Source organism: Acidovorax sp. (genome assembly GCF_034519795.1).
GTDB lineage: Bacteria > Pseudomonadota > Gammaproteobacteria > Burkholderiales > Burkholderiaceae_C > Acidovorax.
In genome coordinates this window covers 111,478-167,835 of the sequence record NZ_JAXHOB010000030.1, presented here as the reverse complement: position 1 = coordinate 167,835, position 56,358 = coordinate 111,478, and the positions used below count along the sequence as shown (strand labels likewise).

Below are 56,358 nucleotides of genomic sequence, written 5' to 3'. Positions count from 1 at the left end.
GCGCCGCGCGCCGCAAGGCCTTCTGGCGCCGGCCGCTCGTGCGCACCCTGCTGGCGCTGGCGCTCGTGCTGCTGCTCGGGGTGCTGGCCGTACAGGTCGCCGTGCACGAGCGCAACCGCATCGCCGCGATGGACAGCAGGGCGCGCCCTTGGCTGCAGCAGCTGTGCGCACATCTGGGCTGTACGCTGGCGCCCCAGCGCCAGATTGCCGATGTGGTGATCGACGGCTCCTCCTTCAACAAGGCGCGTGGCGAGGGCTACCTGCTGTCGCTCACCGTCAAGAGCCGCGCCACGATACCGCTGGAAATGCCCGCAGTGGAGCTGACCCTCACCGATGCCCAGGACCAGCCCGTCCTGCGGCGGGTGCTGCTGCCGGCCGATCTCGCGGCGCCCGTCGAACTGCCTGCGCGCGGCGAGTGGAGCACCTCTCTGTCGGTGGTAGTGACCACGGGTGCCTCACGGGTGTCGGGCTACCGGCTGCTGACTTTCTACCCCTGATTCCACCGGGATCGCGGGCCTCTCTTTCCAACCCTTCACTTTCTTCCCACCTATGGCTGCCCTTATCTGTGGTTCCCTGGCATTCGACACCATCATGACCTTCGAGGGTCGCTTTGCCGAACAGATCCTGCCCGAGCAACTGCACATCCTCAATGTGTCGTTCCTCGTGCCCTCACTGCGCCGCGACTTCGGCGGCTGTGCCGGCAACATCGCCTACAGCCTCCAGCTGCTGGGTGGCGAGCCCGTGCCCATGGCCATGGTGGGTAGCGATGGTGCGGACTACCTGCAGCGCCTGGACGACCTGGGCATCAGCCGTCGCTTCGTGGGCCAGGTCCAGGATGTGCACACCGCGCAGGCCATGATCATGACCGACCGCGACAACAACCAGATCACTGCCTTCCACCCCGGCGCCATGATGCAGGCCCATGCCAACCGCATCGAGTCCGGCGCGGGCATCCACCTGGCCATCATCGCGCCCGATGGCCGCGACGCCATGATCGAGCACGCTGCGCAACTGGTGGCGGCCGGTGTTCCCTTCGTTTTCGATCCGGGCCAGGGCCTGCCCATGTTCAACGGTGCCGAACTCTCGCGCTTCATCGAGCAGGCCACCTGGGTCACGGTCAACGACTACGAGGGCAAGATGCTCAGCGAGCGCACGGGCTGGAGCCTGGCCGAGATCTCGCAGCGCGTCGATGGCCTGGTGGTGACTCTGGGTGGCGAGGGTTGCGAGGTCTGGGTCAAGGGCGATAAGACGCTGGTGCCTGCCGTGGTGCCGGCCGCCGTCGTGGACCCCACGGGCTGCGGCGATGCCTGGCGCGGTGCGCTGCTCTTCGGCCTGGAGCGTGGCTGGCCGCTGGTGAAGTGTGCGGAGCTGGGCAACCGCGTCGGTGCCCTCAAGATCGCGCAGCGCGGCCCGCAAAGCTACACGCTCGACTTCCAGCCTGTGTGAGCCGATCGGGGTGCCGCGCGGTGCCACGCGCGGCGCCGGCGTGGCACCCGGCACTGTGCGTCCGGGCATAAAAAAACCCGGTGCCGAAGCACCGGGTTGAGCGCGCAGCGCGTAAGGCAAAGACTTACGGCTTGGTGCCCGTAGGGAAGGGCCATGCTGCCTGGGGGTTCAGCGTGGTCTGCGCTGCGGGAGCTGCTGCTGCAGCTGGCGCAGGGGCTGGGGCCTTGGCCGCTTTCTTGGCAGGAGCTGCCTTCTTGGCGGGTGCAGGGGCGGCCTTCTTGGCGGCTACGGCCTTCTTGGCAGGAGCGGCAGCCTTCTTGCTGGGCGCAGCTGCCTTCTTGGCAGGAGCGGCAGCCTTCTTGGCGGGTGCAGCTGCCTTCTTGGCAGGAGCGGCCTTCTTGGTGGGTGCTGCTGCCTTCTTGGCGGGAGCGGCCTTCTTGGCTGGTGCTGCTGCCTTCTTGGCAGGAGCGGCCTTCTTGGCGGGTGCTGCTGCCTTCTTGGCGGGAGCGGCCTTCTTGGCTGGTGCTGCTGCCTTCTTGGCGGGAGCGGCCTTCTTGGCGGGTGCTGCTGCCTTCTTGGCGGGAGCGGCCTTCTTGGCTGGTGCTGCTGCCTTCTTGGCAGGAGCGGCCTTCTTGGCGGGTGCTGCTGCCTTCTTGGCAGGAGCGGCCTTCTTGGCCGCTGGCTTTGCAGCTACAGCCTTCTTCGCGGGAGCTGCCTTCTTTGCAGCGGGTTTTTTCGCAGTTGCCATCATGTTCTCCTTGAGTCAATTTGCAAAGAGCACTTCGTGTCTACAGTGGACATGAAGCGATCCATGGAGATGGGGCGTGCCCCATCTCCATGAACACGGGAACGCCCTGCACGGCAACGCGCTTGGGCGTTGTCCGTGCAGGGCGTGGTGTGGGGATCCATGGCGTGCGTGCACCTGCGAGGCTAGTCCCAGGACAATGCGCCACCCGACTGGTACTCGATGACGCGCGTCTCGAAGAAGTTGCGCTCCTTCTTCAGGTCGATCATCTCGCTCATCCAGGGGAAGGGATTTTCTTCGTTGGGGAACAGCGTCTCCAGGCCGATCTGGGTGGCGCGGCGGTTCGCGATGTAGCGCAGGTAGCCCTTGAACATCGACGCGTTCATGCCCAGCACGCCACGCGGCATGGTGTCTTCGGCATAGCGGTACTCGAGCTCCACGGCCTGCATGAACAGGGCCTTGATCTCGGCCTTGAACTCCGCGGTCCACAGGTGCGGGTTCTCCAGCTTGAGCTGGTTGATCAGGTCGATGCCGAAGTTGCAGTGCATCGACTCGTCGCGCAGGATGTACTGGTACTGCTCGGCTGCACCGGTCATCTTGTTCTGGCGGCCCAGCGCCAGGATCTGCGTGAAGCCGACATAGAAGAACAGGCCTTCCATCAGGCAGGCGAAGACGATCAGCGACTTGAGCAGGGTCTGGTCGGTCTCGAAGGTGCCGGTGTGGAAGTTGGGGTCCATGATCGCCTCGATGAAGGGGATCAGGAACTGGTCCTTGTCGCGGATCGAGGGCACTTCCAGGTAGGCGTTGAAGATCTCGCCTTCATCCAGGCCGAGCGACTCCACGATGTACTGGTAGGCGTGCGTGTGGATCGCTTCCTCGAACGCCTGGCGCAGCAGGAACTGGCGGCACTCGGGCGCGGTGATGTGGCGGTAGGTGCCCAGCACGATGTTGTTGGCGGCCAGCGAGTCGGCGGTCACGAAGAAGCCGAGGTTGCGCTTGATGATGCGGCGCTCGTCTTCGGTCAGGCCGTTGGGGTCCTTCCACAACGCGATGTCGCGCGTCATGTTCACCTCTTGCGGCATCCAGTGGTTGGCGCAGGTGGCGAGGTACTTTTCCCAGGCCCACTTGTACTTGAACGGCACCAGCTGGTTGACGTCGGTCTGGCCGTTGATGATGCGCTTGTCGGCGGCGTTCACGCGGCGGTGCGCGGGTGCTGCGGCAGGGGTGGCTTGCGGTGCAGCGGATGCTGTCATCGACGCATGCACTTCCTGAAGCGAGGGGGTCTGGAAAGACACAGGCGGCTGTTCCGCCGGGTGGCTTTTGTGCAGTCCACCGTCCAGTTGATTTTGCGATGAGGGCTTGACTTCTTCGTCCCAGGACAACATAGATTTTCCAGTGTTCGGATTATGAAAGCAGTGCTGCAAAAAGGAAAGCACCGCAGCGTTGTGCAGCAACGTTTTGTTGCTTCACAGCACCGAAGCGGCGTGCATGGGTCCGCATGCGCGCCGCTTCATGAGGCCTTACTGGCAGGCCTCGCAGGTTGGATCATCGATGGCGCAGAACTTGACGTCGGTGGCAGGCAGTGCGGCGGCCTGCGCGGCAGCGGCTGCAGCGGCCGCTTCCATCGCGCTCGGCTTGGCCGGCGCGGCCTGTGCAGAGCCTGCATCGCTGCCCGAGGACACGGAGTTGAGCTGGCGCGTGTTCACGGTGCTCATCTCCACGTGCGTGGCGCTTTGCGTGCGCAGGTAGTAGGTGGTCTTGAGGCCGCGCAACCATGCCAGCTTGTAGGTGTCGTCGAGCTTTTTGCCCGATGCACCGGCCATGTAGATGTTCAGGCTCTGCGCCTGGTCGATCCACTTCTGGCGGCGCGATGCGGCTTCCACCAGCCATTGCGAGTCGACTTCGAAGGCCGTGGAGTACAGCGCCTTGATGTCGGCCGGCACGCGGTCGATGGGGTGCAGCGAACCCTTGAAGTGCTTGAGGTCCATGATCATCACGTCGTCCCACAGGCCCAGGCGCTTGAGGTCGCGCACCAGGCCGCCGTTGATCACGGTGAACTCGCCCGACAGGTTGGACTTGACCGACAGGTTGCCGAACGAGGGCTCGATCGACGCGTCCACGCCGATGATGTTGGAAATCGTGGCCGTGGGGGCGATGGCGACGCAATTGGAGTTGCGCATGCCGTCCTCGCTGATCTTCTTGCGCAGGGCATCCCAGTCGAGCGTGGCCGAGCGGTCCACTTCGACGTAGCCGCCGCGTGCCGTGGCCAGCATGTCCAGCGTGTCCAGGGGCAGGATGCCCTGGTCCCACAGCGAGCCCTTGTAGCTCTCGTACTGGCCGCGTTCGCGGGCCAGCTCGGTCGAGGCCCAGTAGGCGTAGTAGCAGATGGCTTCCATCGACCGGTCGGCGAACTCCACGGCCGCCTGCGAGGCGTAGGGAATGCGCAGCTCGTACAGGCTGTCCTGGAAGGCCATCAGGCCCAGGCCCACGGGGCGGTGGCGCAGGTTGGAGTCGCGCGCCTTGGTGACCGCGTAGTAGTTGATGTCGATCACGTTGTCCAGCATGCGCATGGCCACGGTGATGGTCTTGCGCAGCTTGGCGTGGTCGATCTGGCCGTCCTTCAAGTGCTGCAGCAGGTTCACGGAGCCCAGGTTGCAGACGGCGGTCTCGGTGTCGCTGGTGTTCAGCGTGATCTCGGTGCACAGGTTGGACGAGTGCACCACGCCGGCGTGCTGCTGGGGCGAGCGCACGTTGCAGGCATCCTTGAAGGTGATCCAGGGATGGCCGGTCTCGAACAGCATGGTCAGCATCTTGCGCCACATGTCGGTGGCCTGCACCGTCTTGGAGGGCTTGATCTCGCCGCGCGCGGCCTTCTGTTCGTAGGCCACGTAGGCCTTCTCGAAGGCGGTGCCGAACAGGTCGTGCAGGTCGGGCACGTCGGAGGGCGAGAACAGGGTCCAGGTGCCCTTTTCCATCACGCGGCGCATGAACAGGTCGGGGATCCAGTTGGCCGTGTTCATGTCGTGCGTGCGGCGGCGGTCATCGCCGGTGTTCTTGCGCAGCTCCAGGAACTCCTCGATGTCCAGGTGCCAGGTTTCCAGGTAGGTGCAGACCGCGCCCTTGCGCTTGCCGCCCTGGTTCACGGCCACGGCGGTGTCGTTGACCACCTTGAGGAAGGGCACCACGCCCTGCGATTCGCCGTTCGTGCCCTTGATGTGCGAGCCCAGGGCGCGCACGCGCGTCCAGTCGTTGCCCAGGCCGCCGGCAAACTTGGACAGCAGGGCGTTTTCCTTGATGGAGTCGTAGATGCCTTCCAGGTGGTCGGGCACTGTGGTCAGGTAGCACGAGGACAGCTGCGAGCGCAGCGTGCCGCTGTTGAACAGCGTGGGCGTGCTGGACATGAAGTCGAAGCTCGAAAGGATCTCGTAGAACTCGATGGCGCGGGCTTCGCGGTCGGCTTCGTTGAGCGACAGGCCCATGGCCACGCGCATGAAGAAGCACTGGGGCAGCTCGATGCGGGTCTTGCGCACATGCAGGAAGTAGCGGTCGTACAGGGTCTGCAGGCCCAGGTAGTCGAACTGCAGGTCGCGGTCGGCGTTCAGGGCGGCGCCCAGGCGGGCCAGATCGAAGGTCAGCAGGCGCGGGTCCAGCAGTTCGTTGTCCACACCCTTCTGGATGAACTGCGGGAAGTAGTCCACGTAGCTCTGGCCCATGTCGGCCTGGGCGACTTCACGGCCCAGCACTTCGCGCACGATGGTGTGCAGCAACAGGCGTGCGGTGGCGTAGGTGTAGTCGGGGTCCTTCTCGATCAGCGTGCGGGCCGCCAGGATGGAGGCCTTGTAGACCTCGTCCATGGGGACGCCGTCGTACAGGTTGCGCATGGTCTCGGCCACGATGGGCTGGGCCGACACGTCGGCGCCCAGGTTCACGCAGGCCGACTCGATCAGGCCCTGCAGGCGCACCAGGTCCAGCACCACGCGCTTGTCGCCGTCCAGCACGTGCAGTGCGGGGGCGGGGGCAGCCTGTGCCTCCTGCTCGACGTGGCGGGCGCGCTCCTGGGTGCGGCTTTCGCGGTACAGCACGTAGGCGCGGGCCACTTCGTGGTGGCCGCCGCGCATCAGCACCAGTTCCACCTGGTCCTGCACGTCTTCAATATGGAAGGTGCCGCCGCCGGGGCGCGAGCGCGCCAGGGCGCGGGCAACGTTCTGGGTCAGCGTGTCCACCACTTCGCGCACGCTGGCCGAGGCCGCCCCCTGGGTGCCGTGCACTGCCAGAAACGCCTTCATCATCGCCACGGCAATCTTCTGCGGCTCGAACGGGACCACGGCGCCATTGCGGCGGATGATCTGGTAGTGGGAGTACGTGTTCGCTCCCTCTGGCACAGCGGAGGATGCCTCGTGCGCATCCTGGGATGCGGGGCGGGTGGTGGATGAAGGCGTGTTCAAAGCAGCGTGCATGGATGTCCTCTTTTTGGGTGCTGTCTGGAATGTGCAGGCGGGTGGCAGTGCCGCCGCGGGGGAGAAGTGGTGCGCCAGTTTTTGGCCTGTCGCACACTATATATGGTGTGTCAGTTGCGTTCAATACGCTACCGGTAGTGTACCGCTCCCGGGGATGCGAAAACCCGAAACAGCATGTTTCCCCACGCTGGAGCGGCCTATGGGCGCCTGTCCTGCACGCGCGATGTGCCCGATGGATGCACGCAAAAACCACGCAGTGGCGCGCGATGCGGGTCGATTTTGCGCGGCGGGCCGCGTGCAGATTGGCGTGCCTGCCTTGTGCATCTGCACAAAAAATTATTTTTGAAAAAATGCGGCCTGATGTGCCGTCGCGACATCGCCTGGACCGCTGGCCGGTGCGGGGCTCAGGCGCCGTTGCCGTCTGCCGGCCGGGTCTCGGCGGGAAAGCGCTCCGCCGGCCATCCCAGCGCCTGTTGTACGCCAGGCCAGTCGAAGCCCGCACCCGGGTCGTGCTTGCGCCCCGGGGCGATGTGCTCGTGGCCGGCCAGGTGGGCGATGGGATAGCGCAGCGCGATGTCACGGCACAGCCAGGCCAGCGTGGCGTACTGGGCGGCCTCGAAGCGCTCGCCCTCCAGGCCTTCGAGCTCGATGCCGATGGAATCGTCGTTGCATTGCGCGCGGCCCCGGTAGGCCGAGGGCCCCGCATGCCAGGCGCGCTGGTCGCAGTCCACGAACTGCCAGAGCACCCCGGTGCGATCAATGACAAAGTGCGCGGACACCGTGAGGCCGCGGATGCCCTGGTAGTACGGGTGTGCGTCCCAGTCGAGCGTGTTGGTGAACAGCTGGCGCACGCCCGGGCCCCCGTACTGGCCCGGGGGCAGGCTGATGGAGTGCACCACGATCAGGTCGATCTGCGCTGCCGGCGGGCGCGGGCCGAAGTTGGGCGAGGGCTGGCGCACGGCCGACCGGTGCCAGCCCTGGTCCCAGGGGGACCCGGCGGCGCCCGGCACCTCAGCCGATGTCGTCATGGGCATCCTGGTCATTGGGCACGGCGATGTTCAGGCGCGCAATGCGGTAGCGGATCTGGCGCAGGCTGATGCCCAGACGTGCCGCCGTGGCCGTGCGGTTGAACCCCGCCTCGCGCAGTGCGCGCACCAGGATGTCGCGCTCCTGCTGGTCCAGCCAGGCCTGCAGGTCGCTGGGCAGGGGCGTGCTGGCGCCGGGCGCTGCGCCCAGGGCAGGCCGAGGCGACGATGCCTCATCCGCCTGCAGCGTGTCCGGCACGGCGTTGGGGGTGAGCGCTGCGGCGTCTGAAGTCTGTGCGGGGGCTGGGCTTGCGCTGCCGACGGCAGGAAAGCCACCCGCAGGCGGTGCCACGCCGTCCACGTGCAACTCGTCCCCCTCGCTCAGGGCCACGGCCCGGTGCAGCAGGTTTTCTAGCTCGCGCACGTTGCCGGTGAGAGGGTGGGCGGCAATCGCCTGGATCGCGTGCTCGGTCAGTGCTGGCACGGGCATGCCCGACTCCTGCGCGATGCGCGCCAGCAGCGCCCGGCACAGGGCGGGCAGGTCCTCGCGCCGCTCGCGCAGCGGCGGGATCACGACCTCGATCACATTCAGGCGGTAATAAAGGTCCTGGCGGAAGCGGCCGGTCTGCACGTCGGCCGCCAGGTCACGGTGCGTGGCGCTGACGATGCGCACGTCCACGGTTTCTTCCTGCGTGGAGCCCAGGGCGCGCACGTTGCGTTCCTGGATGGCGCGCAGCAGCTTCGACTGCATGGCCAGCGGCAGGTCGCCGATCTCGTCGAGGAACAGGGTGCCCCCGCGTGCCGCCTGGAAGTAGCCGTCCCGGTCCTGGCTGGCGCCGGTGTAGGAGCCCTTGCGCGCGCCGAAGAACTCGGCCTCGAGCAGGTTCTCGGGGATGGCGCCGCAGTTCACGGCCACCCAGGGGCCGTCTGCGCGCTGGCTGCTGGCGTGCAGCGCCTGGGCGACGAGCTCCTTGCCGGTGCCCGACTCGCCGTGGATCAGCACCGGCGCCATGCCGCGCGCGACCTTGGCCACGCGCTGCTTGACGTTGCGCATGGCGGCCGATTCGCCCACCAGCCGGTCCAGCGCCGACGACGAGGCCTGGGCATCGACCGCACCGCTCTGGCGCCCGCCCGGGGTGCGCGCCGCGCGGGGTGCGGGCACGCCGCCCGTGCCCTGGATGGCAGAGGCCACCACGGAGCGGAACTGTTTCAGATCCACCGGCTTGGTCAGGTAGTCGAAGGCCCCCGAGCGCAAGGCTTCCACGGCGTTTTCGGCCGAGCCATAGGCCGTCATGACCACGCAGCGCTCCTTGCGCTGCTGGTCGCGCAGGTCTTGCAGCAGCTCCATGCCAAAGCCGTCGGGCAGGCGCATGTCGGTGATCACGGCGTCGAAGCGGTGCGCCTTGAGCTGTTCGCGCGCCTCCTGCACGCTGGCGGCTGTCTCCACGCGGTAGCCTTCGCGCAGCAGCGTCAGTTCGTAGAGCGTGCGCAGGTCGGGCTCGTCGTCCACGACAAGGATGGAGGCAGCAGGGGCGTTCATGGGAGGAGAGAAGGCTTTCAGACCACGATGGTGTCGAACAGGGAGGCGGGCTCGGACGGGCGCGTCGTGCGCCGAAAGCCGACTGTAAAGGCATTGCCACCGGTCTCGCCGCGTTGGGTCAGGCGCACGACCCGCTGGTAGCCGATGGAGGCGCCATGGCGCTGGCACAGCTCGCGGCAGATGTACAGGCCCAGCCCGCTGGAGCGGCTCTCGGACGAAAAGAACGGCTCGAACAGGTGGCGCTCCACCGATTTGTCCATGGGTGCGCCATCGCTCCAGACCTGCAGGCTGATCTGGCCGGTGATGCTGGTGCGCGTGGTGATGCACAGCGAGTCCAGCTCGGGGCCCATGTAGCGCAGGGCGTTGTCCAGCAGGTTCACCAGCACGCGGCGCAGGTGCTCGGGGTCGAACTCCACCTGCGCGTCGCCCGCCGCCAGGGCCACCAGCCCGCGCCGCTGGGTCGGGTCCTGGCCTTGCCAATCGTTCCAGACCTGCGCCACGGCCGTGTCCAGTTGCAGGGTCGAGGCGGGCGAATGGCTGATCTGGTGCTGCACGCGGGCGATGTCCAGCACCTCCTCGGCAATGCGCGCCAGGCGGTCCGCGTTCTGCTGCACCATGTGCGCCAGGCGTTTCTGGCCAGGGTCCGTCAGGTCTTCTTCCAGCAGGGCATTGGCCTGGACGATGGCCGCCAGGGGGTTGCGGATCTCGTGCGCAACGGCAGCCGACATGCGGCCCATGGCGGCCAGCTTCTCGGTGCGCAGGCGCGCCTGCATCTCGCGCAGGTCGTGCAGGAACATCACGCACAGCCGCTCGCTGCCGGCCTCGCGGGCCGGTGTGCGCGAAGAGGTCAGCCAGGTGCGCACATGCAGTCCGGTCGGGCTCTCGCCGGGGTGCAGCAGGTCCGCATCGGCGGTCTGGGGCTGCTCCTGGCGAAAGGTGCGGCGTGCCAGCTTCACCAGCGGATCCCAGGCGGCCGCATGCGTCAGCGAAAAGGGCAGGGGCGGCAGTGGCGGCTGGCCGAGCAATTGCAGGGCCGCCGGGTTGGCCGTGCGCACGGTGTCGTTCTCGTCCACCACGAGCACGCCGTCGGTGAGGTTCTGGATCACCAGGGCACTCACCTGCGTCTGCACGCGCGCCATCATCTGGCTTTGCAGGGCCACTTCCTGCTCGCGTGCCAGGCGCGTGGCAAGCTGGTGCACCAGGTAGGAGACGATGAAGTAGCCCGTGCCCGTCAGGGCGCTCTGCAGGTAGCGCTGCGGGTCGTCGACACCGCTGCGCGAGCCCAGCCACGCCAGGCCCAGCAGCAGCAGGGTCACGCCCGCCGTGGTGCCCAGTGCCAGCGTGAGCGTGCCCAGCACGGCCGCCATCAGGATCGGCAGGCCGAACAGCGGGGTGTAGTTCAGGGCGCCCGAATGCAGCAGCTGCAGCGCGCACACCACCGCCAGGTCGACACCGATGGACGGCAGCCAGTGCATGCCCGTGCCCGGTGGCGGTGGCCGGTGGCGCGCCAGGATGCGCATCAGCAGGGTGGCGACGAGGTAGGCCACGGCGACCGCCAGCGTGGCGGGATCCAGCGTCTGGTTGACAGCCTGCCCCAGGGTCTGCAGCAGGACCAGGGCGATGGCGACCATCACCCGGGCAGTCAGGAAACCCTTCCACAGGCGCAGGAAGGGCGCATCCACCGTCACCAGGAGGTTGTTGCCCGGCAGGCTGTCGGCCATGGTCGTCGGCTCAGGGCTGGCCAAGGCGCAGGTGCTCCAGGCTGCAGTAGGCGCTGTCCCCCTGGATCTGGGCTTCGGCACGCGGCACATGCACGCCGCAGTGCGCGCAGGCCACCATGTCCTGGGGCAGTGCGGGGGGGCGGGCCTTGCCGGGCTGGGGGGGCTTGGGTGCGGCGCGGTTGCTGCGCCAGATGCCGATGGCCACCACCAGCACCACCAGCAGAACGAGGTACTTCATGCGCTGCGGCCCAGGATGACTTCGAGCACGAAGCGCGAACCCACGTAGGCCAGCAGCAGCAGGCCGGCCCCGGCATAGAGCACGCCCACGGCGGTGCGGCCGCGCCAGCCAAAGCGTGCACGGCCCAGCAGCAGCGTGGCAAACGTGATCCAGGCCATCAGCGAGAAGATCGCCTTGTGGTCCCAGCGCCAGGCGCGGCCATAGAGCGCATCGCCGAACAGCCAGCCGGCCAGCAGCGTGGCGGTGAGCAGCACGAAGCCGGCCGCCACGAAGCGGAAGGTCAGGCGCTCCAGCGTGAGCAGCGGAATGCCGCTGTGCGGATCTTCGGCCTGGCGGATGTGGCGCTCGGCCCGTGTCATCAGCCAGGCATGCACCACGGCAGCGCCGAACAGGCCGTAGCAGGCAATGCCCAGCGCCAGGTGCAGCGGCAGCCAGGCCGACGCCGACACATGCAGCGGCTGGCCCGGGAACACCAGGGCCAGCACGATGGCCACGGCGCCCAGCGCCGCCAACACCCAGCGCGCCTGCATCTGCGGAAACAGCTGCTTTTCGACCGCGTACACCGTGAGCACCAGCCAGGCCGTCATCGACAGGGCCGGCGCGAAGCCGAAGCGCGGCGCCTCGCCCCACAGCCCCAGCACCAGCGTGGCGCCATGCAGCAACCATGCGACCAGCAGGGCGTTGCGCATGCCCGCAGCCCCCAGGCGCGACGCTGCGGCAGCCGGCATGGCATAGGCCGCCGCTGCGGCAAGCGCGAGCAGCCAGCCAAGGGGAGAAGCACTGGGTAAAATCATGGCTTACAGTTTAGTTGTCTTTCGCCTTGCCGCCCGCGCCCTGGCGGCCTGCATGCACTCGTACTGCAGGCAAACCCGGAACAATCCCTATGGCCTCCGCCCTTACCGACAAACTCACGCGCCTCGTCAAGGAGATGCGCGGCCAGGCCCGCATCACCGAATCCAACGTGCAGGACATGCTGCGCGAGGTGCGCATGGCCTTGCTCGAAGCCGACGTGGCCCTGCCCGTCGTGCGTGATTTCATTGCCCGCGTCAAGGAAAAGGCCCTGGGCCAGGAAGTGCTGGGCTCGCTCAAGCCGGGCCAGACCCTGGTCTCCATCGTCAACCGCGAACTCGCCGCCACCATGGGCGAGGGCATTTCCGACATCAACCTGGCGGCCCAGCCGCCGGCCGTGATCCTGATGGCCGGCCTGCAGGGCGCCGGCAAGACCACGACCACGGCCAAGCTGGCCAAGCACCTGATCGAAAAACGCAAGAAGAAGGTGCTCACCGTCTCGGGCGACGTCTACCGCCCCGCCGCCATCGAGCAGCTCAAGACGGTGACGAAGCAGGCCGGCGCCGAGTGGTTCCCGAGCACGCCCGACCAGAAGCCGCTCGACATCGGCCTGGCTGCGCTCGACTACGCCAAGAAGCACTACTTCGACGTGCTGCTGGTCGACACGGCCGGCCGCCTGGCCATCGACGAAGTGCTGATGAAGGAAATCAAGGACCTGCACGCCGCGCTGAACCCGGTTGAAACCCTGTTCGTGGTCGATGCCATGCAGGGCCAGGACGCGATCAACACGGCCAAAGCCTTCAAGGAGGCGCTGCCGCTCACCGGCATCGTGCTGACCAAGCTCGACGGCGACTCGCGCGGCGGTGCCGCGCTGTCGGTGCGCCAGATCACCGGTGCGCCGATCAAGTTCGCCGGTGTCTCCGAAAAGCTCGACGGCCTGGAGGTCTTCGACGCCGAGCGCCATGCAGGCCGCATCCTGGGCATGGGCGATATCGTGGCCCTGGTGGAGCAGGTCACGGCGGGCGTGGACATCGAGGCCGCGCAAAAGCTCGCCGCCAAGGTCAAGAGCGGGGATGGATTCGACCTCAACGACTTCCTCTCGCAACTGCAGCAGATGAAGCAGATGGGCGGCCTGTCCAGCCTCATGGACAAGCTGCCGGCCCAGTTCACCGCCAAGGCCGGCGCCGTGGACATGGACAAGGCCGAGAAGGACATCAAGCGCAAGGAGGGCATCATCCAGAGCATGACCCCGCTGGAGCGCCGCAAGCCCGAGCTCATCAAGGCCACGCGCAAGAAGCGCATCGCGGGCGGCGCGGGCGTGCATGTCCAGGAGGTGAACCGCCTGCTCAAGGAATTCGAGCAGATGCAGGACATGATGAAGAAGATGAAGGGCGGCGGCCTGATGAAGATGATGAAGAAGATGGGCGGCATGAAGGGCCTGGGCGGCGGTGGCATGCCCAAGATGCCGTTCTGAGCGCCCCTGCGTATCGGCGGATCTGAAAACACCCTGGAGCGGCATGGCCGCTCCAGGGTGTTTTTTCTTGGGGCTGGCGGGCTGTGGGCCTGGTGTGCCGCAGTCAACCTGGCGCGACGGCCGTTCCCCCGTGCAGGGCCGCCTCGGCCATGGCCAGGGTCTTCTTCTGCCGGGCCAGCAGGACCAGGGGCTGCTGGTCCTGAGAGCGCAGCACCTGCCAGAAGATATTGTTCCACCAGCCTTCGCCATCGCGCAGGTCCACCGGCTGGTCGAAGGCGAACAGGGTCACCATGCCGCTTTTTTCAAAGAACGTGGTCAGGTGGTAGGCGAGGTGGCCGTCCAGGTCGCAGGGCCGCAGCAACTGCACGAAGCCGGGCAGTTCCCTGGCGCCCCGCAGGCCGATGCGCTCCAGCATCTGTGCCGGCTCCATGAGGCTGCCGCGCAGCGAGCGTTCCAGGTACTCATGGTCGATGGCGTGGCGCACCAGGGAGGGCGGGCGCTGGGCCATGGCGACGCCGGCGCCTCCCCCTGTGAGCAGCAGGGCCAGCGCCCCCCGCTGGAAGCCGCGCCGCGTCCACAGGGGCGGCGCCTTGCGCAGGAGCGACGCAGGGGGCGCGCCAGGCTCGAACGCCCGGTCCAGCGCGGCACGGGTGCGCAGATCGAAATCGCTGTCGGGAGGCAGGCCGCGTTCAGGCATTTCGGACCTTTCTCAGGGGCGTGACCTTGGCCCCCGCCGTGCCCGGCGGCGGCTGCATGGCCGCCTTGAGCGCATCGCGGGCCCGGGCCAGCCGGGACAGCACCGTCCCGGGCGCCACGTCGAGCGCCTGGGCCATCTGGGGGGTGGGCATGTCGTCAAAATAGTAGAGCACCAGAACCTCTCGGTGGATAGGCGCCAGGCGCCCGAGCGCCTTGACGACATCCAGCCGGTCGTCGTTGCCGGGGTCGTCTGCGGCATGGTCGTGGGACCATTCGCCGTCGATATCCAGTGGTTCCGTGTCCGGAGCCCGCTGGCGCAGGGCACAGCGCCGCATGATACGGAACAGCCAGGCGCGCGCCAGGGCTTCTTCGCGCAGCTGCGTGCGGTGCTCCCAGGCCAGTGCGAAGCATTCCTGCACCACGTCTTCGGCAACGGCGCGCGAACCGGTCAGTGCCCAGGCGCTGCGCATCAGGAAGCGGTAGTGCGCGTGCACCCACTGGTTGTAGCGGTCCTCGGCAGAGCGGGGCGTCAGGAACATGGCAGGCGCTGCTTCAGGGGCCGCGGGTACCGCCCAGCGCCGGGAACTCTTCGCCCGCTCCCCCCGCCTGCTGCAGCAGGGCCAGGCGCCGCTCCATGCTCTGGATCTCCACCGTCTGGCCGGCGATGATCTCCTCGGCCAACTGGCGGGTGGCCGGGTCCGACCCATGCTGCAGCACCAGGCGTGCCATGTCCACCGCGCCGGCATGGTGCGGAATCATCATGCCCAGGAAGTCGGCGTCCACATTGCCGGTGTGGCCGATCGCGTGCATGCTGTCCATCATGCGCGCCATGCCCTGGTCCATCTCGCGCTGGAAGGTGCTGCACAGGGAGGACAGCAGGGGCAGGTGGACATGGGGGGCGGTGGTGGCCGCGCCGGCGGCAAATGCCGCCAGTCCGACAACCGCCGTCCACAGGGCGAACGCATGCAGGCGTTTCATGCCGTCTGCCCCAGGGTGCCTGGCCGCACATAGACGAGGTTGATGCTCTTCTTGTTGCGCAGCGGGCCCGAGGGCAGCGCCAGGTGGCCCAGCGGAATCTGGGCGATGAACACCGGTTTGAACGGGTCGCCCACGTCGAAGGCGCTGCACACGGTCTGGCCGGCGTGGGGGGAGCCGGGCAGTTCGTCCTGCTCATGGGCGACGTAGAGCAAGGTGTTCTCGGGATTGGCCCACAGGCCGTGGGCTTCCCGTCCCCGCGTGAAGAATGAGCCCACTATCTTGCGCTGCCCACGGCCCGCGCTGCGGTCGATGATGGCGATCTGGCTCGATGCCACGCCGCCGGGCCCTGCGTCGTCGATGCGCGCCATGCTGGCATAGACCACGCTGCCCCGGGCATTGGCCACGAACTCCACGTGGTTGGGGCGGGCGCCGGCACCCAGCGGCACACTGTCCATGAGGTCGAAGCTGCCGCGCGTGGAGCGGCATGAAACGGCGTCGGCCAGCTTGTGCGAGAACCAGACCTCGGCCCCGTCGGGCGTGGTCTTCATGAACGGGGTGAAGCCCGGCCTGTCCTGCGCGCTCACATCCAGCGTGGTCAGGCGCTCGGGCCGGGAGTGTCCGTCAGCGCCGGGCTGGACCTGGAAGATGTCCAGGCGCGCCACCTTCTGGCTGGCCACGAAGGCCAGGGTGCCTTCGCGGTTGAACCACACCTGCGAGGGGCCGTCCAGCGTCGGCAGGTAGTGCCGCACGGCCGAGGTGTCCGCTCCCTGCAGCTGCCGCACGGCCCGCGCCACGTCGATGATGGCGATGCGGTTCTCCCCGCGCAGCGTGACCCACAGCTCGCGGCCATTGCGGGTAAAGGTCGGCTCGTGCGGCTCGCGGCCCAGCAACAGGCCGCTGGACAGGCGCTCTGCACTGGTCGTGGGGCCGGCGGCCGGGTTGGGGGTGTTGCCGATCACGCGCTTCTCGACGGCATCGATCAGGTAGATGTTGCTCGAACCCCGCCCGCTGGTGGCCAGCAGCCTGCCATCGGGGGAGGGCACGGCGCCGTGCGCATCGATGCAGCCGTGGTACAGCGGCTTGTGGATCATGGCGGCATGCGGTGCAGCGACGCCGGCGCTGACGTAGCGGAAGGGGGGCCTGGGATCCTCGTCGAAGGACGTCAGGTTGATGGTGGTTTCGACCGTGTTGCTGCGCGGATCGATCACCACCAGCGTGTTGGAGTCCTCATTGGTGATGAAAACGCGGTCGCGCGGGTCGATGCCGCCGCTGGCGGCCGTGCCGCCCTGTGCCATCGCCGCAGGCAATGCGCTGCTGGCTGCGCCGGCCAATGCGGCCTTCAGCAGGTCTCGTCGCTCGTTGTTCATGGAATCCTTGGCCCTGTGTGGGAGCCCGATGACCACCTCGGTCGCGGGTCTCCCTGTACAAGAGGCGGGGCAAGGGCGCGCCATTCCATCGGCGCCGGAAGAAATTTCTACGGCCCTTTGGTGGGCGGCGGTGGCAACGGCCAGGGCAGCCAGTGCCAGGGGTGGTCCCGGTTGGCCACCCATTGCGCCACGTCGTCTTCGGTGAACGCCACTCCGAGGCTGTCGGCGCGCGAATGGGCCACCCATTGGCGGCGGCCGCGCGCGCAAGCAGTGCCGAAATCCTGCCAGCCCTGAAAGCAGTCGGCCGCGCGCTGCGCGTTGTGGTGCAGGATCTGCCACTGCGTGGCCTCGTCCAGCCAGCCCAGCAGGGCCGCAGTGCGGGTGGCGAAGGCCACGCGCGCACAGGCCAGGGCCATGGCGTCGCGTGGCGCATCGTCGGGGCGCAAGGCATCCAGGCCCATGCGGAACCAGCGCTCGCGCAGGTGCCCGGGCAGGGCGGCGCGGACCTGCTCGTCCGACATGTCGCTGCGCAGGCCCAGCAGGTGCAGCAGGGCCGGACGCAGGGATTGCTGCAACGGCTCGGCCAGGCGCGGCATGCGCGCATCGGCGAAGCCGCCCTGGATGCGCGCGAAGGCCATGGGGTCGGCCAGGGCCAGCGTCCAGCTCCAGTGCGCGTCCAGCACGTACTGCCGGCGCAGGCGCGGGCGCCCGTACCAGCGCAGGAACGGCCCCAGCACCCACAGCAGCAGCCGCCAGGCGAGCCAGGCCATGAGGCACAACCCCAGCGCGAACACCAGCCAGGCGATCATGGCGCGCGCTGCGTGGCCGGCGCGCCCGCTGCGTCCAGTGCCGCCGCCACGGAGGCCGCCAGCGGCAGGCCCTGCAGCAGTGCCGGGTCGCGCGCCGCCACCAGCCACTGCACCAGCGGCGATGGGGTGGGCAGCTCGCGCACCAGTGCGGGCCGGGCCTGCACCAGGCGCAGCTGGTCCGCCTCCAGCGCCACGTCGCGCACGGCGCACCAGCCCTGCGAGGTGCGCACGATGCCCATCTGCAGCGCATCGGGCGGCGCGTCCTCGCAGGTGGCCAGCTGGTTGAGCAGCGCCAGCACCTCGCCCTGGTAGCGCTCGATGGGCGGGCGGTTCTGCTTGCCCTTGATCTGGTCGATGGCCAGGCGGCCGTCTTCGCGCACATGGGCGCTGATGGTGATGTGCGGCACGTGGCTGGCCGTGCGGTAGGAAAACAGGCGCATGCGCCCCTCTTCGCAGGCCTTGGCGTAATGCTCACCGTAGCCGCCGGCCAGGCTGCGCCGGCTGGCGAACTGGCCCAGGCAGTGGCGCATCATCTGGCTTTCATAGGCCATCTCCGCGCGCAGGTGCGCGCTGTCCGGCCGGAACTCGATGAAATGGCCCTGCTCGCCCTGCCATGCCAGCGCCACGGCCTCGCTCTGGTGCTCGCGCCAGCCGGCGGCGGCCTTGGCCTCGTAGGCCGCATGTTCTTCGGCCCACAGGGCCAGCGCCTGCGGGGCGGTCACGCGCTGCAGCTTGCCTTGCAGCGCCGTGCCGTCGCGCGACATCAGGAACTCGACGAGCCGGGCCTCCAGCGCCAGCACCGCCTCGGCCTCGGGGTCGATCCACCACAGCGGGGTTTCCGGCCCGGGTGCATGGCGCGCCGGGGCGTCGCCCAGCCGGGCCAGCGCCCAGTCCGGCACGGGCGCCGGCCTGAGCAGGGCCTGCGCCTGCCCGCGCTGCGTGACGGCCTGCAGCACCGGCGCCGGGGCCTGCAGGTTGCCCACCACATGCCGGTAGAAGTGGTTGGCCAGCCAGGCGCGCACCTCCTCGGGGTCGCCGCGCTCCTGGCTGCGCCGCTCGATGGCGCTGCGGATGGCCGGCGCGTTGACCACGTCGCGCGCGCCATAGGTGCCGCGTGCGGCGGCGCCAGGCGCCATTACCAGAGCTTCCACCAGGGCTTGCCGACGGTCATGGCCTTCTTGCAGCTGGCGATGTCGTCGCGTGCGTAGCCGGCCTGCTCGGCATCGCTCTCGTCGCCCGGGCGCACCATCTTGAGCGACTCCTGGTAGAGCGCCATGGCCTGTTCGTAGTGCTTGGTGTTCTCGTACACGTTGCCGGCAAGGCGCCGCACGCCGGGCAGCGCATTGGCCTGCACGCGCGGCATCACGCGCGTGAGCCGCGCCAGTGCGTCGGCCGGCTGCGACCAGGCCAGATTGCGCAGCATGACCAGCAGGGTCCCGAGGTAGTCGTCTTCGTTCTCGGCCTGTTCGTCGCGGTCCAGGCCGTTCCACCATTCATCCAGGCGCTGCAGCCAGATGTCGATCTCGTTGTCGCGGTCCAGCTCGTAGAGTGCGCGGCACACGCTCTTGAAGTAGCCCGTGGGATCGTGGCGCCCGTAGCCATGGTCCAGCGCGTAGTGCCACAGCTGGTCGGCCGCCGCGATGAGTTCGGCCTTGCGTTCCGATGCCGAGTAGCAGGACACGAGGCCGTTGTGGTGCTCCGCGAAGGGGCTGGTGGCCAGGCCCTTGTGGTGCAGTTCGATGGCCTTGTCGTACTCCTTGAGGTTCCAGCGGTAGTAGATGGCCAGGTTGTTGCACAGCATGGAGTAGACGTGCACATCGCCGTCGCGGAACCAGCCTTCGCCGGTGGCGAAGAAGGCATCGAAATGCACCACGGCCGCCTCGTAGTAGCGCGCCTTGAGGGCATCGATCTCCTGCTCGGGCCAGTCCCCGTCGTCGCTGGCGCCGCAGGCCTGCTGCAGGTGGAAGTCCAGCCATACGCCGAGGTTGTAGCACCAGCCGGCGGCGGGCGAGGCCGCAAACGGCTGTTGTAGCGCCTTGGCGACGCCATGCACCTTGACCCGGCTGACCCACAGCGCCTGCAGCAGGTCGGGCGCGGCCATGGCGGGCTCGCGCGCTGCCGTCTCCAGCAGCGGCAGGGCACGCGCGTGGTCGCCGTCGGCAAACAGGCGCAGCCCGTCCAGGCAGGCCAGCGCCGGATGCTCTGGCACGGCGCGGCGCACCTGCGCGAGGTGGTGATCGATGAAGGCCTCGGGGTCCTCGGTGTCTTCCACCCACCCGGCGTCGTTCATGGCGGCGCTGGCCAGTGCCAGGTGCCAGCCGGGGTGGGGCGTGGCGCCCCGGGCCAGATGCGCCTTCATCTGCGCGAGGGCGACCGTGCAGGCATGCTGTGTCGAGCCGGGGCGCTGGCTGCTGGCGCTCTCGAAGGCCAGTTGTGCCGCGTCGTCCAGCCGGCCGGCTTCGATCAGCAGGTCGAGCACGAAGATGCTGAAGCCGTCTTCCTGGTCGCCGGTCAGACCGAAGCGGCCCTGCCTGGCCTTGGCCAGGGCCTCGTCGAGGCGGCCCTGGCGCTGCAGGGCCCGGGCCTGCAGGCGGGCGCGGCGCACGGAGACGTCGCGCTGCAGCGGCCGGGACAGCTCGGCCGGCATGCGCGCCGGGATCTGCTGCACGATGGTGTCGATGCTCGTCGGATCCAGCACCACGAACTGCTCGCCCAGCTTCAGCCAGTCCTCGTGGTCCACGTCCTGCCCGGGCGCGGCATTGCGCAGCTGGTCCATAGCCTGCTGCACCAGCGCCCGTGCCTGAGAGGCATCGCCCTCGGCGGCCGCCACTTCGGCCAGGCGCGTGGCCAGCACGGCTTCGTCCCAGGCGCGGTAGGCCGTGCGCTCGGGCTGCACCACCTGCAGCGCATAGCGGGCCTGGGCACAGCGGCGCCACACCCCGTAATCCTGGCTGCGCTCGGCCTGGCCCGCCAGGTGCTCCCAGGCCCGGTCGGACTGCTGGTCCAGCGGCGGCTGGGCCAGCAGGCGCGCCATGCCGTCGAGCGCCTGGTGCAGCAGCGCAGCCTGTTCGGGCAGGGCGCGCAGCGCCTGGGTGCGGGCAAAGCCGGCGTGCACCTGGGCTTGGTGGCGCTCGGCGGCGGGCAGGTCGTCGACCAGGGCGGCGGCATGGCTGTCGATGGCCTGCAAGGCCTGTGCCGGCTGGCCGGCCTGCATCCACAGTTGGTGCACGCGGTGCAGCACGTCCAGCGAACCGGGCTGCAGAGGCTGCAGTCCCAGCATGTCGGCCAGGGCCTGCATGCGCCGGGCATGGGCGGCTTCCTGGCTCTCGCCCTGGCCGTCTGCCCCGCTTTCCTCTTCGTCACTGGCCTCGAACAGGGCCTCGGCTTCGTCCAGGTAGGCATCCAGCAAGGGGCCGGACAGCGGGGGGGTGTGCAGGGTCGGGGCGGTGGCAGTCAGCATGGTGTGGGGCGAAAAGAAGGGGGCGGGAGGGCCGGGTGGTGTGCCCGGCATGGCAGCCTGAGGGCGCTTACGGCGCTTACGGCGCTTACGGCGCCTGCAGCCAGTCCTTGAGCGGTTGGCCGGCCCAGGCCTTGGCTTCGTCGCCGACGAAGGCCAGGGGCTTGGACGCGGGCAGCTTGCGGCGCTTTTCCTGCGCGGCGATGGATTTCTGGGCTGCGCCCATCCAGTCGGTGATCGACAGGTTCTCGGCACCCGCCTGGCCGAACAGGGCCTCGGCGAACGGGGTGTTGTTGCCGGTGTACTGGCACTTGAACGAGGTGTTGCGCACATCGGTCGCGGTCAGCACCACGCGGTTCGGGGCCTTCAGCGGCTCGATGAACGCACCGCTGTAGCAGGCGGACAGCACCACCAGGGTGGGCACCTTGGCCAGTGGGGCCAGGGCGTCGCTGAGGATCCTGGGTGTGATGGGCTGCTGGTTCTTGCCGCCCACGTTGACGCTGAGCAGGCCCGGGTTGGCGTGGGTGGAGATGAACAGCAGCAAGCGGTCACGCGGGCGCGCGACCTCGGCCGTCTTGGCCATCACCAGCGCAAAGTTCTCGGCCGTGGCCTGCGGCCAGTCGGCGCTCTGGTCCTTGGCCGGGTTCGCCAGCCGCAGCATCAGGGCATTGGGGTCGAGCTCGCTGACCAGCTTCTCGGCCAGCTGCACATCGTTGCGGAAGGCCTTGGATTGCGAGTGCATGGCAAAGCCGGCAAAGATGATGCGGCCTGGCGGCTCGACAGGGGGGGGCGGCTCGGGGGCGGCCTGGGGCGCGGGCGCGGGGGTCTCGGCCACCTGGACAGGGGGTGCGGCACAGCCGGCGGCTGCGAGGGCCAGGGCCAGTGCGCTGGCGTGCAAGAAGCGCCGCGTGGCGGCGTGGGAGGCAAGAGGCGATGGCATCGATGGTGTTTCCACGGTAGGCAGGAATCGGGAGCCACCGGGCGCGGCGCGCAGGTGGTTCCGAAGCGTGCGTATCGTAAGGGAGTGCCATGGCGAGTCCAGCGCCTGTTTGGGTGAGTGGCCATGCCGGTGATTGCGTTGTCATCCATGGCCATCGGCAATCGCATGCTATTGAATGGGTAGCAAACGACAAAAAGCCGGTGCATGCACCGGCTTCCTGTTTGTGTGGCATATGTCACACTTTGATCATGCTGCGGCCCGCAGCGCCGGCCGTGCCAGGCGGCTGGCATGCAGCCAGGCGCGGCGCAGCACGGGGGGCGACCACGACTCCTCGGGGATCAGCAGCAGGCGCTGGGCGCGCATCGCCTTGCCCAGGGCGATCTGGCTGGTCAGCACCGCCAGCGGAATGGCCAGCGCCAGCGGCAGGCCCACGGGCATCAGCCACAGCAGGGCGCTGCCATCGACGAAGGCCACGCCCAGGGCCAGGAGGGCGATCACGGCGGTCATGGGGGCGAGCTGGCGCGTGGCCTGGCCCCAGGGCACGGCATTGGCTTCGCGGGGGGGCGACTTCCACTGCAGCTCCAGGCCGGTGATGGCCAGCAGCACGAACAGCGAGTGGGCCAGCATGCGCACGGGCGCCTGCAAAATGGCCAGCACGCTCTCGACCACGGCGCTTTTGACGAGGCTCCAGCCGCCACCGTACTGCCCCTGCTCCTTGCGCATGAAGACCGCAGTCACGCCCAGAATGCGCGGCAGGAACAGCATGGACACCGTCCAGCCCCACAGGCCGAGCAGTTCGGCCGGCAGGATGTGCCAGTTGGCCACCACGGGCGCACCCGACAGCCACAGAGCCGTGCCCAGCGTCAGGAAGGCCAGCCACAGCGGGGCCGACAGGTAGGCCATGGCGCCGGTCACGAACATCGAGCGGTGCACGGCATGGATGCCGGGCTCGGCCATCAGGCGGGCGTTCTGCAGGTTGCCCTGGCACCAGCGGCGGTCACGCTGCAGCTCGGCCAGCAGGTCCGGCGGTTGCTGCTCGTAGCTGCCGATCAGGTCGGACACCAGCCACACGTGGTAGCCGGCGCGGCGCATCAGCGCGGCCTCGACGAAGTCGTGCGACATGATGCCGCCCGACAGGCCGCCCTTGCCCGCGATGGGGGCCAGCGCGCAGTGCTGCATGAAGGGTTCCATGCGGATGATGGCGTTGTGGCCCCAGTAGTGCGACTCGCCCAGCTGCCAGTACTGCATGCCCAGGGTGAACAGGCGGCCGGTGACGCGCGAGGCGAACTGCTGCGCACGGGCGTGCAGCGTGACGTGGCCGATGGCCTGCGTAGCGGTCTGGATGATGCCGGCGCTGGGGTTGGCTTCCATCAGCTTGGCCATGGAGACGATGCAATCGCCGCTCATCACGCTGTCGGCGTCGAGCACCACCATGTAGCGGTAGTCCTTGCCCCAGCGGCGGCAGAAGTCGGCCACGTTGCCGGCCTTGCGGTGGCTGCGGCGCGTGCGCAGGCGGTAGTACACCTGCACCTGGGGCTGCTGGCCGTGCTCGGCCAGGGCGCTGCGCAGGTCTTCCCATGCAGCGCGCTCGGCCCGGGCGATGTCCTTGTCGTAGCTGTCGGACAGCACGAACACGTCGAAGGTGGCGCCGTGGCCCGTGGCCGCAACCGACTCGCAGGTGGCACGCAGGCCGGCGAACACCGTGGCCACGTCCTCGTTGCAGATCGGCATGATGATGGCCGTGCGCGCCTCGGGCGAGAGTTGGGCGGATGCCACGCTCTTGGCCGACAGTGCATGGCGATCGCCGCGCAGCATGACCCAGAAACCCATCATCCCGGTCATGAAGCCGGTGACCACCCAGGCCGAGAGCAGCGCGAACAGCGCCATCTGGCCATAGCCCAGCCAGGCGTTGTCGTAGTCGGGCTGCACACCGGCGAACAAGGTGGTGGCCAGCGTCGTGCTCAGCACCGTGAGCAGCGCAAAGGTCCAGCGGCGGCGCTGGGCGGCGCCCTGCCAGGCCTCGTGCTGCATGCCGGCCGGGGTGGCCGGTGCGGCGGCGCCGGGGCGGCCGGTCAGGCGCAGCAGCAGCGCAGTGCCGATGCTGTTCCAGAAGCCGCGCCAGGGCAGCGGCACCATGGAGCCGCGGTGGAGCGGCGGCGCGGTGACGGAGTTGGGGTGGCGCTCCTCGCGCAGCGTGCTGCGCTGCGTGCGAAGGGCACCATGGTCTTCAGAGGCGAGGGGCTCTGACGGGCTTACTCGGGAAGAATGATGTGCGTCCATGTTTCGCTCACAGCGTGGTTGTCGTGTTGAAGGAAGGCGCGCAGTTCGATCGGGCGATCGGCCTGCTGGCGCTGTACGCGCACGGTCATGCGCCACTGCCCGGTGGCAGGGTTGCGGTAGGCCGCGTTTTCGAGAACCTTGCCGTTGGCGTCGGAGGTGACGACGGCCTTCACGGCCGCATCGGCAGGCAGGGCGGCCAGCGCCGGGCCGTTGAAATCGACCACGTACTGCACCTGCTGGCGCAGCTCCTGCGCGCTTTGCTGGGTAAAGCCCATGCCGCGGCGCGACTGCGTGACCCAGCTGCCCGGAGGGCGCTGCTGTTCGTCGCCCTGCCAGCCGAGTTCGTACGAGAACTCCAGCGGCGTGCCGGGGGCTGGCAAGTTGGCAGGCACCCAGTACGCAACGATGTTGTCGTGCGTTTCATCGGGCGTGTTGTTCTGCACCAGTTCCACCCGGCCCGGACCCCAGTCGTGCAAGGGGCGCACCCAGGCGCTGGGACGGCGCTCGTATCGGGCTTCCACGTCCTCGTAGCTGGCCCATTGGCGGTCGCGCTGCATCAGGCCGAAGCCCTTGGGGTTGGTGGTCGCGAACGAGGTCACCAGGGTGTTGCCCGGGTTCTGCAGCGGGCGCCACAGCCATTCGCCTTCGCCCGTGGCGACCATCAGACCGTCGGAGTCGTGCACCTCGGGGCGGAAGTCCTGCTTGCGCGGCTGGTTCTCGCCAAAGAAGAACATGCTGGTCAGCGGCGCCACGCCCAGGGTGCCGATGGGCTTGGCGGCGTTGCCGCGCACGAAGACCCGGGCACGCACGGTGGTCACGGTCTGCGGGCCGGGCGTGATGTCGAAGCGGTAGGCCCCGGTGGCGCGCGGCGAATCGAGCAGGGCGAACACCGTGGTCTGCGTGCTCTTCGCATCGGGCCGGACGAGCCAGAAGTCCGTGAAGCGCGGGAACTCTTCGCCCGTGCCACCCACGGTGTCGATGGCCAGGCCGCGCGCCGACAGGCCGTACTGCTGGCCCGCACCGAGTGCGCGGAAGTAGCTGGCGCCCTGGAACACGGCCAGCTCGTCCTTGTACTCCGCCGAGTTCAGGTGGTTGTGCAGGCGAAAGCCCGCAAAGCCCAGGTCGCCCCAGGCCTGGGGCTGCACGGTGTTCTTGCCGTAGTCGAAATCGGCGCGGCTGTAGGGGATGTCGCGCGTGCCCGAGGGCGTCACCTCATGCAGGCGCACCGGCTGGGTCTGGTACAGGCCCAGGTGGAAGAACATCGCCTCGAACGGCAGCTTCTCGGCGCGCCACAGGGCGCGCTCGGGCTTGTAGCGGATGTCGCGCACCTGGTCGTAGTTGAGCTGGGCCAGGCCGGCGGGCAGCTTGTCGCTGGCCGCAACGAAGGGCTTGTCGGCGCGCTCGCGTGCCAGCTTCGTCAGGCTCTCGAAGTCGAACGCCTGCGCCTGCGCCACGCTGGCTGCCAACAAGGCGGACAGCGCCATCGCGGCAGCAGCACAGCAGCGCAGGGGGCGTGAGAAAGAAGGAAATACAGCGTCCATGCCGGCATATAGGGCAAACCCTGTGCCAGCTTGAAAAAACGCTTGTGCATCAACAGCTTAGGCGCGCTAGTGCCTGTAAGCAGATGTGCAGTGCAGCAAAACGGCCGCAAAGGGCCGGTTTTTGTCGCCGGATGGCGACAGGGGCATGGCCGCTCAGGGCCAATCCCTTTCAAATCAAGGACTTACTCCTGTCGCTCATCGGCGACGTCGTCGCCCAGGCCCTCGTCCGGCGTGGCGTCGTTCTTGAAATGGCCGGGGGTCAGCGCATGCTTTTGCAGCAGCCGGTAGAACTCCGTGCGGTTGCGCTGGGCCAGGCGCGCGGCGTCGGCCACGTTGCCATCGGTCATCTTGAGCAGGCCCACCAGGTACTCGCGCTCGAAGCGCTGGCGCGCGTCGGCAAAGCTCAGCACCGGGGCCGAGGGGATGCGCAGCGCGCGCTGCACCAGGGTCAGCGGCACCAGCGGTGTGGTGGACAGGGCGCACACCTGCTCCACCACGTTGAACAGCTGGCGTACATTGCCGGGCCAGGCGGCCGTGGTCAGGGCCTTGAGCGCCTCGGGCGCAAAGCCCGACAGGCGCTTGTCGTACTTGCGCGCCAGCCGGTCCAGGAAGTGGTTGGCCAGCAGCGAGATGTCCTCGCGCCGCTCGGCCAGCGTGGGCAGCGCCAGCGTCACCACGTTGAGGCGGTAGTACAGGTCCTCGCGGAACTGGGCCGTGGCCATGGCGGCCTCCAGGTCGCGGTGGGTGGCCGAGATGATGCGCACGTCGATGGGCGTGGACTGGCTCGATCCCACTGGCCGCACGGCGCGCTCCTGCAGCACGCGCAAAAGCTTGACCTGCAGGGCCGGCGGCATGTCGCCGATCTCGTCGAGCAGCAGGGTGCCGCCCTCGGCGGCCTGGAACAGGCCCTTGTGGTTGCTGGTGGCATCGGTGAAGGCGCCCTTGACGTGGCCGAACAGCTCGGATTCGAGCAGGGCCTCGGGAATGGCCCCGCAGTTGACCGCCACAAAGGGCTTGGCCGCGCGCGGGCTGGCCCGGTGGATGGCCTGGGCCAGCAGCTCCTTGCCGGCGCCGCTGTCGCCCAGCAGCAGCACGCTGGCGTCCGACTGGGCGACCATGTAGGCCTCGGCCAGCAGCTCGGTCATGCGGCTGGAGCGGCTCACGATGTCGGCGCGCCAGGCCTCGTTGGCATGCGCCTGGGCCACCACCGGGGCGCTCAGCGCCAGGGCCTCCCCAATCTTCGCGAGCAGGTCCTTGCCGTCGTAGGGTTTGGTGAGGTAGGTGAACACGCCGCGCGAGGTGGCCTCCACCGCGTCGGGAATGGTGCCGTGCGCGGTCAGCAGAATCACCGGCAGCGAGGGGTGGCGCTCGCGCACCTCGTCGAACAGGGCCAGCCCGTCCTTGCCGGGCAGGCGCACGTCGCTGAGCACCAGCTGCGGCCGCGCCATCTCGAGCTGGGCCAGGGCGGCTTCGGCCGAGCCCACGGCGATCACCTCGTAGCCCGCGCCCTTCAGGCGCAGCGAGAGCAGGCGCAGCATGTCGGCATCGTCATCCACCACCAGGATGCGTTGCTGGCCGCTGGCGCGGGTGCCGGATGTCTTGGGCGATGCGGGCATGGTTCAGCGGCTCTCGCTGGCGGCCGGCGCGGGGGGGCGGGCCGTCATGCTGCGCTCGATGGCGCGCACGGCTTCCAGGCGCTCGTTGAGCTGCTCGTTGCGGCGCTGGGCGTCGCGCAGCTGCTGCGACTGCCGCTCCAACTGCTCTTCCAGCCGGCGCTGCTGCAGCAGCCGTGCTTCCAGCAGGCGCGCCAGGGGTTGCAGGGGCTGCATCGCGGGGTCGTTGTGGCCCAGCAGGCGCTGCACCTGCGCCAGGGCGCGGGCCGTGTCCACGGGCTGGCGTGTCTGGGCCAGCGCCAGCGCCAGGTGCAGGGGTCTGGCGGCCAGCGTCTCCTCGGCTTCGCCCAGCCGGGCGATTTCGCGGGTCAGCTCAGCGGGGGGCATGCGCTGCACGCGGTCGGCATAGGCCAGCGCCTGGGCGACCTGGGATTGGGATGCTTCGGGTACTGGCGCGCTGGCCTGCGAGGGGGCTTCCCGAGGGGGCTCGGCCGGCGGTGGTGCCACCGTCAGGGGGGCGGGCACCACCACGGCCACAGGGGCAGGCGGTGCGCTGCCCACGGGTGGAGTGCTGATGCAGGCGGCCAGCAGCGCTGTGGGCGCCAGTACCAGTGCGCCGATCTGGCGCCGCGCAGCACGGGTGGGTGACAGGCTAGGAAGCATGGGGCAATTCGATGCGAAAGAAGGATGGGTCGCCATCTTCCACCAGTTCCACCCGGCCGCCATGGGCGCCGATGTATTCCTGAACGATGGACAGGCCCACCCCGGTGCCGCGCACGGCATCTTCGGGCTGGCGGGCGCCGCGGTAGAAGGGCTCGAAGACATGGGGCCGGTCGGCGGGGGCCACGCCGGGACCCTGGTCGATGACGTCGATGCGCACCCGGCCCGGCACCCGGGACACCGCAAGGCGCACCGTGCCCTGCTTGGGCGAGAAGCGGATGGCATTGGACAGCAGGTTGCCGATGGCCGAGGCGATCTTGTCGCCGTCGAGCGCCAGCGACACGGGTGCGCCCTGCACCAGCACGCGCAGGCCGCGGGCCTGCCACTGCAGCCGCTGCGACTCCACCTGGGTCTCCAGCAGCGCGATCAGGTCGGTGTCGCGCCGGTGCAGCTGGCGGGCCTCGAAGGCGGCGGCGTTGAAGCGCAGCAGCGCCTCGATCTCGTTTTGCAGCACCAGGGTGTTGTGGTGCAGGATCTGCGCGACCTCCTGCTGCCCGGGGTTGAGCTCGCCCGTCACGCCGTCCTGCAGCAGGGCCACGCCCTCGCGCATGGAGGCCAGCGGGGTCTTGAGCTCGTGCGAGACATGGCGCAGAAAGCGCGCCTTGTCCGAGTCGAGCTCCAACAGGCGCAGGCGCAGCCATTCGAGCTGCAGGCCCACGCGGCGCACGTCGGCCGGGCCATTGATCTGGATGGGCTGCTCCAGGTCGTTCTCGCCCAGCAGGCGGATGGCTCCTTCGAGCCGCTTGAATGGGCGCGCCAGCCAGATGCCGAAGGCCAGGGCCAGCACCAGCGCCAGCACGATCACGCCCACCACCTGGTGCGTGACCTCGCGGCGGCTGGCATCGACCTTGGCCTGCAGGGCGCTGTTGCGCTCGGCGTTGAGCTCCTGCACCGATTGCACGATGGCGTTGTGCAGCGTGTCGAGCGCAGCGAACTCTTCGGCAGCGGCGCGCTCGTTCTCCAGCGACACCGCAGCCGGCGCCGCCATCAGCGACTGCACCGTGGCCAGGTGCGCGCGCCACTGGGCCACGTGCCTGACCGGCAGGCCGCCTTCTTGCAGTTGCTGCAGGGTCTGCTGGGCCTCGCGCGCGATGTCGTCGAAACCCCGGCGCAGTTGTGCATCGCCCAGCACCAGCGATTGCCGTGCCGCCCGTTCCATGGTCTGGCCGCGCTGTCCCAGGGCCTGCGCAGCGGCGCTCAGGCGCGTGGCCTGCACGGCACCCTCGCGGCTTTGCACCATGAGCTGCTCCAGCGAGTACAGGGCGCCGAGCGAACTGGCGCCGAGCAGACCGGCAATCAGCAGAAAGGCCAGCAGCAGCAGTTGCTGGAACGACAGGCCATGCAGGCGGTTGCGGCCCGGCTCACTCACGCGTGAAGCACTCGATTCGGCCATGGAGAGTGGAATGGGCGCAGCTCAGGCCGTGGCTGTTTCTTGCACGACCACTTCGCCGCGCAAGGTGTAGGCCTTGGCCTCGGTGATGGTCACGTCCACCATCTGGCCCACCAGGCGCGGCTGGCCCACGAAGTTGACCACGCGGTTGCACTCGGTGCGGCCCATGAGTTCGGTGGCGTCGCGCTTGGAGGCGCCTTCCACCAGGATGCGCTGCACCGAGCCCACGCGGCTTTCGCTGATGGACTTGATGTTGGCATTGATCACCGACTGCAGGTGCTGCAGGCGGCGCAGCTTCACCTCGTGCGGCGTGTCGTCGTGCAGGCCGGCGGCGGGCGTGCCGGGGCGCGGGCTGAAGATGAAGCTGAAGCTGTTGTCGAAGTGGATGTCGTCGATCAGCTTCATCATCTTGCCGAAGTCTTCCTCGGTCTCGCCGGGGAAGCCGACGATGAAATCGCTGCTCATCGCCAGGTCGGGGCGGATGGCGCGCAGCTTGCGCACCGTGCTCTTGTATTCCATGGCCGTGTAGCCGCGCTTCATGGCCATCAGGATGCGGTCGCTGCCGTGTTGCACCGGCAGGTGCAGGTGGTTGGCCAGCTTGGGGATGCTGGCGTAGGCCGCGATCAGGCGCGGCGTGAACTCGTTGGGGTGGCTGGTGGTGTAGCGAATGCGTTCGATGCCGGGGATCTCGGCCACGTACTCCAGCAGCAGAGCGAAGTCGGCGATCTCGGCCGTGCCGCCCATCTTGCCCAGGTAGGCGTTCACGTTCTGGCCCAGCAGGGTGATCTCCTTGACGCCCTGGTCGGCCAGGCCGGCGACTTCCACCAGTACGTCGTCGAATGGGCGGCTGACCTCTTCACCGCGCGTGTAGGGCACCACGCAGTAGCTGCAGTACTTGCTGCAGCCTTCCATGATGGAGACGAAGGCGCTGGCGCCCTCGACCCGGGCCGGCGGCAGGTGGTCGAACTTCTCGATCTCGGGAAAGCTGATGTCCACCTGCGGGCGGTCCAGCCGCTCGCGCTGGTTCAGCAGCTCGGGCAGGCGGTGCAGGGTCTGGGGGCCGAACACCACGTCCACATAGGGCGCGCGCTTGATGATCTCGGCACCTTCCTGGCTGGCCACGCAGCCGCCCACGCCGATCTTCACGCCGCGCGCCTTCAGGTGCTTGATGCGGCCCAGGTCGCTGAACACTTTTTCCTGCGCCTTCTCGCGCACCGAACAGGTGTTGAACAGGATCAGGTCGGCCTCGTCCACATTCTGCGTGGGCTCGTAGCCCTGCGCGGCATGCAGCACGTCGGCCATCTTGTCCGAGTCGTACTCGTTCATCTGGCAGCCGAAGGTTTTGATGAAGACTTTTTTGGCCATGGCAGTCAATTCTCGTGTCCGAATGGGGATGCGGCGGCACGCGTGGGGCGGCCGCTCTGGTGGGGGTGGTGGGCGCGCGCGTGGCCCACCGGGACCGGGCTTACTTCTTGACCGGGTCCGAGTCGGTGCGGAAGTTGAACTGGGTCGTGTCCCCAGGACCTTTGCGTGGCTGGGCCGCCTCGCCCTGGGTCAGGATCCAGGCGGACAGCAGCATGCCGGTGCTGTTCTCGATCAGGTAGTTGACCTTGAAAGTCTGGCCCTGCACCGTGTGCAGCATCACCAGCGTGTTCTGCGGGCTGAACAGGCGCATGCCCGGCGCCATGCGGATGGCGTTGCCATTGAGCTTGGCCTCGGAGCCGGCCAGCACGGTCAGGTTGCCGCGCAGCGAGGCGTCGGGGAAATTGCGCATTTCGCCCATGCCGCCCGGCACCTGCTGGGCCTGTACCGGGGCCGCGGCGCACAGCAGCGCGGCCAGGCCGGCGGCGGCCAGGGCGCGCAACGGGGATCGGCCTTTGCGGGCTTGTGAAATCGGGGCAGGGGTGCAGCGGTTCATGGTGTGTATCCAGAGGCTGTGAAGCAAGGTGGGGAAGGCGATTTTACCGGCCGGTGCACTGGCAAAGGCCTTTCGGAACAAGCCCTTACCGTACACACCATGCGCCGAAACAACGCCGGCCCAAGAAAAAACCCGCAGCGCCAGGGCGCAGCGGGTTTTTGAATGTGGTGGTGGTAGGTGGACTTGAACCACCGACATCAGCATTATGAATGCTGCGCTCTAACCAACTGAGCTATACCACCGCAGACCGAAATTATAGAACAAAAATTATTGGTGTGTAAAGTTCGCGGCGCGTTTGTTCACGAAAGCGTCCATGCCTTCCTTCTGGTCCTGGGTGGAGAACAGGGCGTGGAACAGGCGGCGCTCGAACATCACGCCGTCCGACAGGCTGCCTTCGAAGGCGCGGTTCACCGATTCCTTGGCGGCCATCACGGCGATCTGCGAGAAGCCCGCGATGATGAGCGCGGCGCCCAGCGCCTCGTCGGCCAGCTTGTCGTAGGGCACGACGCGGCTGACCAGGCCGGCACGTTCGGCCTCGGTGGCATCCATCATGCGGCCGGTGAGGGCCATGTCCATGGCCTTGGACTTGCCCACCGCGCGCGGCAGGCGCTGCGTGCCGCCGGCGCCGGGGATCACGCCGAGCTTGATCTCGGGCTGGCCGAACTTGGCGTTGTCGGCGGCGATGATGAAGTCGCACATCATCGCCAGCTCGCAGCCACCGCCCAGGGCGAAGCCGCTCACGGCCGCGATCACCGGCTTGCGGATGGAGCGGATGGTCTCCCAGTTGCGCGTGATGTAGTCGCCCTTGTAGGTGTCGGCAAAGCTGTACTTGGCCATGGCACCGATGTCGGCACCCGCGGCGAACGCGCGCTCGCTGCCGGTCACGATCACGCAGCCGATCTTCTCGTCGGCATCGAAGGCCTTGAGGGCCTGGCCCAGCTCGTCCATCAACTGGTCGTTGAGCGCGTTGAGCTGCTTGGGGCGGTTGAGGGTGACGATGCCGACCTTCTCGGCTTCGGTGCGCACTTCAATGGTTTCGTAGGCCATGGAATCGGATCTCCTGTGGTTGTTGGTGTGTCAGTTGCTCTGTGCCGGAGGACTATACCCAAGCGGGGCCTCAGGCCAGCCAGTGGCCTACGGAGGCGCTGTTGGAGATGCCCAGGCTGATGGTGTCGGGGGGCACGCCCTTGCGCTCGGCCGCATCGGCCGGCAGCGCCAGCGGCAGCTGCAGCAGCCGGCCATCGCGCGCCACCACGGCCACCAGCTTGTGCCCGGTGCCCGCATAGAAGGCCACATCGTCGAGCTTTTGCACGCGCCAGCCCTGTCCGTCCACCAGCACGCCCAGCCACTCGTCGCCTGCGGCGATCCCGGCCTTTTCGGCCGCGCCGCCGCGCAGCACGGTCTTGACCTGCACGCTGTGGTTTTCGGCCACGCGCAGGCCCAGCCGCTGCGCCAGCTGCGGGCGCTCGGCCTTGAGCAGCACGCCATGGGCGGCCAGCAGCTCGGCCAGGGGCAGCTCGCCCGTGCTGTGCACCCAGGCATTGATCTCGGCATCGAACGGCCGGTGCGCCAGCTCCTGGAGCACCGCGCGCAGGTCGGCCTCGGTCATCGGGCCGCCCTCGGTGCGCTGCCACAGCGCGCGCATCACCTCGTCCAGCGTGGTCTTGCCCTCGCGCCGCAGGGCCAGGTCCAGGCACAGGCCGACCAGCGATCCCTTGGTGTAGTAGCTCACCGTGGAGTTGGGCGTGTTCTCGTCCTGGCGGTAGTACTTGACCCAGGCATCGAAGCTGGCCTGGGCCACCGTCTGCACGTGGCGCCCAGGCGTCTGCAGCACCTGGTTGACGGTCTTGGTGATCAGCCGCAGGTAGGCCGCATCGTCGATCAGGCCTGCACGGCGCAGCAGCAGGTCGTCGTAGTAGCTCGTGAAGCCCTCGAAGAACCACAGCAACTGGGTGTAGTTCTCCTGGCCGTAGTCGTAGCGGGCGAGTTCCGCCGGGCGCAGGCGCTTGACGTTCCAGGTGTGGAAATACTCGTGGCTGATCAGGCCCAGCAGTGTGGTGTAGCCGTCGCTGGCGCGCGCCTCGCCCTGGCGCGGCAGGTCGCGGCGGCCGCAGATCAGCGCGGTGGAGTTGGTGTGCTCCAGCCCGCCATAGCTGTCGCCCACGGCGTTGAGCATGAACAGGTAGCTCTTGAACGGGGCCTTGCCCTTGTCGCCATGCCAGAAGGCCATGGCCGTCTCGCAGATCTTCTGCGTATCGGCCAGCAGGCGCTTGCCGTCGAACGAGGGCGCCGCCCCCGCCACCACGAAGCGGTGCGCCACCCCGCCGGCCGTGAAGCGGCCGCTCCAGAAGGTGCCCATCTCCACCGGGCAGTCCACGAGTTCGTCGTAGTGCGCGGCGCCATAGGTGCCAAAGCCCGCCTTGTCGGTGGCCCGGGCCGTGAGCCCCGTGGCGACGGACCAGTGCGCGGTGGCGGCCGTGCTGGCCACCTCCAGCGTGTGCTCGCCGTCTTCCTGGCCCTGTACGCGCAGGCACAGGCTGGTGCCGTTGAAGAAGCCGCGCGCCGCGTCCAGCCAGGCGGTGCGCACCGAGTTGTCGTAGGCGCAGACCTGGTAGGTCAGCACCAGGGGCTGGCCGGGGCGGCACTCCACCTGCCAGCGGTTCTTTTCGAGCTGGGCCAGTGGCACCATGCGCCGGCCCTGGCGCGCCTGCAGCTGCTGCAGGTTCTTCGAGAACTCGCGCACCAGGTAGCTGCCGGGGATCCACACCGGCAGCGACAGTTCCTGGCGCTCGGCGGGCGCCGCGACCGTGAGGGTGACCGAGAACAGGTGGGCGTTGAGGTCTGCCGGTTCGATGCGGTAATGAACGGGGGCGTGGGACGTGTCTTCGGTGCGCTGGGTGGCCATGGGCGGTGCTTTGCGTGGCGCGGGGCCGGGGCACCTCGGGGAGGGGCCTGACCCGCTCGGTTCGAAATCAGGGGCTGCCGGGCACGGTGTCCCGGTGCGTCCTGTCGGTGACGGTCAGTTCGTCGTGGGGGTCTCGGCGGCTTCCGCCAGGCGCTTTTCCACATCCTGCGCGCCGATGGCGCCCGGCACGCGGATGCCGTCGGCAAAGATCAGGGTCGGCGTGCCGGTGATCTTGTGCTTCTTGCCGAACGCAAGGTTGCGCTGCAGCGCATTGGTGTCGCAGCTTGCGGGCGCCGGGTTCTTGTCGCGCACCATCATGTCCTGCCAGGCGGCGACCTTGTCCTTGGCGCACCAGATGTTGCGCGACTTCTCGGCCGAATCGGGGCTCAGGATGGGGTACAGGAACAGGTACACCGTCACGTTGTCCACCTTCTGCATGTCGCGCTCGAAGCGCTTGCAGTAGCCGCAGTTGGGGTCCTCGAACACCGCCACCTTGCGCTTGCCGTCGCCGCGCACGATGGTGAAGGCGTCCTTGATCGGCAGGGCCGAGAAGTCCACGGCCGTGATCTTGGCGATGCGGTCTTCCGTCAGGTTGCGGCGCGCCTTGGTGTCGATCAGCTCGCCCTGGATCAGGTAGTTGCCCTTGGCATCGGTGTAGAACACGTCGGTGCCGATGCGCACCTCGTACAGCCCCTGCATGGCCGTGGGGCTGACCTCGTCGATCTGCTTCATCTGCGGAATGCGCTCGGCCAGGGCCTTGCGGATGGCCGCCTCCTGGGCCACGGCCGACGACAGGCCGAGCAAGGCCAGCGCGGCGCCAGCCAGTACGGTGGAAATCAGTTTCATGGTGTTCTCGTTCGCTAGGATTCGGTGTGGCGGGCCTGCGGATGAGTGCAGGCCCTGGTTGTCGGTGGGTGGGTCAATGCATCCCCATGGCCTGGCGGGCCACGAAATTCTTGATCGGCCCGCTGCGCTCGAAGCCCTTCATGCCCCAGTTGCGCAGCGCCTGCCAGGGGCCATCCTGGCGCGCGAACAGCTGCTGCAGCCCGTCGGTGGCCAGCCCCATCGGCAGCAGCGCAGCCTTGCGCTCCCTCTCGTAGCGGCGCAGCAGCTTGGGGTCGGCCACGCTGCGCCAGTAGTCCCGCCCGTGCAGCAGCCCGGCCAGTGCCTGGGCATCGGCCAGGCCCAGGTTCAGCCCCTGGCCTGCCAGCGGGTGCACGTTGTGCGCCGCATCGCCGGCCAGCACAAAACTGCGCAGTTGCTTGCCCTTGGGGGGCAGGGCACCGCACCAGCGCTCGGCACGCGCCTGCTGCAGCGGCCAGCAGGCGCGCTCGCCCGCCAGTTGCAGGCGGCCCAGCGTCCGCTGGCTCGCCGTTTCCAGCCGCTCTGTGAATTCCTCGGGGGCCAGCGCCAGCAAACCCGGCACCCGTTCCTTCTGAACAGACCACACGACCGCCACAGAGTTCCCTTCGGGTCCGCCCAGGGGCAGAAAGGCCAGGATGCCATCGGGCAAAAACCACTGGCGCGCCACCTGGCCGTGCGGCAGCTCGCAGGTCAGGCGCGTGGCAATGGCGTGCTGTTCATAGGGGGTGACCTCGAATTCCACCCCAAACTCGGCACGCGTCTGGCTGGCGCGGCCTTCGCAGACCACGGTCAGCGCGGCGTCCACCGGCTCGCTGAGCGTCTCGACCTGGGGCTGGTAGCGCACGGCCTCGGCCAGGCGGGTCTCCAGGGCCGGCACGTCCACGATCCAGGCCAGGGCGTCCACACCCTGGGCCTGCGCGTCAAAGCGCACGGCGCCGCCCTGGTCGCCCGCCACCTGCATGGTGGTGACCGGCGTGGCATGTGTTGCGTCGGGCCAACTGCGCAGGCCCTCCAGCAGGTTGCGCGAAGCGCTGTTGAGCGCATAGGCCCGCACGTCCGAGGTGGCGCCTGTCGCCGGGGCCGGGCCGGCCACCAGGGCCACGCGCAGCCGCTCGCGCGCCAGCAGCAGGGCCAGGGTGCGGCCCACGATGCCCGCGCCACGAATACAGATATCAAAGGTATGCGCCATGCAGGCCATTGTAGGAGCGGGGGCGCTGCCTGCAGGGGCAGTGCAGAATTGGGGCCTTTCCCTGTCCGTTCTTCACCAGGAGCGCCGCCGCGTGAGCTTCAGCACCGAATCCGACCTGTCCGGCACCATCGCCCGCCTGTTCGTCTACCCCATCAAGTCCTGCGCCGGCATCGAGGTGCGCGAGGCCCTGCTCACCGAGACCGGCCTGGACCTGGACCGCGCCTGGATGGTCGTCGACCCCCAGGGCCAGTTCATCACCCAGCGCGAGCTGCCGCGCATGGCGCTGATCCGCCCCCAGCTCAAGACCGAGGAGATGGTGCTGCGCGCCCCCGGCATGCTGGCGCTGCATGTGGGCATCGATGTGGTGGAAGAGCCCATGACCGTGACGGTGTGGCGCGACAGTGTGCCCGCCTGGGACATGGGCCCCGTGGCCGCCCAGTGGTTCACCGACTTCCTGGGTACCCCCTGCCGCCTGGTGCGCTTCGACCCTGAGGTGCGCCGCCTGTCCAGCATGGACTGGACCGGCGGGGTGGAGGCGCCCAACCAGTTCGCCGACGGCTTTCCGGTGCTGGTGGCCAGCGAGGCCTCGATGGACAGCCTCAACGAACGCCTGGCCGCCGCCGGCCACGCGCCCGTGGGCATCGAGCGCTTTCGCCCCAACGTGGTGCTTGCCGGCGTGGAGGCGCACGACGAGGACCGCGTGGACCAGATCCGCATCGACGCCGAGGGCGGCGAGCTGCAGCTCGTGCCCGTCAAGCCCTGCGCGCGCTGCCCCATCCCCGACATCGACCCCGCCACGGCCGAGAGCACGCCAGCGGTGGGCGACACCCTGCGCGCCTACCGCCAGGACAAGCGCCTGGATGGCGCCATCACCTTCGGCATGAACGCCATCGTGCGCCAGGGCGCGGGCCAGATGCTGCGCGTGGGCCAGCGCGTGGCGGCCGATCTGCGCTTCGATTGAGGGCTTGTCCTGGGTGCTGGAGGTGGGGTGCGCGGCAGGCCCGTAAAATCGGGGTTTGTCTCCCGAATTCCAGAAAGCCCTGCCATGAGCCTCCAATGCGGCATCGTGGGCCTGCCCAACGTCGGCAAGTCCACCCTCTTCAACGCGCTGACCAAGGCCGGCATCGCCGCCGAGAACTACCCGTTCTGCACCATCGAACCCAACGTGGGCGTGGTCGAGGTGCCCGATCCGCGCCTGGCCCAGCTGGCCCAGATCATTTCGCCCGAGCGCATCGTGCCGGCCATCGTCGAGTTCGTGGACATTGCCGGCCTGGTGGCGGGTGCCAGCCAGGGTGAGGGCCTCGGTAACCAGTTCCTGGCCCACATCCGCGAAACCGACGCCATCGTCAACGTGGTGCGCTGCTTCGAGGACGACAACGTGATCCACGTGGCCGGCCGCGTGGACCCGATCTCGGACATCGAGGTCATCCAGACCGAGCTGTGCCTGGCCGACCTGGGCACCGTGGACAAGGCCCTGAACCGCTACAGCAAGGCCGCCAAGTCGGGCAACGACAAGGACGCCGCCAAGCTGGTGGCGCTGCTCACGCGCATCCAGGCCGCCCTCAACGAAGGCAAGCCCGCCCGCTCGGTCGAGATCACCAAGGAAGAGCAGCCCCTGCTCAAGTCGCTGTGCCTGATCACGGCCAAGCCCGCGATGTTCGTGGGCAACGTGAGCGAGGACGGTTTCGAGAACAACCCCTTCCTGGACCGCCTCAAGGAATACGCGGCCAGCCAGAACGCCCCCGTGGTGGCCATCTGCGCCAAGATGGAAGCCGAGATGGCCGAGATGAGCGACGAGGACCGCGACATGTTCCTGGCCGAGATGGGCCAGACCGAGCCGGGCCTGGCCCGCCTGATCCGCGGCGCCTTCAAGCTGCTGGGCCTGCAGACCTACTTCACCGCCGGCGTGAAGGAAGTGCGCGCATGGACCATCCACATCGGCGACACGGCGCCCCAGGCGGCCGGCGTGATCCATGGCGACTTCGAGCGCGGCTTCATCCGCGCGCAGACCATCGCCTTCGACGACTACATCGCGCTCAAGGGTGAGCAGGGTGCCAAGGATGCGGGCAAGATGCGCGCCGAAGGCAAGGAATATGTCGTCAAGGACGGCGACGTGCTGAACTTCCTGTTCAACGTCTGAGAGGCTGAGAGTCTTTCGTCCATGCCCGCCTTGCACGCCAAAACACCCCGGCTCGTCGTTGCAAATGCTCGCCATAGCCCGAGCTATGGCTGTGCTTTGCGCCTAGATCCAGGGCGTTTTGACGCGCCTTTCGGACACGGCCAAAAAACTCCCAGCCTCTGACCCCTGGCAGATTCCCCGGCGGGCGCCCCTGGTTCCTGCCCCGCATCCCTGCAGTGCCCTGGGCTTGCAGGGATTTTTTATGCGCTCGCGGCCAGTTGTCATCCCTGATCCCCCCATGAACACCGGAATCCTCTACGCCAGCCTGGCCTATGTCGCCTGGGGCCTGCTGCCTGTGTACTTCCGCCAGGTGGCCGAGGTGCCGGCGCTCGAAGTGGTGGTGCACCGCACCGCCTGGGCGCTCCTGTTCCTGCTGGTGGTGCTGGGCCTGCGCCGGCAGTGGGCCTGGCTGCAGGCGCTGCTGCGCCAGCCCCGGGTGGTGCTGGCCTTCGGGCTGTCGGCACTGCTGCTCTCTTCCAACTGGCTGACCTATGTGTGGGCGGTGCAGAACCAGCATGTGGTCGATGCCAGCCTGGGCTACTTCATCCTGCCGCTGGTCAACGTGGCCATGGGCTTTTTCTTTCTGCACGAGCGGCCCCGGCGCGGGCAGTGGGCGGCGGTGGCCGTGGCGGCCGCCGGTGTGCTGTGGCTTACGGTGCAAACGGGCCGGCTGCCGTGGATTGCATTGGTGTTGGCACTCACTTTCGGAATTTATGGCCTGCTGCGCAAGCTGGCCCCGTTGGGCGCGCTCGAAGGCCTGGCGCTGGAGACGCTGATGCTCGCGCCCCTGGCTTTTGGCGCCATGGCCTGGTGGGCCTGGCAGGGGCAGGGCGTGCTGGTGCAGGGCGATGCTGCCGCCATCGGCTGGCTGGCGCTGGCGGGGCCGCTCACGGCCATTCCGCTGCTGCTGTTCGCCGCCGGTGCGCGCCGCCTGCCCCTGGCCACGCTGGGCATTCTTCAGTACATTTCGCCGAGCCTGCAGTTCGGCCTGGGTGTCTGGCTGTTCCATGAGCCCCTGCAGCCGGCGCGGCTGGCAGGTTTCGTGCTTATCTGGGCGGCATTGCTCGTCTACAGCCTGGAGGGCTGGTGGCAGCTGCGGTCAGGGGCCGCAGGTGTAGCGGCAGGCCGCTGATGCGGTGGCTACTGGAAAACACGGGGGTGATGGCGATAGGCTGTACCTAAAATACCGGGTCCCGTGATCGGGGCCCTCGACTGGGGTGCGTGCGCCATGGGTGTGCGGCAAGGCCCTGCTGGCTGTCCATTGACTGAAAAAACGAACGTTTCCAACCAAGTGCACAGACCACCATGGGCGCCACCTCCCCTTTCACGACGCTCTTCGGGCGCAAGAAGCCGCTGTTTGCCAACACGGACGCCTTTCCGCTGACGGATGCCATCCTGGAGTTCGATGACTCCAGCGACGAGACGGCCGCCGCGCAGCGCCACCACTCGCGCCGCGAAATGGACCTCTCGGGCCAGCCGCGCGACAGCGCCGCCGCACGGCGCTGGTGGGTGGCCAGCGGCCTGATCGCGCTGTACTTCCTGGCCCTGCTGGGCTTTCATGCCATGGACCTGGTGCAGGCGCGCACCGTGTTCGTCGCGCTGGCGCTGGTGGCCGTGTGCGTCCCGGGCTTTGCCCTGGCGTTTGCGCTGGGGCTGCACCACCGCGCCAAGGAAAAGCAGCTCAAGCTGCCGATTTCCATGGTGGCCTGCGCGGGTCTGCTGCTGATCTGCTACCTCGACCCCATCCTGCAGATCCTGATGGCGCCGTTCGCCTTCATCGTCGTCGCCTATGCCATGTACCGGGTGTCGGGCCGCGCGCTCATGGCCCTGGCCGGCATGCTGATGGCGGGCTACGCCCTGGTCATTGCCGTGCACTACGCCGAGCAAGGCAACCCGGCACTGCTGCGGCTGGAGCTGGCGCACTGGCTGGCGCTGGCGCTGGCACTGCCGGCCTTCATCCTGCTGATCGGCAAGGTGCAGAAGCTGCACCGCGTGCTGCACCGCGCCAGCCGCAAGATCCGCAACATCCAGGAAGACGCCCAGCGCGACACGCTGGTGGGCTGCTTCAACCGGCGCTACACGGTGGCCGCGCTCGAAGAGCAAAAGCAGCTCGCCGATGAAAGCGGCATCCCGCTGTGCCTGGCGGTGATCGACCTGGACCATTTCAAGCGCATCAACGACGAACTCGGCCACCTGGGCGGCGACGAGGTGCTGCGCACTTTCTCGCGCGTGGCGCAGGACAACGTGCGTGCCGGCGATATCTTCGGGCGCTACGGTGGCGAGGAGTTTCTGCTGATCTTCCCGGGCACCTCGCTGCTGCCGGCGCTCAACACCTGCGAGCGCATCCGCGCGCACGTCGAGTCGCACGCCTGGACGGGCGCGCTCAAGAGCCGGGTGTCGGTGTCCATCGGCGTCACGCAGTACATCCTGGGCGAGTCGGTGCTCGAATTCTTCTCGCGCGCCGACACCGCCATGTACATGGCCAAGGAAGGCGGGCGCAACCAGGTGGTGGTGGAGGAACCCGTTTCCAAGGGCGACTCGTCCATCACGCCCATGGGCTCCGAAAGAGACTTCCTGGGGACCCCCGCACCCTGATCGCTCAGGTGCCCAGTTGCCCTGGCATGAAGTGCAGCAGCACGGTGGTCATCACCAGGTAACGCATGAACTTGCCCACTGCCATATAGGCCAGGCAGGGCCAGAAAGGCAGCTTGAGCCAGCCGGCCACGGCGCACAGCGGGTCGCCCACCACGGGCAGCCAACTGAGCAGGCAGGCGCGCGCGCCGAAACGTTCCAGCCAGGCCAGCGCGCGCACGTTGGTCGCATGGCCGCGGGCCCGGTCCACGGCCTTGTGGGCCCCCAGGCCCATCCACCAGCTGACCCCGCCGCCCAGGGTATTGCCCACCGTCGCCACCAGAATGGCGGGCCAGTACATCTCCGGGTTCAGCTTGATGAGGCCGAACACCGCCGGCTCGGAGCCCAGCGGCAGCAGCGTCGCCGAGATGAACGAAACGACGAAGACGGTGCTCAGGCCGAACTGCGGCAGGGCCAGCCATTGCATCAGCTGGTGCATCCATATTTCCATGCACCGGAGTTTAGGGGCGCAGCACGCACGAAAAACCGGGTGAAGGTTCTGTCCTACGCCGGTGCGCGCCATCTGCGCATGGCCCCTGGCAGGGGGTGTTTGTATCGTTCATCAACGCTACCGCTCAAGCAGGAGGCCCCATGCACACCATTCCCCGCACCCCCACCACCGCACCCCACCGCAGCCCCTGGCTGTCGCTGGCGGCGGCTGCACTGCTGGCGGCCTGTGTGCAGAGCCCGCAGGCGGCCGTGCCCCAGCAGGCGCTGCCCGGCGCGGCCAGCCTGGTGCAGGAGCGCGGCTGTGGTGCCAGCGGCCAGCCTGCAGCCCTGCGCTCGGTGGAAGACGGCCTCAAGGCCCAGGGCATGGCACTCAAGGCACAGTGCAATACAGCGACCGGTGCCTGGGTGGTGCAGGTGGTCGTGGTCGACGGCCTGCGCGCCAGCAAGGCCGTGCGCGGCCCCCTGGCCGATGGTGGCGAGGTGGACATGGGCACGCCCTCCGGGGTGCTGGCAACTGCCACGCAGAACTTCTCGCCCGACGTGCATCACAACCGCCAGTGGCTGCGCGCGCTGATGGCGCGCCACCAGTTCGACAACCTGCCTGACGCCTGGTGGCACTATGCCCAGCGCGGCCTGCCCGCACAGGCCGGCGATACCGATCTCGCCGCCCGCTGACAGTGCCTGCCCCGGGCAGAGGAGGTCCATGCTGCACTGCAGCACAAGTGCGCACCAAAAGTCGCGCAGATTTCATTTGCTGAAATTTTAAGCAGGTACAATCCTGCCTCCTTTTTCGGCAATCGCGACGTTCGCGCACTCCCCATCCTTCCATGCACATCGGCCACATTCCTTTGGCGAACCAGCTGTTCGTCGCCCCCATGGCGGGCGTCACGGACCGGCCATTCCGCCAACTGTGCAAGGCGCTGGGGGCGGGCTACGCCGTGAGCGAAATGGTGACCTCGCGCAAGGACCTGTGGAACAGCCTCAAGACCTCGCGCCGGGCCAACCACGAAGGGGAGCCTGGGCCCATTGCGGTGCAGATCGCCGGCACCGAGGCGCAGATGATGGCCGAGGCCGCGGTCTACAACGTGGAGCGCGGCGCGCAGATCATCGACATCAACATGGGCTGCCCGGCCAAGAAGGTGTGCAACAAGTGGGCGGGTTCCGCCCTGATGCAGGACGAGGCGCTGGCCGTGTCCATCGCGCAGGCGGTGGTCGAGGCCTGTGCGCCGCACAAGGTGCCCGTCACGCTCAAGATGCGCACCGGCTGGTGCCAGGAGCACAAGAATGCCGTGGCGCTGGCGCGCCAGTTCGAGGCCGTGGGGATCCAGATGCTCACGGTGCACGGGCGCACGCGCGAGCAGGGCTACAAGGGCCAGGCCGAGTACGACACCATCGCCGCCGTGAAGGCGGCGGTGCGCGTGCCGGTGGTGGCCAATGGCGACATCACCTCACCCGAGAAAGCGCGCGAGGTGCTGGCCGCGACCGGGGCCGATGCCATCATGATCGGCCGCGCGGCGCAAGGGCGGCCGTGGATCTTCCGCGAGATCGGGCATTTCCTTGCTACCGGCGAACACCTGGCACCACCGCTGGTGGCCGAGGTGCGGCGCCTGCTGCTCGAGCATCTGCACGACCACTACCGCCTGTATGGCGAGCTGACCGGGGTGCGCAGCGCGCGCAAGCACATTGCGTGGTACCTGCGCAGCATGCCGGGCGGCGAAGCCTTTCGGCAACACATCAACACCATAGAGGACTGCGCGGCCCAGTGGCAGGCGGTGGCGGACTATCTGGATGCCCTGGCGCAGCAGATGGACCGCTTTCCCGCTGCCAGCACACTGGCTGCCGACGCGGACCCCAGCGAAGAACAAGAGGGATTGGCTGCATGAGCAAGAAACATATTGAAGAGTGCGTGCGCGAGAGCCTGCAGGGCTACTTTCGCGACCTGGGGGGCGAGACGCCCGATGGCATGTACGACATGCTGGTGCGCGTGGTCGAGCGCCCGCTGCTGGAAGTCGTGATGCAGCAAGCCGACAACAACCAGTCGCGGGCCGCCGAATGGCTGGGCCTGAACCGCAACACCCTGCGCAAGAAGCTGGTGGAGCACAAGCTGCTTTAGGGCGCCGATCACCCGCGCTCTCCGGTACCACCCATCCGGTGCGGCGGCCCCGAGCCGCACCCACCCGTCCGAATCCACACTACTCCACCGACCCGCCATGAACGCACTTCTTTCCGTCTCCGACAAAACCGGCATCGTTGAATTTGCCCAGGCGCTGCATGCGCTGGGCATCAAGCTGCTGTCCACCGGCGGCACGGCCAAGCTCCTGGCCGACCAGGGCCTGCCCGTGACCGAGGTGGCCGAGGTCACGCAGTTCCCCGAGATGCTGGACGGCCGCGTGAAGACCCTGCACCCCAAGGTGCACGGCGGCCTGCTGGCGCGCCGCGAGTTGCCCGAGCACATGGCCGCGCTCAAGGCACATGGCATCGACACCATCGATCTGCTGGTGGTCAACCTCTACCCCTTCGAGTCCACCGTGGCCAAGGCCGGCTGCACGCTGGCCGATGCCATCGAGAACATCGACATCGGCGGCCCCGCCATGGTGCGCAGCGCTGCCAAGAACTGGAAGGACGTGGGCGTGCTGACCGACGCCTCGCAGTACCCCGCCGTGCTCGAAGAACTCAAGGCATCGGGCAAGCTCTCGGACAAGCTGCGCTTCGCGCTGTCGGTGGCCGCGTTCAACCGCATCGCCCAGTACGACGGCGCGATCAGCGACTACCTTTCCTCCGTCCGCTTCGAGGAAGAGAAGCTGTCCGAAACCTACGTGCCCGCGCGCGCCCAGTTCGCCGGCCAGAGCAACGGCATCTTCACCAAGGTGCAGGACCTGCGCTACGGCGAGAACGCCCACCAGCAGGCCGCGCTGTACCGCGATCTGTACCCCGCACCCGGCTCGCTGGTTACCGGTGTGCAACTGCAGGGCAAGGAGCTGTCGTACAACAACATCGCCGATGCCGATGCCGCGTGGGAATGCGTCAAAAGCTTCGAGATCCCGGCCTGCGTCATCGTCAAGCATGCCAACCCCTGCGGCGTGGCCGTGGGCCTGGACGCCCTGGACAGCTATGGCAAGGCCTTCCAGACCGACCCCACCAGCGCCTTCGGCGGCATCATCGCCTTCAACCGCCCGGTGGACGGCAAGGCCGCGCAGCAGATCTCCAAGCAGTTCGTCGAGGTGCTCATGGCCCCCGATTTCACGGCCGAGGCCCTGGAAGTGTTCAAGGCCAAGGCCAATGTGCGCCTGCTCAAGATCGCGCTGCCCGCGCATGGCGGTACGACCGACTGGCAGCGCGGCCGCAACGCCATGGATGCCAAGCGCATCGGCTCGGGCCTGCTGCTGCAGACCGCCGACAACCATGAGCTGTCGCTGATCGACCTCAAGGTCGTGACGAAGAAGCAACCCACGCTCGAAGAGATGGAAGACCTGCTGTTCGCCTGGAAGGTGGCCAAGTACGTCAAGAGCAATGCCATCGTCTTCTGCAAGGGCGGCATGACCATGGGCGTGGGCGCCGGCCAGATGAGCCGCCTCGACTCGGCCCGCATCGCCAGCATCAAGGCCGGCCACGCCAACCTGTCCCTGCAGGGCACCGTGGTGGCCAGCGACGCCTTCTTCCCCTTCCGCGACGGCCTGGATGTCGTGGTCGATGCCGGTGCCACCTGCGTGATCCAGCCCGGCGGCTCCATGCGCGACAACGAAGTCATCGACGCTGCGAACGAGCGCGGCGTGTCCATGGTGTTTTCTGGCGTGCGCCATTTCCGCCATTGAGCCTGTGGCGATGCCTTCGCATCGCTCCTTGCACACGGGAAAAAAAGGCGGCCCAGGCCGCCTTGCCTCTTTGGGCCCGCCCGCAGGCGATATCAGTTGTTCGTTGCGCTGCGCACCGCCCTCGACGCATGAAACTGGCGCGGCCAAGGCCAGTGCCCCCGCGCAAGGGCCGCCCCGCCGCGAAGGCGGCGTATCCAGCCCTTGCGCTGGGGGCGTCCCCCTCCCAGATTGCGAAGCAATATGAGAGAGGGGGAAGGCGCGAAGCGACTCAGGGGGCGTTTCACGTCATACCGGCACGATGCGCCCGCGCCCGGTGGCGCCGGCCAGCACCTTGAGCGACTTGTCGGTGCTGGCGGTGTAGCTGCGGCTGGTGATGGTGTTCACGTAGACCCAGTCGGCGCGGCACTCGGTGGGCGTGACGGTGAGCAGCATGTAGCCGCGGCGCGAGGTGTCGCAGTACTTGAGCGGCTGGATCAGTTGCTGCAGGGCGCCCGCCAGCACGGCGGGGTTTTCCTTGGGCAGGTAGTCTTCGAAGCCGGGGGATGTGACGGACGAGGTGGCGAACTCCACCCCCACGGCATTGCCCCCCATGTCGGCCAGCTCGTTGGCCCAGGCGTTGTGCGTGTCGCCCGACAGCACCACCAGGTTCTTGTTCAGGCCGCGCGCTATGCCCAGCACGGTTTCGCGTGCGGCCTGGTAGCCGTCCCAGGCATCGAGGTTGTACGGGATCGAAGGCTGGGCCAGCACGCCCTTTTCGGTGGCGGTCAGCGTGGCGGGTGCCGCCTGCGCCTTGGCCACCATCGCCGCGTACTGGGACACGCCCACGCCGGCTCCGGGTTGCAGGGTGTCGATGAGGATGGGGGCGGGGATGTTCATGCGGCCCATCAGCACCTGCTGGCCCAGCACCTGCCAGGTGGCGGACGATGCCGCCATCTGCTGCTGCAGCCACTGGGTCTGCGTGCTGCCCAGGAGCTGGCGCGTGGGGGCGCCCACGGCAGCGGTGAAACCTGCGGCATCGAAGCCGCTGGCCGTGAAGAAGCGGGTGTAGTCGGCCTGTTCGTCGCGCCCGATCACGCGCGTATCGAGCATGTGCAACGCCACCAGGTCGCCGAAGGCAAAGCTGCGGTAGATCAGCTCGGGCTGCGCGTTGCGGGTGGGCATCCACTCGTGGTAGGCCTGCAGGGCCACGGCCTTGCGCGCGGCAAAGCTGCCTTCGGTCGCGCTCTGGTGGTTCTCGGCCCCGCTGGCCCAGGTGTCGTTGGTGATCTCGTGGTCGTCCCACACCGCGATCATGGGGGCGGCGGCATGCAGGGCCTGCAGGTCGGTATCGCTCTTGTACTGGGCGTGGCGCGTGCGGTAGTCGGCCAGCGACAGGATTTCGCCCGCAGGCTGGGACAGGCGGCCCAACTGCTCGGCGTTGGCCGATGCGTAGCCGCCCCGGGCATATTCGTACACGTAGTCGCCCAGGTGCACGGTGGCGTCCAGGTCGTTGCGGCGCGCCGCCTCTGCATACACGTTGAAGTACCCGGCAGGGTAGTTGGCGCAGGAGAACACGGCCAGGCGCACCTGGGACACGCTGCCGGTCGGCAGGGTGCGCGTGCGCGCCGTGGCCGAGGCGGCGGCATAGGCCGTGAAGCGGTAGTAGTAGGCGGTGGCCGGCCTCAGCCCCGTGGCATCCACCTTCACGGTGAAGTCGCGGGCCGCGGTGGCGGACGCCGTGCCCTGCGCCACCAGGGTGGCAAAGGCGGGGTCGCTGGCCACTTCCCAGCGCACGGGGATGTCGGCGCTGTGGTTGGCGGGCGGCGTGACGCGCGTCCACAGGATGACGCGGTCGCTCAGCGGGTCGCCGCTGGCCACGCCATGTGCAAAGCGCACCTCGGGCGCCTCGTCGCTGCCGCCGCAGGCCGCCAAGGGCAGGGTGCCCAGTGCGGCGGCACCGAGCGCCAGCTGGCGCACGAAGCTGCGGCGGCTGCCATGGGCCGGGTCGGCCGGGGCATCGTTCTCGGGGGCGTTGCCCTGCAGCAGGTTGGTCAGCGGGCGTGGGGTGCGGGGAAGGCGGTTCATGGTGGAGCGGTCCGTTGTGTATCCGCCAAGGCTCGCATGGCGGTGTGACGGACCGATGAACGGCCCCCCGTCGTCAGCGCCCGTGTGCCGCCGTTGTTGCCTGCGCCCCGAAATCCATCGGCAGCCCCACGTAGTTCTCTGCCAGCGCGGTCGATGCGGCACGCGAGTGGATCAGGTAGTCGAGCTCGGCCTCCTGCATCTTCTGGCCGAACTCGCCGGTGTCCGGAAACCGGTGCATCAGCGAGGTGAACCACCACGAGAAGCGCTCGGCGCGCCACACGCGGCGCAGGCAGCGGTCGGAGTAGGTGTCGATGCCGGCATCCGACTTGTCGCCATAGTGGTCGGCGAAGGCATTCCACAGGTAGCCCACGTCGCTGGCCGCCAGATTCAGGCCCTTGGCGCCAGTGGGGGGCACGATGTGGGCCGCGTCGCCCGCCAGGAACAGGCGGCCAAAGCGCATGGGCTCGGCCACGAAGCTGCGCAGCGGCGCGATGCTCATCTCCAGCGCCGGGCCGGTCACCAGGTTCTTGCGGGCCTCGGGGTCCAGACGGTTGCCCAGCTCGGCCCAGAACTGGTCGATGCTCCAGTTCTCGACCTTGTCGGTGTCGGGCACTTGCAGGTAATAGCGGCTGCGCGTGGTGCTGCGCATGCTGCACAGCGCAAAGCCGCGCTCGGTGTTGGCGTAGATCAGTTCGTGCGAAACGGGCGGCACATCGGCCAGCACACCGAGCCAGCCAAACGGGTAGACGCGCTCGTAGGTCTTGAGCGCATCGGGGGGCACGCTGGCGCGGCACACGCCGTGGTAGCCGTCGCAGCCAGCGATGAAGTCGCAGCGGACCTCATGCGTCTGGCCGTCTTTCTCATAGGTGACGCGGGGCTTGCCGCCATCGAAGTCGTGCACGCGGACGTTGCCGGCCTCGTACACGGTGCTCAGGCCTGCGGCGGCGCGCGCGTCCATCAGGTCGTGCGTGACCTCGGTCTGGCCGTACACCGTGACGCGGCTGCCGCCGCTGAGCGCATGCAGGTCGATGCGGTGGCGCTCGCCCTTGAACAGCAACTCGATGCCGTCGTGCGGCAGGCCCTGGGCGTGGGCACGGGCACTCACGCCGGCTTTTTCCAGCAGGTCCATGGTGACCTGTTCGAGCACGCCGGCGCGGATGCGGCCGAGCACGTAGTCGGCACTGCGCTGCTCGATGATGACGGCGTCGATGCCGGATGTGTGCAGCAACTGGCCGAGCAGCAGGCCGGCCGGGCCGGCACCGATGATGGCAACCTGGGTACGCATGGGGAAACCTCGCAAAGCTGGGTGAAGTGAAGGCCCTGAGCACCGGCTCGAAGGCATGGCCCAAGCGTAGGTTGATGCAGGTCAACGCGGGGTGCCGCCTGGCCGGTTGCGTGCGATGTGCAGAGGCTTTGTGCGATCATCGCGCAATCACTGCATGCCCGGACACGCTCCAGGGCACCCACCCCATGAACACCACTGCCAACCCCATCGCCAAGGCCGACTTCATCGAGGGCATGGCCAAGGGCATGGCCGTGCTCGAGAGCTTCGACACCGAGCGCCAGCGCCTCAATGCCTCGCTGGCGGCGCAGCGCACGGGGCTCACGCGGGCGGCAGCGCGCCGGCATCTGCTCACACTGGCCCACCTGGGCTACCTGGAGAGCGATGGCAGCTACTTCTGGCTGGCGCCCAAGGTGTTGCGTTTTTCGGGCAGCTACCTGGCATCGGCCCGCCTGCCGCGCGTGCTGCAGCCCACGCTGAATCGGCTGGCTGCGCAGACGCAGCAGTCCTTCTCGGCCGTGGTGCTCGACGGCAATGAGGTCGTGATCGTGGCGCGCAGCGGGGTGTATGGCGCACCCTCGCGCGTGCTGGCCTATGGCCTGCACCTGGGGGCGCGGCTGCCGGCACACCCCACATCCACCGGGCGGGTGCTGCTGGCGGCGCTGCCGGCGGCGGCGCTCACGGCCTGGCTCAAGGGCGCCACGCTGCAGCGGCTCACGCCGCACACCCTCACGCAGGTGGGGCCGCTGCGCCAGGCCATCGCCCGTGCTCGGCGCGACGACTGGTGCCTGGCGGTGGAGGAGCACGAGCTGGGCGTGCATGCCCTGGCTGTGCCGCTGCGCAACCTGCAGGGCCAGACCGTGGCGGCACTCAATGTGGTGGCCTCGCCCAAGCAACTGGACGAGGGCAGCTTGCAGCGTGAGATGTTGCCCCTGCTGCAAGAAGCCGCGCGCGAGTTGCGCGGCCTCTTGTAACCTCAGCGTGCGAGGCTCTTGAAGACTTCGCGCGCAGCGGCCACCGTGGCGGCGATGTCTTCTTCGCTGTGGGCTGCGCTCACGAAGCCGGCCTCGTACAGCGCCGGTGCTATATAGATACTGCGGTCCAGCAGCCCATGGAACAGCTGGTTGAAGCGCGCGCCATCGGTCTTGAGCACCTCGGGGTAGCTCTGGGGCAGGGTGGGCAGCAAGAAAAAGCCGAACATGCCGCCTTCGCAGTCGGCGCTGAAGGGCACGCCTTCGGCAGCGGCAGCAGCCTTGAGGCCATCCACCAGCGACTGGGTGCGGGCCGACAGCGCGTCGAAGAAGCCGGGCTTGCTGATCTCGCGCAGCGTGGCCAGGCCGCAGGCCGTGGCCACCGGGTTGCCCGACAGGGTGCCGGCCTGGTACACCGCGCCGATGGGCGCCAGGTGCTCCATGATGGCGCGCGGCCCGCCGAAGGCGGCCAGCGGCATGCCGCCGCCGATCACCTTGCCCAGTACGGTGATGTCGGGCTTGAAGCCGGGGATGTCCTTTGCGTACACGCCCTGGGCGCTGGTCAGACCGACGCGGAAACCGGTCATCACCTCGTCCAGCACCAGCAGCGCGCCGTATTCGGTGCACAGCTCGCGGCAGCGCTGCATGAAGGGGACACTCGCGCGCACGAAGTTCATGTTGCCGGCGATCGGTTCGATCATCAGGCAGGCCAGTTCCTTGCCATGCAGGGCAAAGGCCTCTTCGAGCTGGGCGATGTCGTTGTATTCGAGCACCAGGGTGTGCTGCACCACTTCGGGCGGTACGCCCGCGCTGGTGGCGTTGCCGAAGGTGGCCAGGCCCGAGCCGGCCTTGACGAGCAGGGCGTCGGCATGGCCGTGGTAGCAGCCGTTGAACTTGATGATCTTGCTGCGGCCCGTGGCGCCGCGCGCCAGGCGGATGGCGCTCATGCCCGCTTCGGTGCCCGAGCTGACCAGGCGGATCATCTCCATCGAGGGCACCAGGCCGATGATTTCCTCGGCCAGCTCCACCTCGCGCTCGGTCGGGGCGCCGAAGCTGAAGCCTTCGAGCGCCGCCTTCTGCACCGCTTCGAGCACGGCGGGATGGCCGTGGCCCAGGATCATCGGCCCCCAGGAGCCGATGTAGTCGATGAAGCGCTGGTCGTTGGCGTCCCAGAAGTAGGCGCCCTGGGCGCGCTTGACGAAGCGCGGCGTGCCGCCCACGGCCTTGAAGGCCCGCACGGGCGAGTTCACGCCGCCGGGGATGAGCGCCTTGGCGCGTTCGAACAGGGGGATGTTGAGGTCAGTGCTTGGTGTCATGGGGGGGCATCACGAAGCCTTCGATGGCTGCTGTGTCGTCAATCGGTGCGTCATCGTCCCCGTCCTCGTCATCGGGCTGGGCCCAGAACATGCGGTCGGGCACGATGTGCCCCATTCCGGGGCGAAAACCGGCGTCCAGGCAGCGGTCCAGGTAGCCCAGCGCCTCGCTGGTGGCTTCGCCCAGGTCGTTGCCGCTGGCCACCAGGGCCGTGAGTGCGGCCGAGAGGGTGTCGCCCGCGCCCGAGAAGGTGGCGTCGAACAGCTCGAACTTGCCGCTGCCCAGCACCGTCTGGGGCGAAGCCAGCACGTTCTCGACGAACTGCTCGGGCAGGGGGATGCCGGTGACCAGGGTGTAGGGCACGCCCATCTCCGAGGCGGCCCGGGCAATGTCGCGCGCGGTGGGGCTGCGGTCGCTCTTCCAGTCCGGCAACAGCCAGCGCCACAGCGTACTGTGGTTTCCTACCAACACTGAGGTCTGCGGCAACAACAGCTCGCGGAAGGCATCCAGGTACTCGTCGATCTGCTCTTCCGTCCACCAGGACAGGTTGGGCATGTACGCTATCACCGGGACTTCATCATAGTCTGTGGTTATTTCGGCGATGGCGCTGATGTTCTCGGGGCTGCCCACGAAACCCACCTTGATGGCCTGCACGGGCATGTCTTCGAGCACCGCCCGGGCCTGCTCGGAAACGGCCTCGTCGTCGAAGCTGAAATGGTCGAATATCTGCGCCGTATCACGCGCGTAGGCTCCTGTGACCACCGCGATGGGGTGGCCGCCGACGGAAGCGATGGTGGTGATGTCGGCCGTCAGGCCGCCCGCGCCGCTGGGGTCGCTGGCGTTGAAAACGAGCACACAGGCCGGGCTCGCTTCGTCACCGGATTCGTCGTCGGTGTGTTCGGTGTCGGGAGGGGGAAGGGCGGAAGATGTCATGGGCCAGTGGCAGCATAGGGGGTGGCAAGGAAGCCGCAGCCCGGGGAGATGACTAGATACAATCGTTGCATTCTATGTGAAGGCCCTTTAAGCTGTGATCGACTCTAAAACTTGGATGTGTTTGATCTGCGGGTGGATTTATGACGAGGCAGAGGGTGCGCCCGAGCACGGCATTGCCCCCAACACGCCGTGGGAGCAAGTCCCCATGAATTGGACCTGTCCTGAGTGTGGCGCCCGCAAGGAAGATTTCGAGATGGTTCAGATTTGATGCGCGGCTCGGGCCGCGCTGTTTATTTTTCCATCGGGAGCATTAGCAATTGACTACAACAGGCGCATCTTTCAAAGTGCTCGTGGTGGATGACAGCAATACCATCCGCCGAAGCGCCGAGATTTTTCTCAAGCAGGGGGGGCACGAAGTCTTGTTGGCAGACGACGGCTTTGATGCTTTGGCGAAAGTGAACGATTACCAGCCGCAGCTGATTTTCTGTGACATTCTCATGCCCAAGCTCGACGGGTACCAGACCTGCGCGATCATCAAGCGCAACGCCCGTTTCGCAGATACCCCGGTGGTGATGCTGTCCTCCAAGGACGGCGTATTCGACAAGGCGCGCGGGCGCATGGTCGGCTGCCAGGAATATCTCACCAAACCGTTTACCAAAGACCAGTTGCTGCAGGCCGTGCAGCAATTTGGCAATGCCCAACAAGGAGCGATGTAATGCCCATCCAGAAAGTTCTGGTCGTCGACGATTCGAAGACCGAGTTGATGTTTCTGACCGACCTGCTGCAGAAAAAAGGCATGCAGGTGCGCACGGCCGAAAATGCCGAAGAAGCCTTCCGCCGCCTGGCCGAGGACAAGCCCGACCTGATCCTCATGGACGTGGTGATGCCCGGCCAGAACGGCTTTCAGCTCACGCGTGCCATCACCCGTGATCCGCTGTACGCCGACGTGCCGATCATCATGTGCACCAGCAAGAACCAGGAGACCGACCGGGTCTGGGGGATGCGCCAGGGTGCGCGCGGCTACATCACCAAGCCGGTGGATCCCGCCGAGCTGCAGGCCAAGATTGACGCGCTGAACTGAGGCAGCGGCGCGTTCATGGCCAACCGCGAAGCCCTCCGCGAGCTACAAGTCCGACTGGCCAGCCGCCTTCAGGCCGCCAGGACGGAAGGCTTGTCCGTATCGTCCTGGCTGGCTGTCGAGACAGCAGGACAGAATTACCTTCTGCCTCTCGCCCAGTCGGGCGAGATTTTCCCCTGGGTCACCGTCCAGCCCGTGCCGTACACGCAAAGCTGGTTCCTCGGTGTCGCCAACCTGCGCGGCGGACTGGTCGGCGTGGCCGATCTCGCCGGCATGCTCGGCACCACGGTCACGCGCACCGAGCAGGCACTGTCCGAGTCCAGCCTGCTGGCCTTCAACGCCGTGCTCGAAGTGAACGCGGCGCTGCTGGTGGACCGCCTGGCCGGTCTGCGCGGCACGGAATCCTTCGTGTCGTCCGAGCCTCCTGCGCCGGAGTCTCCCGCATTCTTCGGCACCACCTACATCGATGCAGGTGGCGCGCGCTGGCAGGAGCTCAATCTGCAGATCCTGTCCCAACATCCCGCTTTCCTGAGCATCAGTGCTTGAGTTTTTCTGTAAGGCTGCACCATGTCCGTCGTCAATCAATTTGGAAAACTGTTCAACCGGAAACCCGGCGCGGCGGGCAACGCTGCGGCCGATGACGGCCAGGACGTGCTGGGCACCGGTTCGCTCGAAGCAGCGGCGATGCGTGAATACCAGAGCGACGCGATGAACAGCGTGCAAGGCGATCCCGGCGGCTACGCCCCCGAGCTCACCGAGGCCGATGGCGACGAAGACCTGATCTCCCTGCCGGTGCTCGGCACCTCCACGGCGGCCGGCCACCAGCGCCGCCTGCTGGCCTTGCTGGCCATTGGCGTGGTGGTGCTGGGTGCGATCGCTTTCTGGGTGCTGCAGCAGGCAGACCGCTCCGCACAGCAACTGGCAGCGACGGGCCAGTCCCTGATGCAGTCGCAGCGCCTGGCCAAGTCGGTGTCGCAGGCCCTGGTGGGCAGCCCCCAGGCCTTCCCCGACGTGGTGGAAAGCTCGGGCGTGCTGGCGCGCAACGTGCGCGCCCTGACCGCTGGCGACAACGAACTCAACGTGCAATCGCTGGGCGAACCCTTCAAGCCCGACCTGGACGCCGTGACGCCGCTGATGGAGCGCGCCGAGCGCAACGCCGGCGTGGTGATGGGCCAGCAAAAGATCCTGACCCAGGTGGGTGACGCTCTGCGCACCATCAACCGCCAGTCGTCCGACCTGCTGGAAATCGCCGAAACGGTGTCCTCGCTCAAGCTGCAGCAGAACGCCCCCGCCTCCGAAATCTCGGCCGCCGGCCAGCTCGTGATGCTGACGCAGCGCATCGGCAAGTCCGCCAACGAATTCCAGACCATGGAAGGCGTGAGCCCCGAGGCCGTGTTCCTGCTGGGCAAGGACTTGAACTCGTTCAAGGAAATCGCCCAGGGCCTGCTCGACGGCAGCCCCGAACTGCGCCTTGGCGCCACCAAGGACGCACAGACGCGCGAGCAACTCGATGCCCTCGTGAAGCTGTACGAGCAGACCCGCACGCAGGCCAGCGCCATCCTGGGCAACCTGCAGGGCCTGGTGTCTGCCCGTGAAGCACAGTCCGCCATCATTGCCGACAGCGAACCGCTGCGCCGCCAACTGGAAAACCTGCAGAGCAAACTGTCTGCCCAGACCGGCCTGGGTGCCGGGCAGATCGGCGCCCTGGCCCTCGCCGGCCTGTTCGTGCTGCTGTGCGGTATCGGCATTTCGCGCGTGCAGCTGCTGGACAGCCGTGGCCGCCAGACGGCTGCCGAATCGCAGCAAAAGGACGCCAAGCGCCAGGAGCAGGAAGCCAAGCGCGTCAACGACGCCAACCAGGCCGCCATTTTGCGTTTGATGAACGAACTGCAGTCGGTCGCTGAAGGCGATCTGACCCAGGAAGCCACCGTGACCGAGGACATCACCGGCGCCATCGCCGACTCGGTGAACTACACGGTGGAAGAACTGCGCCAACTGGTGGGCAGCGTGCAGAACACGGCGACCCGCGTGGCGCAGACGACGGCCCAGGTGGATTCCACCTCGACCGAACTGCTCGCCGCCTCGACCGAACAGCTGCGCGAAATTCGCGAAACCGGCCGCTCCGTTCTCGACATGGCGACCCGAATCAACGAAGTGTCCACCCAGGCGCAAGAGTCCGCCACGGTGGCCCGCCAATCGCTGCAAGCCGCCGACTCCGGTCTGCAGGCCGTGCAGAACGCCATCGGCGGTATGAACTCCATCCGTGACCAGATCCAGGACACCTCCAAGCGCATCAAGCGCCTGGGCGAATCGTCGCAGGAGATCGGTGAAATCACCGAGCTGATTTCCGACATTACCGAGCAGACGAACGTGCTGGCCCTGAACGCCGCCATCCAGGCCGCATCCGCCGGTGAAGCCGGCCGCGGCTTCTCGGTGGTGGCCGAAGAAGTGCAGCGCCTCGCTGAACGCTCCGCAGATGCCACGCGCCAGATCTCGGCGCTGGTGAAGGCCATTCAGACCGACACCCAGGATGCCGTGGCCGCTATGGAGCGCTCCACGCAGGGTGTGGTGGAAGGGGCCCGACTGTCCGACAGCGCCGGTACCGCACTGACCGAAATCGACCGCGTGTCGCGCCGCCTGGCCGACCTGATCGAACAGATCTCGTCCTCGACCTCCCGTGAAGCCGTTCTGGCCAACGAAGTGGCCGACAACATTCAGCACATTTTCGCCGTGACGGAACAGACCGGAGAAGGTACCCGCACCACGGCTCAGCAGGTGCGCGAACTGTCGCACATGGCCGAAGAACTGCGCCAGTCTGTCGCCCGTTTCAAGATCGCCTGAGGCGATCCGTAGTCATCAACCAGCTGGCTCATTGCAGCCGGGGACGAACCCATGCCATCTATTGATGTCAAAAATGCACCGGCCGCAGACTGGACCCAGGGAGATCAGGACCTGGGTCCTTTGGCTTGGGTGCTCGACGAACTGCGCAAATCCCTGGGCGGTGCCGTCAAGTCGATGCGCCGCTTCGTGCGTGACGTGGAAACCGCGAGCGAATCCGACCTGGCCGCGCTCGACGCCGGTGCCCTGCGCATCGCCAGGCAGCAGTTGCACCAGGCCAGCGGTGCCCTCGAAATGGTGGGCATGGGCCCGCCAGCGCTCGTGCTGCGTGCCATGGAGGCTGCGGTGCAGCGCTTCGTGCAGCGCCCCGAACTGTGCACCGACGACGCCACCAGCACCATCGAGAAGGCCAGCTTCGGCCTGATCGAATACCTGGAAAGCGTGCTCGCCGGCAAGTCCGTCTCGCCCGTTGCGCTGTTTCCCCAGTACCGCGACGCGCAGGCCCTGGCCGGTGCCGAGCGCGTGCACCCGGCCGACCTGTGGCCGGTGGAGCGGCGCTTTCGTGAGCCCGAAGTCACCATCGCCGCAGAACCCCTGCCGTATGGCCCCCAGGCGCGCGGGCAACTCGACGCGGCCGTGCTGCGCATCGTCAAGACGGGCGACCTCAAGGCCGCCCGTGCCATGTATGAAACCTGCCTGGGCTT

General features: G+C 67.9%; 50 protein-coding genes and 1 tRNA gene (2 of these 51 cut by a window edge). 18 read left to right on the top strand and 33 right to left on the bottom strand.

Annotation, left to right across the window (positions count from 1 at the left end; translation table 11 throughout):
• On the top strand, positions 1-497 hold the 3' portion of the coding sequence (locus tag U5N23_RS29615) for a zinc-ribbon and DUF3426 domain-containing protein (protein ID WP_322596271.1). It extends 1,252 nt beyond the left edge of the window; the window shows 497 of its 1,749 coding nt (coding positions 1,253-1,749); its start codon lies off the left edge, out of view; it ends in the stop codon at positions 495-497.
• 52 nt (positions 498-549) lie between these two features.
• Positions 550-1,446, top strand: coding sequence for a carbohydrate kinase family protein (locus U5N23_RS29610; protein ID WP_322596270.1), 897 nt, complete (start codon positions 550-552; stop codon positions 1,444-1,446).
• A gap of 124 nt (positions 1,447-1,570) precedes the next feature.
• Here U5N23_RS29610 and U5N23_RS29605 read toward each other — a convergent pair whose 3' ends face one another.
• From U5N23_RS29605 to U5N23_RS29570, 8 genes are all read right to left on the bottom strand, one after another.
• Positions 1,571-2,194: a histone gene (locus U5N23_RS29605; protein ID WP_322596269.1), complete on the bottom strand. Its 624-nt coding sequence runs from the start codon at positions 2,192-2,194 to the stop codon at positions 1,571-1,573.
• A 182-nt stretch (positions 2,195-2,376) separates the two neighbouring features.
• Positions 2,377-3,576, bottom strand: coding sequence for a ribonucleotide-diphosphate reductase subunit beta (locus tag U5N23_RS29600; protein WP_322596268.1), 1,200 nt, complete (start codon positions 3,574-3,576; stop codon positions 2,377-2,379).
• 135 nt (positions 3,577-3,711) lie between these two features.
• Positions 3,712-6,648, bottom strand: coding sequence for a ribonucleoside-diphosphate reductase subunit alpha (locus tag U5N23_RS29595; protein ID WP_322596267.1), 2,937 nt, complete (start codon positions 6,646-6,648; stop codon positions 3,712-3,714).
• Between the two features lie 404 nt (positions 6,649-7,052).
• A complete protein-coding gene (ampD, locus tag U5N23_RS29590; RefSeq protein ID WP_322596266.1) occupies positions 7,053-7,676 on the bottom strand; it encodes a 1,6-anhydro-N-acetylmuramyl-L-alanine amidase AmpD in 624 nt (207 codons plus the stop codon).
• Positions 7,660-9,213, bottom strand: a complete 1,554-nt coding sequence (locus U5N23_RS29585) for a sigma-54 dependent transcriptional regulator (RefSeq protein ID WP_322596265.1) — start codon at positions 9,211-9,213, stop codon at positions 7,660-7,662. Before U5N23_RS29585 ends, ampD begins: the two co-directional genes overlap by 17 nt.
• 17 nt (positions 9,214-9,230) lie before the next feature.
• Positions 9,231-10,934, bottom strand: coding sequence for a HAMP domain-containing sensor histidine kinase (locus U5N23_RS29580; protein ID WP_322596264.1), 1,704 nt, complete (start codon positions 10,932-10,934; stop codon positions 9,231-9,233).
• A gap of 10 nt (positions 10,935-10,944) precedes the next feature.
• Positions 10,945-11,172: a PP0621 family protein gene (locus U5N23_RS29575; RefSeq protein WP_322596263.1), complete on the bottom strand. Its 228-nt coding sequence runs from the start codon at positions 11,170-11,172 to the stop codon at positions 10,945-10,947.
• Positions 11,169-11,966 (bottom strand): cytochrome C assembly family protein, encoded by a 798-nt coding sequence (locus tag U5N23_RS29570; RefSeq protein ID WP_322596262.1) that lies wholly within the window; start codon positions 11,964-11,966, stop codon positions 11,169-11,171. The genes U5N23_RS29575 and U5N23_RS29570 overlap by 4 nt, the downstream gene beginning before the upstream one ends.
• A gap of 89 nt (positions 11,967-12,055) precedes the next feature.
• On the opposite strand from U5N23_RS29570, the gene ffh reads away from it, so the two are divergent.
• Positions 12,056-13,435 carry a signal recognition particle protein gene (ffh, locus tag U5N23_RS29565; RefSeq protein ID WP_057201719.1) on the top strand — a complete coding sequence of 460 codons (1,380 nt, stop codon included), beginning with the start codon at positions 12,056-12,058 and terminating at the stop codon, positions 13,433-13,435.
• Between the two features lie 103 nt (positions 13,436-13,538).
• Here the strand turns inward: ffh and U5N23_RS29560 are convergent, their stop codons facing one another.
• The 20 genes from U5N23_RS29560 to U5N23_RS29465 form a co-directional block, all read right to left on the bottom strand.
• Positions 13,539-14,132, bottom strand: coding sequence for a hypothetical protein (locus U5N23_RS29560; protein ID WP_322596261.1), 594 nt, complete (start codon positions 14,130-14,132; stop codon positions 13,539-13,541).
• Positions 14,125-14,670: an RNA polymerase sigma factor gene (locus U5N23_RS29555; protein ID WP_322596260.1), complete on the bottom strand. Its 546-nt coding sequence runs from the start codon at positions 14,668-14,670 to the stop codon at positions 14,125-14,127. The genes U5N23_RS29560 and U5N23_RS29555 overlap by 8 nt, the downstream gene beginning before the upstream one ends.
• Positions 14,671-14,683: 13 nt before the next feature.
• The gene (locus U5N23_RS29550; RefSeq protein ID WP_322596259.1) at positions 14,684-15,109 is read right to left on the bottom strand and encodes a DUF305 domain-containing protein; all 426 of its coding nucleotides are present in this window, start codon (positions 15,107-15,109) and stop codon (positions 14,684-14,686) included.
• Positions 15,106-16,476 carry a YncE family protein gene (locus U5N23_RS29545; protein ID WP_322596258.1) on the bottom strand — a complete coding sequence of 457 codons (1,371 nt, stop codon included), beginning with the start codon at positions 16,474-16,476 and terminating at the stop codon, positions 15,106-15,108. Before U5N23_RS29545 ends, U5N23_RS29550 begins: the two co-directional genes overlap by 4 nt.
• Before the next feature lie 107 nt (positions 16,477-16,583).
• Complete coding sequence (locus U5N23_RS29540; RefSeq protein WP_322596257.1) at positions 16,584-17,285, bottom strand: DUF1266 domain-containing protein; 702 nt, start codon at positions 17,283-17,285, stop codon at positions 16,584-16,586.
• Positions 17,282-18,421: a hypothetical protein gene (locus U5N23_RS29535; RefSeq protein WP_322596256.1), complete on the bottom strand. Its 1,140-nt coding sequence runs from the start codon at positions 18,419-18,421 to the stop codon at positions 17,282-17,284. The genes U5N23_RS29540 and U5N23_RS29535 overlap by 4 nt, the downstream gene beginning before the upstream one ends.
• Positions 18,421-20,745 (bottom strand): hypothetical protein, encoded by a 2,325-nt coding sequence (locus U5N23_RS29530; protein WP_322596255.1) that lies wholly within the window; start codon positions 20,743-20,745, stop codon positions 18,421-18,423. The genes U5N23_RS29535 and U5N23_RS29530 overlap by 1 nt, the downstream gene beginning before the upstream one ends.
• An 85-nt stretch (positions 20,746-20,830) precedes the next feature.
• Positions 20,831-21,682, bottom strand: coding sequence for a C13 family peptidase (locus U5N23_RS29525; protein WP_322596254.1), 852 nt, complete (start codon positions 21,680-21,682; stop codon positions 20,831-20,833).
• 246 nt (positions 21,683-21,928) lie between these two features.
• Positions 21,929-23,962, bottom strand: a complete 2,034-nt coding sequence (mdoH, locus tag U5N23_RS29520; protein ID WP_322596253.1) for a glucans biosynthesis glucosyltransferase MdoH — start codon at positions 23,960-23,962, stop codon at positions 21,929-21,931.
• Positions 23,935-25,446 carry a glucan biosynthesis protein G gene (locus U5N23_RS29515; RefSeq protein WP_322596252.1) on the bottom strand — a complete coding sequence of 504 codons (1,512 nt, stop codon included), beginning with the start codon at positions 25,444-25,446 and terminating at the stop codon, positions 23,935-23,937. The genes mdoH and U5N23_RS29515 overlap by 28 nt, the downstream gene beginning before the upstream one ends.
• Before the next feature lie 239 nt (positions 25,447-25,685).
• Entirely contained in the window at positions 25,686-27,119 is a 1,434-nt protein-coding gene (locus U5N23_RS29510; RefSeq protein WP_322596251.1) for a sigma 54-interacting transcriptional regulator, read from the bottom strand.
• 3 nt (positions 27,120-27,122) lie between these two features.
• On the bottom strand, positions 27,123-27,779 hold the full coding sequence (locus U5N23_RS29505; RefSeq protein WP_322596250.1) for a hypothetical protein: 657 nt from the start codon (positions 27,777-27,779) through the stop codon (positions 27,123-27,125).
• Positions 27,769-29,205: a sensor histidine kinase gene (locus U5N23_RS29500; protein ID WP_416208689.1), complete on the bottom strand. Its 1,437-nt coding sequence runs from the start codon at positions 29,203-29,205 to the stop codon at positions 27,769-27,771. The genes U5N23_RS29505 and U5N23_RS29500 overlap by 11 nt, the downstream gene beginning before the upstream one ends.
• 45 nt (positions 29,206-29,250) lie before the next feature.
• Entirely contained in the window at positions 29,251-30,591 is a 1,341-nt protein-coding gene (gene miaB, locus U5N23_RS29495; RefSeq protein ID WP_322596248.1) for a tRNA (N6-isopentenyl adenosine(37)-C2)-methylthiotransferase MiaB, read from the bottom strand.
• A gap of 100 nt (positions 30,592-30,691) precedes the next feature.
• A complete protein-coding gene (locus U5N23_RS29490) occupies positions 30,692-31,144 on the bottom strand; it encodes a hypothetical protein (protein ID WP_322596247.1) in 453 nt (150 codons plus the stop codon).
• A gap of 165 nt (positions 31,145-31,309) precedes the next feature.
• A tRNA-Met gene (locus tag U5N23_RS29485) sits at positions 31,310-31,386 on the bottom strand.
• A 25-nt stretch (positions 31,387-31,411) separates the two neighbouring features.
• Positions 31,412-32,191, bottom strand: a complete 780-nt coding sequence (locus U5N23_RS29480; RefSeq protein WP_322596246.1) for an enoyl-CoA hydratase — start codon at positions 32,189-32,191, stop codon at positions 31,412-31,414.
• A 70-nt stretch (positions 32,192-32,261) separates the two neighbouring features.
• Positions 32,262-34,049 carry a peptidase M61 gene (locus U5N23_RS29475; protein WP_322596245.1) on the bottom strand — a complete coding sequence of 596 codons (1,788 nt, stop codon included), beginning with the start codon at positions 34,047-34,049 and terminating at the stop codon, positions 32,262-32,264.
• Between the two features lie 114 nt (positions 34,050-34,163).
• Entirely contained in the window at positions 34,164-34,895 is a 732-nt protein-coding gene (locus tag U5N23_RS29470) for a DsbC family protein (protein WP_322596244.1), read from the bottom strand.
• A 73-nt stretch (positions 34,896-34,968) separates the two neighbouring features.
• Positions 34,969-36,102, bottom strand: coding sequence for an FAD-dependent monooxygenase (locus U5N23_RS29465; protein ID WP_322596243.1), 1,134 nt, complete (start codon positions 36,100-36,102; stop codon positions 34,969-34,971).
• 91 nt (positions 36,103-36,193) lie between these two features.
• Between U5N23_RS29465 and U5N23_RS29460 the strand changes: the two genes are divergently transcribed.
• The 4 genes from U5N23_RS29460 (at position 36,194) to U5N23_RS29445 (ending at position 40,876) form a co-directional block, all read left to right on the top strand.
• Positions 36,194-37,063: an MOSC domain-containing protein gene (locus U5N23_RS29460; protein WP_322596242.1), complete on the top strand. Its 870-nt coding sequence runs from the start codon at positions 36,194-36,196 to the stop codon at positions 37,061-37,063.
• Positions 37,064-37,147: 84 nt separating this feature from the next.
• Positions 37,148-38,242 (top strand): redox-regulated ATPase YchF, encoded by a 1,095-nt coding sequence (gene ychF / locus U5N23_RS29455; RefSeq protein WP_322596241.1) that lies wholly within the window; start codon positions 37,148-37,150, stop codon positions 38,240-38,242.
• Positions 38,243-38,519: 277 nt separating this feature from the next.
• Complete coding sequence (gene rarD, locus U5N23_RS29450) at positions 38,520-39,413, top strand: EamA family transporter RarD (RefSeq protein WP_322596240.1); 894 nt, start codon at positions 38,520-38,522, stop codon at positions 39,411-39,413.
• A gap of 173 nt (positions 39,414-39,586) precedes the next feature.
• Complete coding sequence (locus U5N23_RS29445; protein ID WP_322596239.1) at positions 39,587-40,876, top strand: GGDEF domain-containing protein; 1,290 nt, start codon at positions 39,587-39,589, stop codon at positions 40,874-40,876.
• 4 nt (positions 40,877-40,880) lie between these two features.
• On the opposite strand, the gene U5N23_RS29440 is transcribed toward U5N23_RS29445, so the two are convergent.
• Entirely contained in the window at positions 40,881-41,351 is a 471-nt protein-coding gene (locus U5N23_RS29440) for a YqaA family protein (protein WP_322596238.1), read from the bottom strand.
• Positions 41,352-41,503: 152 nt separating this feature from the next.
• Between U5N23_RS29440 and U5N23_RS29435 the strand changes: the two genes are divergently transcribed.
• The 4 genes from U5N23_RS29435 (at position 41,504) to purH (ending at position 45,174) form a co-directional block, all read left to right on the top strand.
• Positions 41,504-42,037 carry a D-Ala-D-Ala dipeptidase gene (locus U5N23_RS29435; RefSeq protein ID WP_322596237.1) on the top strand — a complete coding sequence of 178 codons (534 nt, stop codon included), beginning with the start codon at positions 41,504-41,506 and terminating at the stop codon, positions 42,035-42,037.
• A gap of 152 nt (positions 42,038-42,189) precedes the next feature.
• Complete coding sequence (gene dusB / locus U5N23_RS29430; RefSeq protein ID WP_322596236.1) at positions 42,190-43,245, top strand: tRNA dihydrouridine synthase DusB; 1,056 nt, start codon at positions 42,190-42,192, stop codon at positions 43,243-43,245.
• Positions 43,242-43,475: a Fis family transcriptional regulator gene (locus U5N23_RS29425; protein ID WP_015015597.1), complete on the top strand. Its 234-nt coding sequence runs from the start codon at positions 43,242-43,244 to the stop codon at positions 43,473-43,475. The genes dusB and U5N23_RS29425 overlap by 4 nt, the downstream gene beginning before the upstream one ends.
• 97 nt (positions 43,476-43,572) lie before the next feature.
• Positions 43,573-45,174: a bifunctional phosphoribosylaminoimidazolecarboxamide formyltransferase/IMP cyclohydrolase gene (gene purH, locus U5N23_RS29420; protein ID WP_322596235.1), complete on the top strand. Its 1,602-nt coding sequence runs from the start codon at positions 43,573-43,575 to the stop codon at positions 45,172-45,174.
• A 285-nt stretch (positions 45,175-45,459) separates the two neighbouring features.
• On the opposite strand, the gene U5N23_RS29415 is transcribed toward purH, so the two are convergent.
• A complete protein-coding gene (locus U5N23_RS29415; RefSeq protein ID WP_322596234.1) occupies positions 45,460-47,238 on the bottom strand; it encodes an alkaline phosphatase D family protein in 1,779 nt (592 codons plus the stop codon).
• 73 nt (positions 47,239-47,311) lie between these two features.
• Entirely contained in the window at positions 47,312-48,523 is a 1,212-nt protein-coding gene (gene pobA / locus U5N23_RS29410) for a 4-hydroxybenzoate 3-monooxygenase (RefSeq protein ID WP_322596233.1), read from the bottom strand.
• A gap of 185 nt (positions 48,524-48,708) precedes the next feature.
• Between pobA and U5N23_RS29405 the strand changes: the two genes are divergently transcribed.
• A complete protein-coding gene (locus U5N23_RS29405) occupies positions 48,709-49,494 on the top strand; it encodes an IclR family transcriptional regulator domain-containing protein (protein WP_322596232.1) in 786 nt (261 codons plus the stop codon).
• A 2-nt stretch (positions 49,495-49,496) separates the two neighbouring features.
• Here the strand turns inward: U5N23_RS29405 and hemL are convergent, their stop codons facing one another.
• Positions 49,497-50,807 carry a glutamate-1-semialdehyde 2,1-aminomutase gene (gene hemL / locus U5N23_RS29400; RefSeq protein WP_322596231.1) on the bottom strand — a complete coding sequence of 437 codons (1,311 nt, stop codon included), beginning with the start codon at positions 50,805-50,807 and terminating at the stop codon, positions 49,497-49,499.
• The gene (gene thiD / locus U5N23_RS29395) at positions 50,791-51,738 is read right to left on the bottom strand and encodes a bifunctional hydroxymethylpyrimidine kinase/phosphomethylpyrimidine kinase (RefSeq protein WP_322596230.1); all 948 of its coding nucleotides are present in this window, start codon (positions 51,736-51,738) and stop codon (positions 50,791-50,793) included. The genes hemL and thiD overlap by 17 nt, the downstream gene beginning before the upstream one ends.
• A 115-nt stretch (positions 51,739-51,853) precedes the next feature.
• On the opposite strand from thiD, the gene U5N23_RS29390 reads away from it, so the two are divergent.
• The 6 genes in view from U5N23_RS29390 to U5N23_RS29365 are tightly spaced (at most 51 nt apart) and all read left to right on the top strand, a layout consistent with a single transcriptional unit that may run on beyond the window.
• On the top strand, positions 51,854-52,006 hold the full coding sequence (locus U5N23_RS29390) for a rubredoxin (RefSeq protein WP_416208690.1): 153 nt from the start codon (positions 51,854-51,856) through the stop codon (positions 52,004-52,006).
• Positions 52,007-52,055: 49 nt separating this feature from the next.
• Positions 52,056-52,454, top strand: coding sequence for a response regulator (locus U5N23_RS29385; RefSeq protein WP_034692846.1), 399 nt, complete (start codon positions 52,056-52,058; stop codon positions 52,452-52,454).
• On the top strand, positions 52,454-52,819 hold the full coding sequence (locus U5N23_RS29380) for a response regulator (RefSeq protein WP_007853160.1): 366 nt from the start codon (positions 52,454-52,456) through the stop codon (positions 52,817-52,819). Before U5N23_RS29385 ends, U5N23_RS29380 begins: the two co-directional genes overlap by 1 nt.
• 15 nt (positions 52,820-52,834) lie before the next feature.
• Entirely contained in the window at positions 52,835-53,362 is a 528-nt protein-coding gene (locus tag U5N23_RS29375; protein ID WP_322596228.1) for a chemotaxis protein CheW, read from the top strand.
• 21 nt (positions 53,363-53,383) lie between these two features.
• Positions 53,384-55,657, top strand: a complete 2,274-nt coding sequence (locus U5N23_RS29370; RefSeq protein ID WP_322596227.1) for a methyl-accepting chemotaxis protein — start codon at positions 53,384-53,386, stop codon at positions 55,655-55,657.
• A gap of 51 nt (positions 55,658-55,708) precedes the next feature.
• Positions 55,709-56,358, top strand: partial view of an Hpt domain-containing protein gene (locus U5N23_RS29365; protein WP_322596226.1) — the start only. Its footprint extends 5,614 nt past the window's final position; 650 of the gene's 6,264 nt are visible here — the first part of the coding sequence; it begins with the start codon at positions 55,709-55,711; the stop codon falls past the right edge of the window.

Coding starts and splice junctions, on each gene's coding strand:
- U5N23_RS29375 (WP_322596228.1), top strand. CDS start 52,835: ATGGCCAACCGCGAAGCCCTCCGCGAGCTACAAGTCCGACTGGCCAGC.
- U5N23_RS29490 (WP_322596247.1), bottom strand. CDS start 31,144: ATGAACCGCTGCACCCCTGCCCCGATTTCACAAGCCCGCAAAGGCCGA.
- miaB (WP_322596248.1), bottom strand. CDS start 30,591: ATGGCCAAAAAAGTCTTCATCAAAACCTTCGGCTGCCAGATGAACGAG.
- U5N23_RS29585 (WP_322596265.1), bottom strand. CDS start 9,213: ATGAACGCCCCTGCTGCCTCCATCCTTGTCGTGGACGACGAGCCCGAC.
- U5N23_RS29390 (WP_416208690.1), top strand. CDS start 51,854: ATGTGTTTGATCTGCGGGTGGATTTATGACGAGGCAGAGGGTGCGCCC.
- purH (WP_322596235.1), top strand. CDS start 43,573: ATGAACGCACTTCTTTCCGTCTCCGACAAAACCGGCATCGTTGAATTT.
- U5N23_RS29435 (WP_322596237.1), top strand. CDS start 41,504: ATGCACACCATTCCCCGCACCCCCACCACCGCACCCCACCGCAGCCCC.
- U5N23_RS29570 (WP_322596262.1), bottom strand. CDS start 11,966: ATGATTTTACCCAGTGCTTCTCCCCTTGGCTGGCTGCTCGCGCTTGCC.
- U5N23_RS29425 (WP_015015597.1), top strand. CDS start 43,242: ATGAGCAAGAAACATATTGAAGAGTGCGTGCGCGAGAGCCTGCAGGGC.
- U5N23_RS29370 (WP_322596227.1), top strand. CDS start 53,384: ATGTCCGTCGTCAATCAATTTGGAAAACTGTTCAACCGGAAACCCGGC.
- ffh (WP_057201719.1), top strand. CDS start 12,056: ATGGCCTCCGCCCTTACCGACAAACTCACGCGCCTCGTCAAGGAGATG.
- hemL (WP_322596231.1), bottom strand. CDS start 50,807: ATGACACCAAGCACTGACCTCAACATCCCCCTGTTCGAACGCGCCAAG.
- dusB (WP_322596236.1), top strand. CDS start 42,190: ATGCACATCGGCCACATTCCTTTGGCGAACCAGCTGTTCGTCGCCCCC.
- pobA (WP_322596233.1), bottom strand. CDS start 48,523: ATGCGTACCCAGGTTGCCATCATCGGTGCCGGCCCGGCCGGCCTGCTG.
- U5N23_RS29525 (WP_322596254.1), bottom strand. CDS start 21,682: ATGCCATCGCCTCTTGCCTCCCACGCCGCCACGCGGCGCTTCTTGCAC.
- U5N23_RS29405 (WP_322596232.1), top strand. CDS start 48,709: ATGAACACCACTGCCAACCCCATCGCCAAGGCCGACTTCATCGAGGGC.
- U5N23_RS29380 (WP_007853160.1), top strand. CDS start 52,454: ATGCCCATCCAGAAAGTTCTGGTCGTCGACGATTCGAAGACCGAGTTG.
- U5N23_RS29550 (WP_322596259.1), bottom strand. CDS start 15,109: ATGAAACGCCTGCATGCGTTCGCCCTGTGGACGGCGGTTGTCGGACTG.
- U5N23_RS29510 (WP_322596251.1), bottom strand. CDS start 27,119: ATGCCCGCATCGCCCAAGACATCCGGCACCCGCGCCAGCGGCCAGCAA.
- U5N23_RS29475 (WP_322596245.1), bottom strand. CDS start 34,049: ATGGCCACCCAGCGCACCGAAGACACGTCCCACGCCCCCGTTCATTAC.
- U5N23_RS29480 (WP_322596246.1), bottom strand. CDS start 32,191: ATGGCCTACGAAACCATTGAAGTGCGCACCGAAGCCGAGAAGGTCGGC.
- U5N23_RS29545 (WP_322596258.1), bottom strand. CDS start 16,476: ATGAACAACGAGCGACGAGACCTGCTGAAGGCCGCATTGGCCGGCGCA.
- U5N23_RS29560 (WP_322596261.1), bottom strand. CDS start 14,132: ATGCCTGAACGCGGCCTGCCTCCCGACAGCGATTTCGATCTGCGCACC.
- U5N23_RS29440 (WP_322596238.1), bottom strand. CDS start 41,351: ATGCACCAGCTGATGCAATGGCTGGCCCTGCCGCAGTTCGGCCTGAGC.
- U5N23_RS29465 (WP_322596243.1), bottom strand. CDS start 36,102: ATGGCGCATACCTTTGATATCTGTATTCGTGGCGCGGGCATCGTGGGC.
- U5N23_RS29530 (WP_322596255.1), bottom strand. CDS start 20,745: ATGCTGACTGCCACCGCCCCGACCCTGCACACCCCCCCGCTGTCCGGC.
- U5N23_RS29540 (WP_322596257.1), bottom strand. CDS start 17,285: ATGATCGCCTGGCTGGTGTTCGCGCTGGGGTTGTGCCTCATGGCCTGG.
- U5N23_RS29610 (WP_322596270.1), top strand. CDS start 550: ATGGCTGCCCTTATCTGTGGTTCCCTGGCATTCGACACCATCATGACC.
- U5N23_RS29505 (WP_322596250.1), bottom strand. CDS start 27,779: ATGCTTCCTAGCCTGTCACCCACCCGTGCTGCGCGGCGCCAGATCGGC.
- U5N23_RS29445 (WP_322596239.1), top strand. CDS start 39,587: ATGGGCGCCACCTCCCCTTTCACGACGCTCTTCGGGCGCAAGAAGCCG.
- U5N23_RS29575 (WP_322596263.1), bottom strand. CDS start 11,172: ATGAAGTACCTCGTTCTGCTGGTGGTGCTGGTGGTGGCCATCGGCATC.
- ychF (WP_322596241.1), top strand. CDS start 37,148: ATGAGCCTCCAATGCGGCATCGTGGGCCTGCCCAACGTCGGCAAGTCC.
- ampD (WP_322596266.1), bottom strand. CDS start 7,676: ATGACGACATCGGCTGAGGTGCCGGGCGCCGCCGGGTCCCCCTGGGAC.
- U5N23_RS29600 (WP_322596268.1), bottom strand. CDS start 3,576: ATGTTGTCCTGGGACGAAGAAGTCAAGCCCTCATCGCAAAATCAACTG.
- U5N23_RS29415 (WP_322596234.1), bottom strand. CDS start 47,238: ATGAACCGCCTTCCCCGCACCCCACGCCCGCTGACCAACCTGCTGCAG.
- U5N23_RS29515 (WP_322596252.1), bottom strand. CDS start 25,446: ATGGCGCTGTCCGCCTTGTTGGCAGCCAGCGTGGCGCAGGCGCAGGCG.
- rarD (WP_322596240.1), top strand. CDS start 38,520: ATGAACACCGGAATCCTCTACGCCAGCCTGGCCTATGTCGCCTGGGGC.
- U5N23_RS29535 (WP_322596256.1), bottom strand. CDS start 18,421: ATGGCGCCTGGCGCCGCCGCACGCGGCACCTATGGCGCGCGCGACGTG.
- U5N23_RS29595 (WP_322596267.1), bottom strand. CDS start 6,648: ATGCACGCTGCTTTGAACACGCCTTCATCCACCACCCGCCCCGCATCC.
- U5N23_RS29580 (WP_322596264.1), bottom strand. CDS start 10,934: ATGGCCGACAGCCTGCCGGGCAACAACCTCCTGGTGACGGTGGATGCG.
- U5N23_RS29605 (WP_322596269.1), bottom strand. CDS start 2,194: ATGGCAACTGCGAAAAAACCCGCTGCAAAGAAGGCAGCTCCCGCGAAG.
- mdoH (WP_322596253.1), bottom strand. CDS start 23,962: ATGGACGCACATCATTCTTCCCGAGTAAGCCCGTCAGAGCCCCTCGCC.
- thiD (WP_322596230.1), bottom strand. CDS start 51,738: ATGACATCTTCCGCCCTTCCCCCTCCCGACACCGAACACACCGACGAC.
- U5N23_RS29470 (WP_322596244.1), bottom strand. CDS start 34,895: ATGAAACTGATTTCCACCGTACTGGCTGGCGCCGCGCTGGCCTTGCTC.
- U5N23_RS29555 (WP_322596260.1), bottom strand. CDS start 14,670: ATGTTCCTGACGCCCCGCTCTGCCGAGGACCGCTACAACCAGTGGGTG.